At 72.9% G+C, this 56,055-nt stretch carries 47 protein-coding genes and 1 pseudogene (1 of these 48 only partly in view); 28 read left to right on the top strand and 20 right to left on the bottom strand.

Translation table 11 applies throughout. The features are described 5' to 3' along the window. From ABT095_RS08545 to ABT095_RS08535, 3 genes are all read right to left on the bottom strand, one after another. Positions 1–592: the 5' portion of a Maf family protein gene (locus tag ABT095_RS08545; RefSeq protein ID WP_350528560.1), read on the bottom strand. 17 nt of this gene lie to the left of the window's left edge; the window shows 592 of its 609 coding nt (coding positions 1–592); its start codon is at positions 590–592; its stop codon lies beyond the left edge, outside the window. A gap of 100 nt (positions 593–692) precedes the next feature. Next, positions 693–914 carry an acyl-CoA carboxylase subunit epsilon gene (locus tag ABT095_RS08540; RefSeq protein ID WP_350528559.1) on the bottom strand — a complete coding sequence of 74 codons (222 nt, stop codon included), beginning with the start codon at positions 912–914 and terminating at the stop codon, positions 693–695. A gap of 33 nt (positions 915–947) precedes the next feature. Beyond that, on the bottom strand, positions 948–2,561 hold the full coding sequence (locus ABT095_RS08535) for an acyl-CoA carboxylase subunit beta (RefSeq protein ID WP_350528558.1): 1,614 nt from the start codon (positions 2,559–2,561) through the stop codon (positions 948–950). A 227-nt stretch (positions 2,562–2,788) separates the two neighbouring features. Here ABT095_RS08535 and ABT095_RS08530 point away from each other — a divergent pair, with 227 nt between their 5' ends. The 4 genes and pseudogenes from ABT095_RS08530 to ABT095_RS08515 all read left to right on the top strand — a co-directional run bounded on the left by ABT095_RS08530 (position 2,789) and on the right by ABT095_RS08515 (position 7,221). After that, complete coding sequence (locus ABT095_RS08530; protein ID WP_350528557.1) at positions 2,789–3,679, top strand: biotin--[acetyl-CoA-carboxylase] ligase; 891 nt, start codon at positions 2,789–2,791, stop codon at positions 3,677–3,679. A gap of 121 nt (positions 3,680–3,800) precedes the next feature. Beyond that, positions 3,801–4,886 (top strand): adenylate/guanylate cyclase domain-containing protein, encoded by a 1,086-nt coding sequence (locus tag ABT095_RS08525; RefSeq protein ID WP_502884837.1) that lies wholly within the window; start codon positions 3,801–3,803, stop codon positions 4,884–4,886. Positions 4,887–4,993: 107 nt separating this feature from the next. Beyond that, positions 4,994–6,193, top strand: a pseudogene (locus ABT095_RS08520) (GGDEF domain-containing protein); the annotation flags it as partial. Between the two features lie 671 nt (positions 6,194–6,864). Further along, positions 6,865–7,221, top strand: a complete 357-nt coding sequence (locus tag ABT095_RS08515) for a hypothetical protein (protein ID WP_350528555.1) — start codon at positions 6,865–6,867, stop codon at positions 7,219–7,221. On the opposite strand, the gene fdhD is transcribed toward ABT095_RS08515, so the two are convergent. Next, complete coding sequence (gene fdhD, locus ABT095_RS08510) at positions 7,162–8,046, bottom strand: formate dehydrogenase accessory sulfurtransferase FdhD (RefSeq protein WP_350528554.1); 885 nt, start codon at positions 8,044–8,046, stop codon at positions 7,162–7,164. The two genes, ABT095_RS08515 and fdhD, sit on opposite strands and share 60 nt — an antisense overlap. Before the next feature lie 164 nt (positions 8,047–8,210). Between fdhD and hutH the strand changes: the two genes are divergently transcribed. Further along, positions 8,211–9,791, top strand: a complete 1,581-nt coding sequence (gene hutH, locus ABT095_RS08505; protein ID WP_350528553.1) for a histidine ammonia-lyase — start codon at positions 8,211–8,213, stop codon at positions 9,789–9,791. Between the two features lie 57 nt (positions 9,792–9,848). On the opposite strand, the gene ABT095_RS08500 is transcribed toward hutH, so the two are convergent. Beyond that, a complete protein-coding gene (locus ABT095_RS08500) occupies positions 9,849–10,175 on the bottom strand; it encodes a hypothetical protein (RefSeq protein WP_350528552.1) in 327 nt (108 codons plus the stop codon). Between the two features lie 159 nt (positions 10,176–10,334). Between ABT095_RS08500 and ABT095_RS08495 the strand changes: the two genes are divergently transcribed. The 7 genes from ABT095_RS08495 to hutI all read left to right on the top strand — a co-directional run bounded on the left by ABT095_RS08495 (position 10,335) and on the right by hutI (position 18,625). Beyond that, positions 10,335–11,207 (top strand): MurR/RpiR family transcriptional regulator, encoded by an 873-nt coding sequence (locus ABT095_RS08495; RefSeq protein ID WP_350528551.1) that lies wholly within the window; start codon positions 10,335–10,337, stop codon positions 11,205–11,207. A 91-nt stretch (positions 11,208–11,298) separates the two neighbouring features. Then, the gene (locus tag ABT095_RS08490; protein WP_350528550.1) at positions 11,299–11,625 is read left to right on the top strand and encodes a hypothetical protein; all 327 of its coding nucleotides are present in this window, start codon (positions 11,299–11,301) and stop codon (positions 11,623–11,625) included. Between the two features lie 113 nt (positions 11,626–11,738). Then, complete coding sequence (locus ABT095_RS08485) at positions 11,739–13,007, top strand: LPXTG cell wall anchor domain-containing protein (RefSeq protein WP_350528549.1); 1,269 nt, start codon at positions 11,739–11,741, stop codon at positions 13,005–13,007. A gap of 166 nt (positions 13,008–13,173) precedes the next feature. After that, on the top strand, positions 13,174–14,844 hold the full coding sequence (hutU, locus tag ABT095_RS08480; protein ID WP_350528548.1) for a urocanate hydratase: 1,671 nt from the start codon (positions 13,174–13,176) through the stop codon (positions 14,842–14,844). Between the two features lie 11 nt (positions 14,845–14,855). After that, on the top strand, positions 14,856–16,040 hold the full coding sequence (locus ABT095_RS08475) for an allantoate amidohydrolase (RefSeq protein ID WP_350528706.1): 1,185 nt from the start codon (positions 14,856–14,858) through the stop codon (positions 16,038–16,040). Continuing rightward, on the top strand, positions 16,031–17,383 hold the full coding sequence (locus ABT095_RS08470; protein ID WP_350528547.1) for a formimidoylglutamate deiminase: 1,353 nt from the start codon (positions 16,031–16,033) through the stop codon (positions 17,381–17,383). Before ABT095_RS08475 ends, ABT095_RS08470 begins: the two co-directional genes overlap by 10 nt. A 75-nt stretch (positions 17,384–17,458) precedes the next feature. After that, positions 17,459–18,625, top strand: a complete 1,167-nt coding sequence (gene hutI / locus ABT095_RS08465) for an imidazolonepropionase (protein ID WP_350528546.1) — start codon at positions 17,459–17,461, stop codon at positions 18,623–18,625. A gap of 4 nt (positions 18,626–18,629) precedes the next feature. Here the strand turns inward: hutI and ABT095_RS08460 are convergent, their stop codons facing one another. Further along, entirely contained in the window at positions 18,630–19,193 is a 564-nt protein-coding gene (locus ABT095_RS08460; RefSeq protein ID WP_350528545.1) for a Uma2 family endonuclease, read from the bottom strand. 237 nt (positions 19,194–19,430) lie between these two features. On the opposite strand from ABT095_RS08460, the gene ABT095_RS08455 reads away from it, so the two are divergent. Next, a complete protein-coding gene (locus tag ABT095_RS08455; RefSeq protein ID WP_350528544.1) occupies positions 19,431–19,823 on the top strand; it encodes a hypothetical protein in 393 nt (130 codons plus the stop codon). 76 nt (positions 19,824–19,899) lie between these two features. Here ABT095_RS08455 and ABT095_RS08450 read toward each other — a convergent pair whose 3' ends face one another. Further along, complete coding sequence (locus ABT095_RS08450) at positions 19,900–21,405, bottom strand: peptide MFS transporter (protein ID WP_350528543.1); 1,506 nt, start codon at positions 21,403–21,405, stop codon at positions 19,900–19,902. Positions 21,406–21,760: 355 nt separating this feature from the next. Here ABT095_RS08450 and ABT095_RS08445 point away from each other — a divergent pair, with 355 nt between their 5' ends. Next, positions 21,761–22,435 (top strand): response regulator transcription factor, encoded by a 675-nt coding sequence (locus tag ABT095_RS08445; protein ID WP_350528542.1) that lies wholly within the window; start codon positions 21,761–21,763, stop codon positions 22,433–22,435. Between the two features lie 34 nt (positions 22,436–22,469). After that, positions 22,470–23,714: a sensor histidine kinase gene (locus ABT095_RS08440; RefSeq protein WP_350528541.1), complete on the top strand. Its 1,245-nt coding sequence runs from the start codon at positions 22,470–22,472 to the stop codon at positions 23,712–23,714. Positions 23,715–23,720: 6 nt separating this feature from the next. On the opposite strand, the gene ABT095_RS08435 is transcribed toward ABT095_RS08440, so the two are convergent. Further along, complete coding sequence (locus tag ABT095_RS08435) at positions 23,721–24,251, bottom strand: GtrA family protein (RefSeq protein WP_350528540.1); 531 nt, start codon at positions 24,249–24,251, stop codon at positions 23,721–23,723. Between the two features lie 216 nt (positions 24,252–24,467). Here ABT095_RS08435 and ABT095_RS08430 point away from each other — a divergent pair, with 216 nt between their 5' ends. From ABT095_RS08430 to ABT095_RS08420, 3 genes are read left to right on the top strand one after another with little or no spacing between them, the layout of a single operon-like run. Next, entirely contained in the window at positions 24,468–25,640 is a 1,173-nt protein-coding gene (locus tag ABT095_RS08430; RefSeq protein ID WP_350528539.1) for a 5-(carboxyamino)imidazole ribonucleotide synthase, read from the top strand. Next, complete coding sequence (gene purE / locus ABT095_RS08425; RefSeq protein ID WP_350528538.1) at positions 25,637–26,161, top strand: 5-(carboxyamino)imidazole ribonucleotide mutase; 525 nt, start codon at positions 25,637–25,639, stop codon at positions 26,159–26,161. Before ABT095_RS08430 ends, purE begins: the two co-directional genes overlap by 4 nt. A gap of 50 nt (positions 26,162–26,211) precedes the next feature. Beyond that, positions 26,212–27,354, top strand: coding sequence for a dipeptidase (locus ABT095_RS08420; protein WP_350528537.1), 1,143 nt, complete (start codon positions 26,212–26,214; stop codon positions 27,352–27,354). Here the strand turns inward: ABT095_RS08420 and ABT095_RS08415 are convergent. Then, positions 27,351–27,758: a CoA-binding protein gene (locus tag ABT095_RS08415; protein WP_350528536.1), complete on the bottom strand. Its 408-nt coding sequence runs from the start codon at positions 27,756–27,758 to the stop codon at positions 27,351–27,353. The two genes, ABT095_RS08420 and ABT095_RS08415, sit on opposite strands and share 4 nt — an antisense overlap. A 29-nt stretch (positions 27,759–27,787) precedes the next feature. Further along, positions 27,788–29,131 (bottom strand): UDP-glucose dehydrogenase family protein, encoded by a 1,344-nt coding sequence (locus tag ABT095_RS08410; RefSeq protein WP_350528535.1) that lies wholly within the window; start codon positions 29,129–29,131, stop codon positions 27,788–27,790. A gap of 189 nt (positions 29,132–29,320) precedes the next feature. Here ABT095_RS08410 and ABT095_RS08405 point away from each other — a divergent pair, with 189 nt between their 5' ends. Beyond that, positions 29,321–30,478, top strand: coding sequence for an acyl-CoA dehydrogenase family protein (locus tag ABT095_RS08405; RefSeq protein WP_104816410.1), 1,158 nt, complete (start codon positions 29,321–29,323; stop codon positions 30,476–30,478). A gap of 190 nt (positions 30,479–30,668) precedes the next feature. On the opposite strand, the gene ABT095_RS08400 is transcribed toward ABT095_RS08405, so the two are convergent. Beyond that, positions 30,669–32,012 (bottom strand): LCP family protein, encoded by a 1,344-nt coding sequence (locus ABT095_RS08400; protein WP_350528534.1) that lies wholly within the window; start codon positions 32,010–32,012, stop codon positions 30,669–30,671. A 387-nt stretch (positions 32,013–32,399) separates the two neighbouring features. Between ABT095_RS08400 and ABT095_RS08395 the strand changes: the two genes are divergently transcribed. Together ABT095_RS08395 and ABT095_RS08390 are read left to right on the top strand one after the other, a co-directional pair. Further along, the gene (locus ABT095_RS08395) at positions 32,400–33,185 is read left to right on the top strand and encodes an ABC transporter ATP-binding protein (protein ID WP_350528533.1); all 786 of its coding nucleotides are present in this window, start codon (positions 32,400–32,402) and stop codon (positions 33,183–33,185) included. Positions 33,186–33,198: 13 nt separating this feature from the next. After that, complete coding sequence (locus tag ABT095_RS08390) at positions 33,199–35,769, top strand: ABC transporter permease (RefSeq protein WP_350528532.1); 2,571 nt, start codon at positions 33,199–33,201, stop codon at positions 35,767–35,769. Between the two features lie 75 nt (positions 35,770–35,844). Here ABT095_RS08390 and ABT095_RS08385 read toward each other — a convergent pair whose 3' ends face one another. After that, positions 35,845–37,335, bottom strand: a complete 1,491-nt coding sequence (locus tag ABT095_RS08385; RefSeq protein WP_350528531.1) for an LCP family protein — start codon at positions 37,333–37,335, stop codon at positions 35,845–35,847. 195 nt (positions 37,336–37,530) lie between these two features. On the opposite strand from ABT095_RS08385, the gene ABT095_RS08380 reads away from it, so the two are divergent. Both ABT095_RS08380 and ABT095_RS08375 read left to right on the top strand, forming a co-directional pair. Then, positions 37,531–38,571, top strand: a complete 1,041-nt coding sequence (locus ABT095_RS08380; protein WP_350528705.1) for a glycosyltransferase family 2 protein — start codon at positions 37,531–37,533, stop codon at positions 38,569–38,571. Between the two features lie 62 nt (positions 38,572–38,633). Then, positions 38,634–39,251: an acyltransferase gene (locus tag ABT095_RS08375; protein ID WP_350528530.1), complete on the top strand. Its 618-nt coding sequence runs from the start codon at positions 38,634–38,636 to the stop codon at positions 39,249–39,251. Positions 39,252–39,308: 57 nt separating this feature from the next. Here ABT095_RS08375 and ABT095_RS08370 read toward each other — a convergent pair whose 3' ends face one another. The 3 genes from ABT095_RS08370 to ABT095_RS08360 form a co-directional block, all read right to left on the bottom strand. Next, entirely contained in the window at positions 39,309–40,955 is a 1,647-nt protein-coding gene (locus ABT095_RS08370; protein WP_350528529.1) for an LCP family protein, read from the bottom strand. Positions 40,956–41,118: 163 nt separating this feature from the next. Beyond that, positions 41,119–42,279, bottom strand: a complete 1,161-nt coding sequence (locus tag ABT095_RS08365) for an LCP family protein (protein WP_350528528.1) — start codon at positions 42,277–42,279, stop codon at positions 41,119–41,121. 171 nt (positions 42,280–42,450) lie between these two features. Next, positions 42,451–43,242 (bottom strand): TIGR03089 family protein, encoded by a 792-nt coding sequence (locus ABT095_RS08360; protein ID WP_350528527.1) that lies wholly within the window; start codon positions 43,240–43,242, stop codon positions 42,451–42,453. A gap of 102 nt (positions 43,243–43,344) precedes the next feature. Here ABT095_RS08360 and ABT095_RS08355 point away from each other — a divergent pair, with 102 nt between their 5' ends. After that, positions 43,345–44,364 (top strand): peptidoglycan recognition protein family protein, encoded by a 1,020-nt coding sequence (locus ABT095_RS08355; RefSeq protein ID WP_350528526.1) that lies wholly within the window; start codon positions 43,345–43,347, stop codon positions 44,362–44,364. A 13-nt stretch (positions 44,365–44,377) separates the two neighbouring features. Here the strand turns inward: ABT095_RS08355 and ABT095_RS08350 are convergent, their stop codons facing one another. From ABT095_RS08350 to ABT095_RS08335, 4 genes are read right to left on the bottom strand one after another with little or no spacing between them, the layout of a single operon-like run. Beyond that, entirely contained in the window at positions 44,378–45,298 is a 921-nt protein-coding gene (locus ABT095_RS08350; protein ID WP_350528525.1) for a DNA-3-methyladenine glycosylase family protein, read from the bottom strand. Next, positions 45,295–46,590 carry a coenzyme F420-0:L-glutamate ligase gene (locus tag ABT095_RS08345; RefSeq protein WP_350528524.1) on the bottom strand — a complete coding sequence of 432 codons (1,296 nt, stop codon included), beginning with the start codon at positions 46,588–46,590 and terminating at the stop codon, positions 45,295–45,297. Before ABT095_RS08345 ends, ABT095_RS08350 begins: the two co-directional genes overlap by 4 nt. Continuing rightward, positions 46,587–47,546, bottom strand: coding sequence for a 2-phospho-L-lactate transferase (cofD, locus tag ABT095_RS08340; protein WP_350528523.1), 960 nt, complete (start codon positions 47,544–47,546; stop codon positions 46,587–46,589). Before cofD ends, ABT095_RS08345 begins: the two co-directional genes overlap by 4 nt. Before the next feature lie 46 nt (positions 47,547–47,592). Then, positions 47,593–48,195 (bottom strand): cysteine dioxygenase, encoded by a 603-nt coding sequence (locus tag ABT095_RS08335; protein WP_350528522.1) that lies wholly within the window; start codon positions 48,193–48,195, stop codon positions 47,593–47,595. A 682-nt stretch (positions 48,196–48,877) separates the two neighbouring features. Here ABT095_RS08335 and ABT095_RS08330 point away from each other — a divergent pair. The 3 genes from ABT095_RS08330 to ABT095_RS08320 all read left to right on the top strand — a co-directional run bounded on the left by ABT095_RS08330 (position 48,878) and on the right by ABT095_RS08320 (position 54,918). Beyond that, positions 48,878–49,150 carry a WhiB family transcriptional regulator gene (locus ABT095_RS08330; RefSeq protein ID WP_104816397.1) on the top strand — a complete coding sequence of 91 codons (273 nt, stop codon included), beginning with the start codon at positions 48,878–48,880 and terminating at the stop codon, positions 49,148–49,150. 209 nt (positions 49,151–49,359) lie between these two features. Then, a complete protein-coding gene (locus tag ABT095_RS08325; protein ID WP_350528521.1) occupies positions 49,360–53,250 on the top strand; it encodes a glycosyltransferase in 3,891 nt (1,296 codons plus the stop codon). Positions 53,251–53,253: 3 nt separating this feature from the next. Next, a complete protein-coding gene (locus ABT095_RS08320; RefSeq protein WP_350528520.1) occupies positions 53,254–54,918 on the top strand; it encodes a DUF5719 family protein in 1,665 nt (554 codons plus the stop codon). Positions 54,919–54,956: 38 nt separating this feature from the next. On the opposite strand, the gene ABT095_RS08315 is transcribed toward ABT095_RS08320, so the two are convergent. Next, positions 54,957–55,406 (bottom strand): metallopeptidase family protein, encoded by a 450-nt coding sequence (locus tag ABT095_RS08315; protein ID WP_350528519.1) that lies wholly within the window; start codon positions 55,404–55,406, stop codon positions 54,957–54,959. 130 nt (positions 55,407–55,536) lie between these two features. Between ABT095_RS08315 and ABT095_RS08310 the strand changes: the two genes are divergently transcribed. Then, the gene (locus tag ABT095_RS08310; RefSeq protein ID WP_350528518.1) at positions 55,537–55,899 is read left to right on the top strand and encodes a DUF3499 domain-containing protein; all 363 of its coding nucleotides are present in this window, start codon (positions 55,537–55,539) and stop codon (positions 55,897–55,899) included. Positions 55,900–56,055: the final 156 nt, after the last annotated feature.

Here is a 56,055-nt window from a genome sequence, read left to right as displayed (position 1 = left end):
CCCAGAGGTCGGTGATCCGGATGTCCAGATCGGCCAGCAGACGGCGCAGCAGCGGGAGCGAGAGGCCGATGACGTTGCCCGGGTCGCCGTCGATGCCGTCGACGAAGGGGGCCGAGCGGCCGTCCAGGGTGAAGGCGCCCGCGACGTGGAGGGGCTCGCCGGAGGCGACGTAGGCGGCGATCTCCGCCTCGTCCGGGGTGCCGAAGCGGACGGTGGTCGAGGCGGTGGCGGAGGCCTGCTTGCCGGTGGCGGTGTCGATCACGCAGTGGCCGGTCCGCAGTACGCCGTCCCGGCCGCGCATGGCCAGCCACCGGGCGGTGGCCTCGGCGGCGTCGGCCGGCTTGCCGAGTGCCTGCCCGTCGAGCTCCAGCACGGAGTCGCACCCGATCACCAGCTCACCGCCGGTGAGCTGGTCCGCGACGACCTTCGCCTTGGCCTCGGCCAGCACCAGCGCCAGCTCCCCGGGCGTGTCGGCGCTCAGCGCGTCCTCGTCCACCCCGCTCACCCGGACCACGGGGTCCAGCCCCGCCTGCCGGAGCAGCCCGAGGCGGGCGGGGGACTGGGAGGCGAGGACGAGCACGCGGGAAGTCATACCGAGGAGGGTAGCGAGTCGGGGGTGCGGGGAACTGCGCGAGGCGGTAGGCCGCAGGTCCTGCATGGTTGGCAGCGCTGTTCCCCGCGCCCCCGGGAAATCACCGCCAGGCGGCCCAGCCGGCGGTGCGCCAGGCGTTGGGGCCCGCCATCGGGGTGAGGCGAAGGCGGCGGGCCTGGTCGTCCCAGGGGTTGGCCGGGCCGTCACCGCGACCGGCCGCGGCGGCGGCCTCTGCGGCGGCGGCCCGGGCTGAGACCACCGCCAGGACGGTGGCCAGCTCCTCGGGGGTCGGCTGCCCGTGCAGCACTTGGATGGGAGGCATGCGGAGTACTACCTTTCCGGGGGCGCGACGGGCTTACAGGGGAATGTTGCCGTGCTTCTTCGGCGGCAGCACCTCGCGCTTGCCGCGCAGGGCCCGCAGCCCCTTCACGATGTGCTGGCGCGTCTCGCTCGGCGCGATGACGGCGTCCACGTAGCCGCGCTCGGCCGCCAGGTAGGGGTTGAGCAGCGTGTCCTCGTACTCCGCGACCAGCTCGGCGCGACGCGCGTCCACGTCCTCGCCCGCCTTGGCGGCCTCGGTCAGCTCGCGGCGGTAGACGATGTTGGCCGCGCCCTGCGCGCCCATGACGGCGATCTGCGCGGTCGGCCAGGCCAGGTTGAGGTCGGCGCCCAGGTGCTTGGAGCCCATGACGTCGTACGCGCCGCCGAAGGCCTTGCGGGTGATGACGGTGATCAGCGGCACGGTGGCCTCGGCGTAGGCGTAGATCAGCTTGGCGCCGCGCCGGATGATGCCCTCGTGCTCCTGGCCGACGCCGGGCAGGAAGCCGGGGACGTCCACGAAGGTGATGACCGGGATGTTGAAGCTGTCGCAGGTGCGGACGAACCGCGCGGCCTTCTCGGAGGCGTTGATGTCCAGGCAGCCGGCCAGGTCCATCGGCTGGTTGCCGACGATGCCGACCGGGTGGCCCTCGACCCGGCCGAAGCCGGTGATGATGTTGCCGGCGAACAGCGGCTGGGTCTCCAGGAACTCGCCGTCGTCCAGGACGTGCTCGATGACCTTGTGCATGTCGTACGGCTGGTTGGCCGAGTCCGGCACGATGACGTCGAGCTCGAGGTCCTCGTCGGTGATCGCGAGGTCCGCCTGCTCGGGGTAGGACGGCGGGTCGGTGAGGTTGTTGGAGGGCAGGTACGACAGCAGGTTCTTGACGTACTCGATGGCCTCCTTCTCGTCCGAGGCCAGGTAGTGCGCGTTGCCCGACTTGGTGTTGTGCGCGCGGGCGCCGCCGAGCTCCTCCATGCCCACGTCCTCGCCGGTGACGGTCTTGATGACGTCCGGGCCGGTGATGAACATGTGCGAGGTCTGGTCGGCCATCACGACGAAGTCGGTGATCGCGGGGGAGTAGACCGCGCCGCCGGCGCAGGGGCCCATGATCAGCGAGATCTGCGGGATGACGCCCGAGGCGTGCACGTTGCGGCGGAAGATCTCGCCGTAGAGGCCGAGCGAGACCACGCCCTCCTGGATGCGGGCGCCACCGGAGTCGTTGATGCCGATGACCGGGCAGCCGGTCTTCAGGGCGAAGTCCATCACCTTGACGATCTTCTCGCCGAAGACCTCGCCGAGGGAGCCGCCGAAGACGGTGAAGTCCTGCGCGAAGACGGCGACCTGACGGCCGTCGACCGTGCCGTACCCGGTGACCACGCCATCGCCGTACGGGCGGTTGGCGGCCTGGCCGAAGTTGGTCGAGCGGTGCCGGGCGAACTCGTCGAACTCGACGAACGAGTCCTCGTCCAGCAGCTCGGTGACCCGCTCACGGGCGGTCAGCTTGCCCTTGGCGTGCTGCTTCTCGACCGCGGCGGCCGAGCCGGAGTGCACGGCCTCGTCGATCCTGCGCCGCAGGTCGGCCAGCTTTCCGGCAGTGGTGTGCGGGTCGTACGACGCCTCGGTCATCCGGTGGCTCTCCCTGATCATGTGCCGCGACCTGACACCCGCACGGAGCTCCGGGCAGGGCGGCGCTACGAACTACCGTTGAGTAGCGTAGCCAGCGCGGGGCGGTAGCGGTTATGGCCAGCGACACAGTGTGTTAACCAGCGTTCCTGCGGCACTATAGGGCGGCCTGGGACTCAGGGGCTGCCTGCCTCCGACCGTTCGGGTGCCGTCGGCGGGCCGGGCTGACACCCCGTCGGTACGCTGGCCCGGTGACCGAGCCGAACTCCCCCCGCCGCAGCGGACTGCGTGGCTTCGGCCACGACGGGCCCTCCCCCTGGACCGACCTCGACCGCCCCCCGCTGGACCCCGCCCGGCTGAGCCGGGACCTGGTGGTGCCCGGCGGGCTCTGGACCTCCGTCGAGGTGGTCACCGAGACCGGCTCCACCAACAGCGACCTGGCCGCCCGGGCCAAGGAGGGCGAGGCGGAGGGCGCGGTGCTGGTCGCCGAGGTACAGAACGCCGGGCGCGGCCGGCTGGAGCGGCAGTGGCAGGCACCGGCCCGCTCGGGCCTCTTCTTCTCGATGCTGCTGCGCCCCGAAGGAGTACCGGTCGAGCGGTACGGCTGGCTGCCGATCCTGGTCGGGGTCTCGGCCGCCTCTGCGCTCGGCCGGGTGACCGGACTTGAAGTCGGCTTGAAGTGGCCCAACGACCTGCAGGTCGGTCTCGGCGAGACGGAGCGCAAGCTCGGCGGCATCCTCACCGAGCTGAGCGGCGGCGCCGTGATCGCCGGCCTCGGCGTCAACGTCACCCTCCGGGAGAACGAGCTCCCCGTCCCCACCGCCACCTCGCTCGCGCTGGCCGGAGCCACCGTCACCGACCGCGACACCCTGCTGCGCGAACTGCTGCGCTCCTTCGCCGAGCTCTACCGCGAGTGGGTGGCCGCCGCCGGCGACCCGCACGCCAGCGGCCTCCTGCCCGCCTACGCCGCCCGCTGCACCACCCTCACCCGCCAGGTGAAGGTCCTCCTCCCGGGTGACCAGGAGCTCCACGGCGAGGCCGTCGCCATCGACCCCGACGGCCGCCTGGTGGTCCGCACCCCCGACGGCACCCGCCACCCCGTCGCCGCCGGCGACGTCCTCCACGTCCGCCCCGAGGCCTGACCGGCCGCTGTTCGGTCCGGATGCCCCGGATTACGCGATTCCGTGCGAACATTCCACCTGGCAGCGGTGTGAGGCGCGCCACTACCGTGCGGTGGTCGGGGCGCCCTGGGACAGGCAGGACATGAGGCAAGTGCGGCGACCGCACGGGGATGGGCCGGTGGCAGACGAAGGTGACAACGACGGGAAGCCGGACCAGACGGTCGCACTGGATCTGGAGCGGCTGATCCTCGACGCGCCGCGCAAGTACACCCCGTACCAGGCGGCGCGGGCCGCCGGGGTGCCGATGGAGCTGGCCACCCGGTTCTGGCGGGCGATGGGCTTCCCGGACATCGGGCAGTCCCGGGCCCTCACCGACGGGGACGTGATCGCGCTGCGCCGCCTGGCCGGCCTGGTGGAGTCCGGCCTGCTGAGCGAGTCGATGGCGATCCAGGTCGCCCGCTCGACCGGCCAGACCACGGCCCGGCTGGCCGGCTGGCAGATGGACACCTTCCTCGACAACCTCACCCAGTCCGTCGAGCCGGGCCTGACCAGGGCCGAGGTCGCCTACCCGCTGGTCGAGCTGCTGCTGCCGGAGCTGGAGCAGTTCCTGGTGTACGTCTGGCGCCGCCAGCTGGCGGCGGTGACCGGCCGGGTGGTGCAGGCCGCCGAGGACACCGAGATCACCAGCGGCCGCCTGGCCGTCGGCTTCGCCGACCTGGTCGGCTTCACCAGACTCTCCCGCCGCCTCGAGGAGGAGGAGCTCGGCGAGCTGGTGGAGAGCTTCGAGAACACCTGCTCCGACCTGATCGCCGGCTTCGGCGGCCGGGTGGTCAAGACGCTCGGCGACGAGATCCTCTTCGTCTCGGAGGACCCGGCGACGGCCGCCGAGATCGCGCTCAGCCTGGTCGAGCGGCTCGCCAAGGAGGACACCATCCCGGCCCTGCGGGTCGGCATGGCATTCGGCACCGTGACCTCCCGGATGGGCGACGTCTTCGGCACCACCGTCAACCTGGCCAGCCGGCTGACCTCGATCGCGCCGAAGGACGCCGTGCTGCTCGACGGCGAGTTCGCCCAGGCGCTGGAGCAGAACGGTGCCGCGGCCCCCGGCCCGGAGACCCCGGTCGGGCCCGAGCACCGCTTCCACCTCCAGCCGATGTGGCGCCGCCCGGTCCGCGGCCTCGGCCTGGTCGAGCCCTGGCTGCTCTCCCGGGCGGGACAGCTCGGCTGAGCCGTCAGGTGACAAACACGGCATTTCGCCCCGCGGCGGCCCTAACCTTGGCTCAGGACGGACGGTCCACGGAGGAGGAGGGCGACCTCTTGAGCGGTGAGGCGACCATGACGGACTGCGCGCAGAGCCCCACGGCCACGGACCTGCGCCTGCAGGCGGTGGTGGAGCTCGCCCAGGACATGGCCGCCGCCTCGACCCCGCTGGAGGCCGTCCGGGCCGCCGCCGTCCGCGCGACCTCGGCGCTGTCCGCCACCATGGCCGCCGTCTCGGTCTGGGACCGCGAGTCGGGCCGGCTGCGGGTGCTGGTCAACCACGGCGAGCTGGCCGCGGGGGAGGAGGAACTGCCCGCCGACGAGTCGTACCCGGTGGCCGACTTCCCCGAGATCGTCACGTACCTGGAGGAGCACTGGACCACCCGGCGGCTGCCCCGGGCCTGGGTGCAGACCGCCGAGGACAGCGCGGCCGAGCACAGCCACCCCGGCGCCGGGGGCTTCTGCCGCCAGCGCGCGGCGGGCCTGCGCCGCCGGGGCCGGGAGTGCTGCCTGGTGGCGCCGATCGTGCTGCACGGCCAGGCCTGGGGTGAGCTCTACCTGGCCCGGACGGCGGGCCTGCCGCTCTTCACCGAGGCGGACGCCGACTACGCGACCCTGCTCGCCGCCCAGATCTCGGCCGGTCTGGCCCAGACCGAGCGCCTGGCCGACCTGCGCCGCCTGGCCTTCACCGACCCGCTCACCGGCCTCGCCAACCGCCGCGCGGTGGACGCCCGGCTGGAGGAGGCGCTGGCCGCGCACAACCGGGACAACACCGTGGTCAGCCTGGTGGTCTGCGACGTCAACGGGCTCAAGCGGGTCAACGACCTGCTCGGCCACGAGGTCGGCGACCGGCTGCTGGAACGATTCGCCCACCAACTGTCGCTGGCCGCCGCCAAGCTGCCCGGCAGCCTGGCCGCCCGGCTCGGCGGCGACGAGTTCTGCCTGCTGGCGGAGGGCCAGAAGGCGGACGAAGTGGTCGCGGTGGCCGAGGAGCTGTGCGCCCGCGCGCTGGAGCTGGCCGACGGCGAGGGGGTGGCCTGCGGGGTCGCCTCCACCGGCGACGCGATCGGCCCGGTGACCACCCCGGACCGGCTCTTCCGGCTGGCCGACGCCGCCCAGTACCGGGCCAAGGCCGCCCGTGCCGCCCACCCCGTGGTGGCCGGGCGCGGCCACGGCCCGGGCTTCGCCCCCGACCCGACCGTCCTGCTGGCCGACTCGGCCGACCCGCACCACCGCACCGAGGCCGCCCGGCGGCCGGGCCGCGGCGGGGTGGGGGACAGGCGGCGCTTCCGCGGCGCCGCGCACAGCGCCGACCCCGGCCAGCTGCTCGCCGTGGTGCTCGCCGCCCTCGACCGGGGCCGCGCCGAGCGGGCCACCCACGCGGCCGACACCCTGGACCGGATGGTCACCGTCGCCGAGGCGGCGGCCCGGCTGCTCGACGCCGTGGGCTGGTGGATCAGCTACGTGCCGCCGGGCTCCCAGCTGATGCGGACCGCCCAGCACGCGGTGTACCGGATGACCAGCGGCCCCAGCAGCTCCGGCGCCGAGACCCAGCGCGCCCAGATCGAGGCCCCCGACGCCGTCTTCGACCTCGGCCACTACCCGCAGACCAGGCGTGCCGTCCGGGGCGGCGCCTTCGCGCTGCGCTCCGGCGCGGCCGGCAACGACCCGGCCGAGGAGGCCATGATGGTCGTCAGCGGCTACCGGGGCATGGTCGCGGCGGGCGGCACCAACGTGGCCGGCGGCTGGCTGCTCGAACTCTTCGCCGACGACGCCACCCTCCCCTTCGGCCAGATCGCCCCGGCCCTGCGCGCCCTGGTGGCCGTCGCCCTCTCCGGCCCGGCCTCGCCGCCACCCGCGTGAGACGTGCTTCCGCCTGTCCGGGTGGCGTGGCACAGTAGCGCCGTCGCCGTCCCGCCGGGGGCCGGTGGGAAGGGGAGTATCAGGTGCGAAGACGTCTGGCAGGGGTTGTCCTGGGCGTGGCGCTCGCGGTGGGCGGGGCGACCGGGGCGATGAGTACGGCGGCGGCCGCGCAGACCCGTACGGCGACGGTTGTCCAGCAGCAGCCGCAGGTGACTCAGCTGGCTTTCGTCGAGCGGTCGAAGAGCAAGTCGAAGAGCCACAGCAGCGGCAGCAGTCACAGCAGCACCAGCCACCACAGCACCACCAGCCGCAGCGGCCGCGCCCGCGGCGTGGTCAGCAGCATCTTCGGCTGGCTGATCGGCGGCTTCGTCCTCGTGGTGCTACTGGTCGTGGCCGTCGTGGCGGTCGTGGTGAGCCGCCTCCGGCGCCGTCGGCGCTGAGCCGGCGAGGGTCACCCGGTCCGCCCGGGTGTAGACGTTCGCGCTCTGCCCGCGCAGGAAGCCGACCAGGGTGAGCCCCAGTTCCTCCGCGAGGTCGGCCGCCAGGGAGGACGGGGCGGAGACGGCGGCGAGCAGCGGGAGGCCGGCCAGGGCGGCCTTCTGGGTCAGCTCGAAGGAGGCCCGGCCGCTGACCAGCAGCAGGTGGCCGGTGAGGGGGAGGCGGCCCTCGCGCAGGGCCCAGCCGATCACCTTGTCCACCGCGTTGTGGCGGCCGACGTCCTCCCGGACGCAGAGCAGGTTGCCGGAAGCGTCGAACAGCCCGGCGGCGTGCAGCCCGCCGGTCGAGTCGAAGGTCCGCTGCGCCGCCCGCAGCCGCTCCGGCAGCGCGTACAGCACCTCGGGCGCGACCCGCAGCGGGTCGGCGGCGACCGGCCAGCGGACGTGGGTGCGCACCGCGTCCACGGTGTCCCGCCCGCAGAGGCCGCAGGCGCTGGTGGTGAGCAGGTTGCGGTGGGCGGAGAGCGGGGTCGCGGCCGGGTCGCGCAGGGTCGCGTCCACCACGTTGTAGGTGTTGGCGCCGTCGGCGTCCGTCCCGGCGCAGTAGCGCAGGGCGGCCAGCGCCTCGGTGCCGTCCACCAGGCCCTCGCCGACCAGGAAGCCCGCGACCAGGTCGAAGTCGTGGCCGGGGGTGCGCATGGTGACGGTCAGCGGCTCGCCGCCGAGCCGGATCTCCAGCGGCTCCTCGGCGGCCAGCGAGTCCGGCCGGGCGGTGCCGCCCGGTCCGTTCAGCCTGACCACCCGTCGCCGCGCCGTCGCCCGCGCCATCGGTCTCCTCCTCCTGCTCGATGGGTCCAAGCCTGCGCCACGGCTCCCCGGCTCGCGTAATCCACCCTGCGCGCGGGGGCCGCAGCGGCCACGCTGGTCCCACCGGCCGCATTTCTGTCGGCAGCCGGTTGTCATATCTTCATTCACCTGGTGAGATGTTGTATATGGATATGCACAGTGCTGTGGCCCACGACGCGCCGCTCGTCCAGGTCGGCAAGGCCGATGTGACCGCCGAGGACGTGCTCGCCGTCGCGCGGGGCAACGCCCGGGTCGAGATCGGCCCCGACGCGATCGCCGAGATGGCATCGGCCCGAGCCCGGATCGAGGCGCTCGCCGCCGAGCCGCGCCCCGTCTACGGGGTCTCCACCGGCTTCGGCGCCCTCGCCGTCCGGCACATCAGCCCCGAGCTGCGCGCCCAGCTGCAGCGCTCGCTGGTCCGCTCGCACGCCGCCGGCATGGGCCCGGTCGTCGAGCGCGAGGTCGTCCGCGCGCTGATGTTCCTGCGCATGAAGACCCTCGCCTCCGGCCGCACCGGCGTGCGCCCGCTGGTCGCCCAGACGATGGCCGCCGTGCTCAACGCGGGCATCACCCCGGCCGTCCGCGAGTTCGGCTCGCTCGGCTGCTCCGGCGACCTCGCGCCGCTCTCGCACTGCGCGCTGGTCCTGATGGGCGAGGGCACCGCCTTCGGCCCGGACGGCGTCGAGAAGGACGCCGGCGAGCTGCTGGCCGCGGCCGGCATCGAGCCGGTCGAGCTCCTGGAGAAGGAGGGCCTGGCCCTCATCAACGGCACCGACGGCATGCTCGGCATGCTGGTGATGGCGATCTCCGACCTCTCCCGCCTCTTCACCACCGCCGACATCACCGCCGCGATGTCCCTGGAGGCCCTGCTCGGCACCGACAAGGTGCTCGCCCCCGAGCTGCACGGCCCCATCCGCCCGCACCCGGGCCAGGCGCTCTCCGCCGCCAACATGCTGGCCGTGCTGGCCGGCTCCGGCCTGACCGGCCACCACCAGGACGACGCGCCGCGCGTCCAGGACGCCTACTCGATCCGCTGCGCCCCGCAGGTGGCCGGCGCCGGCCGCGACACGCTGGCCCACGCCCAGCTGGTCGCCTCCCGCGAGCTGGCCGCCTCGGTCGACAACCCCGTCGTCCTCCCGGACGGCCGGGTCGAGTCCAACGGCAACTTCCACGGTGCCCCGGTCGCGTACGTGCTCGACTTCCTCGCGATCGCCGCCGCCGACCTCGGCTCGATCTCCGAGCGCCGCACCGACCGCCTGCTCGACAAGGCCCGCTCGCACGGTCTGCCGGCCTTCCTGGCCGACGACCCGGGCGTGGACTCCGGCCTGATGATCGCCCAGTACACCCAGGCCGCCCTGGTCAGCGAGAACAAGCGCCTGGCCGTCCCGGCCTCGGTCGACTCGATCCCGTCCTCCGCGATGCAGGAGGACCACGTGTCGATGGGCTGGTCCGCCGCGCGCAAGCTGCGCCAGGCCGTCGACAACCTGGGCCGTATCCTCGCGGTCGAGCTGACCGCCTCGGCCCGCGCCCTGGAGATCCGCACCCAGGACGGTGCCGCCACCCTCGCCCCGGCCACCGCCGCCGCCGTCGCCGCCGCCCGCAAGGCCGGCGTCGAGGGCCCGGGCCGCGACCGCTTCCTGTCCCCGGACCTGGAGGCCGCCGCAGCGCTGGTCGCTTCGGGCGAGCTGGTCAAGGCCGTCGAGTCGGTCACCGGCCCGCTGGCGTAAGCCCCGCCGGGGGCGCGGGGCTCTTGATGAGCAGAGCCCCGCGCCCCCGGGTGGTGCCTAGCGCTTGTTGGCCAGGGCGCCCGCGAGGTTGACGCCGACGATCCCCGCCCAGCAGACGATCAGGCCGGTGATCCCCCCGGTGCCGCCCGCGATGCCGCTGAGCGGGATGGCCATCATCAGCGACAACCCCTGGAGCTTCTGCTGCGGCGAGCCGCCGCCGCGGCGGCGGGGCTCCTCCGCGAGCCGGGCGTCCAGCTTCACGTCGAGCTGGTGGTCGAGCTTGGTGAGGAAGGAGTCGATGATCTCCGCCTCGTACTCCTTGCCGAGCTCCTTGCGGGTCTGCAGAGCGGCGTCGAGTTCAGCCCGAAGTTCGTGGGTCGTCATACGGATATGCTCCCGACCCCGGGGCGGCCGGTCCACCGGCAGGCGGCGTTCTCAGGGACAAATCAGGGGCTTCCCGGAGTTCTCAGCCTGCGGAATGTCATTGCCGAGCCGCCGGGCTTGCTGCACGCTGCTGGGATCCACCGCACCGAGGAGACACCGATGACCGCCACGGACGACACCGGCACCGTCGGCCCCTCCGCGCGGCTGCTGCAGCTCTTCGAGGGCCACCGGCTGACGCCGACCCAGCGCCGGATCGCCCACTCCCTCGTCCGCCACGCGAACGAGGCACCGTTCCTCTCCTCCGTCGAGGTCGCCGAACTCGCGGGCGTGAGCCAGCCGAGCGTGACCAGGTTCGCCGTGGCCCTCGGCTTCGACGGATACCCGGCGCTGCGCAAGCAGCTGCGCGAGCTGGGCGTCGGCGAGCCGGCCGCGACCACCGAGAGCCCGGCCGACGTGGTGCGCAACGAGCACCAGCAGGCCGTGCTCGCCGAGATCGCCCACCTGCGCCACCTCGCCGAGCTGCTGGCCGATCCGGAGCCGATCGTCCGGGCGGCCCGGCTGCTGGCCGCCTCCCGTCCGCTGCCGGTGCTCGGCCTGCGGGCCGCCTCCGCGCAGGCCCGGGGCTTCGCGTACTTCGCCGCCAAGGTGCACCCGGACATCCGGCTGCTCGACGAGGGCGGCAGCATGCTCGCCGACCGGCTGGAGCAGGCCGCCGCGGCCGGCGCCTCCGCGCTGCTCTGCTTCGCGCTGCCGCGCTACCCCCGCGAGCTGATGGAGGCGATGGCGGTGGCGCGCGACTGCGGCCTGACCGTGCTCACCGTCGCCGACAGCGCCTTCGCCCCGGTCGCCAAGCTCTCCGACCTGCTGCTGCCCGCCGCCGTCGGCACCGGCCTGGTCTTCGACACCGCCTGCGCCCCGATGATGCTCGGCCGCGTCCTGCTGCAGACCATGTGCGACGAGATCCCCGGCGCCGAGGCCCGCCTGGAGGCCAACGAGCAGTCAGCGGCCGCCCGGGGTCTCTTCATGGACTAGGACTGACCTGCCGTCAGCTGGTTCTGACGGTACGTATCGCGGGAATCCCCTGTTCGGGCCCCGGTGCCGGGGCCGGACGGGGGATTCCGCCATGCGTGTGATCCACGAGATGAAGCTCACCGGCCGCCTCGCCTCCGGGGCCGACGAATGGTCCTGCCCGACCTGCGGCCGACGGATCGCGCTGCGGCGGCCGCCGACGCCCGAGTTGACCGTGCTCGAGCCGGGTGACGAGACGGCGGTGCACGTCGGGCTGATCCCGAACGAGGCCGCGATGGAGGCCGTCGAGAAGTACGGCCTCGGCCCGGTCCAGGAGATCCCGCGCCCGCCGCGCCCTCCCGAGCCTGCCGTCCCGGATGACGACGACCGCCGGTGGCTGGCCGAGATCGGCATCGACTGGGACGGTGACGCGGCGGCCTGAGCGCGGCGGCCTGAACGGGCGGAGAACTTCTCCGCCCGGCCGTACAACCGATCGAGGTGTCCAGCTGTCCAATCCCTGTCCGTATTCGAACATTGCAGGGCAGGGGTACAACGGTGGGAAGCAGGAGATTCGCGCTGCTCGGTGCGAGCGTCGTGGCCGCCACGGCGCTGGGGGCGTCCGGCCTGGCGGCCGGGGCCGCGGCGGCGGCCGACGTGCAGCTGGCGGTCAGCCCGTTCACGCAGGCGGAGGTGGCAGGGCTGCACGAGGGTGACACCGTCCAGCTGCCGGTGGTCTGGGCCAACACGACCGGGCACGCCGTCAGCCAGGTGGTGGTGAACCTCGCCCTGGACAGTGCGCTGACCTTCGAGCGGGACTTCTCGAACTGCCAGTACACGGACTCGCCGTTGGAGCGGTCGCGGCACGTGGAGATCCGGGGGGCCACCTGTGTCATCAACCATCCGATGGCTCCGGGCGAGGTGCAGCGGCTCAGCGTGCCGGTGCGGCTCAAGTCGCTGGCCCTGGCGGAGCAGGCGACCCTGCGCGCCTCGGTGATCGGCGGGACCGGCTTCGGCCTCGGCGACTCGGGCGAGCGCGGCACCAGCCATGCCGTGACCGCGGTGACGGTGCCGGGCGTCACGGCCAAGACCACCGCCGGGTGGAAGGACAGTGCGACGCTGGACTTCAAGCTGCGTACGACCGCCGACCTGGCCGCGATCGGCGGGAACATCACGGGCAAGGAGGGCGAGACCGCGAGCGTCCAGGTCGGAGTCCTGCAGCGCGGCTCCCGGGACGTCGCCTCGAGCCCGGGCGTCACCGTCCTCTTCCCGGCCGGGGTGAGCGTCGTGGCGCCGGCGAACGAGATCTACTGCGAGCGCAGGGACAGTGTCGGCGAGCAGCAGAAGTACTTCTGCCACGCGGACGAACACGGCATGCCCGGCCACGGGGACCAGCTGTTCGGCTTCAGGGTGCGGGTGGACCGGGTCGTCCCCGGAGCCAAGGGATCGGTCAGGATCTCGCACTTCCCGATCGACCCGGACAGTGACCCCGCGGACGATGTCGCCGACCTCGTGGCCAACGGCGCCGCCGTCCCCGCGCCGAAGCCGATACCGGCCCCCGCGCCGGTCACCGTGACGGTCAAGGACCCGTTCCCGGCCGCCCCGGCCACCTCTGCCCCGGCCACTCCGAAGGCGTCGGCCACGGCGACGGCCGCGGCCGCCACGGCCGCTCCGTCGGCGTCCGAGGCCGCCAAGGGCCCGGAGCTGGCCAGCACCGGCGGGGGTTCGTCCTCGGGCCTGCTGGCGCTGGGCGGTGCGGCGACCGTACTGGCCGGTGCGGGCCTGGTGTTCGCCGGCCGCCGCCGGAGCGGCCGCCACACGCGCTGAAACCGTTGCCCGGGTGGCGGTCCGCCGTGCGCGGCACCCGGCCGCCACCCGCTCTGCATGGAACTATTCAGTCCTGGCCGCTTCGGCCCTCTAGGCGCCGCCCAGTTGTTTGGATATATTCAGACTGGTCGGGACTGAATGAATCTATGTGCAAGGAGCCGGCATCATGGTGCAGCAGCAGGCGAGCGGTCCGCGTGAGGTCCGCGCGGCGCGCGGGACGAACCTGACGGCGCAGGGGTGGCAGCAGGAGGCCGCCCTGCGGATGCTCATGAACAACCTCGACCCCGAGGTCGCCGAGCACCCGTCCAAGCTGGTCGTCTACGGCGGCACCGGCAAGGCCGCGCGTGACTGGCGCTCCTTCGACGCGATGGTCCGCACCCTGGAGACCCTCAAGCGGGACGAGACCATGCTGGTCCAGTCCGGCCGCCCGGTCGGCGTGATGCAGACCCACGAGTGGGCCCCGCGCGTCCTGATCGCCAACTCCAACCTGGTCGGCGACTGGGCCAACTGGGAGGAGTTCCGCCGCCTGGAGAGCCTCGGGCTCACCATGTACGGCCAGATGACCGCCGGCTCCTGGATCTACATCGGCACCCAGGGCATCCTCCAGGGCACCTACGAGACCTTCGGCGCCGTGGCCGCCAAGAAGTTCAACGACACCCTCGAGGGCACCATCACCCTCACCGCCGGCCTCGGCGGCATGGGTGGCGCCCAGCCGCTGGCCGTCACCATGAACGGCGGCGTCGCGATCTGCATCGACTGCGACCCCTCGCGCATCTCCCGCCGCATCGAGCACCGCTACCTGGACGTCGAGGCCAAGAACCTGGACCACGCCCTCCAGCTGGCCGTCGAGGCCCGGGACAAGAAGCAGCCGCTCTCCATCGGCCTGCTCGGCAACGCCGCCGAGCTGTTCCCGCAGCTGCTCGCGATGGACGCCCCGATCGACATCGTCACCGACCAGACCAGCGCGCACGACCCGCTGAGCTACCTGCCGATCGGCGTCTCCTTCGACGACATGGCGACCTACGCCGCCGAGAAGCCGGCCGAGTTCACCCAGCGCTCGCGCGAGTCGATGGCCAAGCACGTCGAGGCCATGGTCGGCTTCATGGACCGCGGCGCCGAGGTCTTCGACTACGGCAACTCGATCCGCGGCGAGGCCCAGCTGGCCGGCTACGACCGCGCCTTCGCCTTCCCCGGCTTCGTCCCGGCGTACATCCGCCCGCTGTTCTGCGAGGGCAAGGGCCCGTTCCGCTGGGCGGCGCTCTCCGGCGACGCGCAGGACATCTACAAGACCGACAAGGCCGTGCTCGACCTCTTCCCGGAGAACGAGTCGCTGCACCGCTGGATCAAGATGGCCCAGGAGAAGGTGCACTTCCAGGGCCTCCCGGCCCGCATCTGCTGGCTCGGCTACGGCGAGCGCGACAAGGCCGGTGAGCGCTTCAACGACATGGTCGCCTCCGGCGAGCTCTCCGCCCCGATCGTGATCGGCCGCGACCACCTCGACTGCGGCTCGGTCGCCTCCCCGTACCGCGAGACCGAGGCCATGCTGGACGGCTCGGACGCGATCGCCGACTGGCCGCTGATCAACGCCATGGTCAACGTCGCCTCCGGCGCCTCCTGGGTCTCCATCCACCACGGCGGCGGCGTCGGCATCGGCCGCTCGATCCACGCCGGCCAGGTCACGGTCGCCGACGGCACCGCGCTCGCGGGCGAGAAGATCCGCCGCGTGCTCACCAACGACCCCGGCATGGGCGTCATCCGCCACGTGGACGCCGGTTACGACCGCGCGGTCGAGGTCGCGGACGAGCGTGGCGTGCGCATCCCCATGGGTGAGCTGTGACCTTCGAGGCCATGTGGGCGGAGCTGCTCCCCGTGGGCCGCTCCGCCTCCTCCGGCGGGTACCGCCGCTTCGCCTGGAACTCGGCCGACGCCGAGGCCCGTGCGTGGTTCCGCGAGCAGGCACTCAAGAGGGGCCTGACGTACGAGCTGGACCGCAACGGCAACCAGTGGGCCTGGCTGGGTGATCCGGCCGCCGGTGACGCCGTCGTCACCGGCTCCCATCTGGACTCGGTGCCGGACGGCGGTGCCTTCGACGGCCCGCTCGGCGTGGTGTCCTCCTTCGCCGCGCTGGACGAACTGCGCGCTCGCGGCGCGGAGTTCACCAAGCCGCTGGCGATCGTCAACTTCGGCGACGAGGAGGGCGCGCGGTTCGGCGTGGCCTGCATCGGCTCCCGGCTGACCGCCGGGGTGCTGTCGCCGAAGGCGGCGTTCGAGCTGCGCGACGCCGACGGCGTCCGGCTGCCCGACGCGATGGAGAAGGCCGGGTACGACCCGGCCGCCATCGGCGCGGACACCGAGCGGCTCGGCCGGATCGGCGCCTTCGTCGAGCTGCACGTCGAGCAGGGCCGGTACCTGACGGCGGAGCAGCCGGTCGGTGTGGCCAGCGCGATCTGGCCGCACGGCCGCTGGCGGTTCGACTTCCACGGTGAGGCCAACCACGCGGGCACCACCTGGATCGAGGACCGCCGCGATCCGATGCTCACCTTCGCCGACACCGTGCTCACGGCGCGGCAGCGGGCTCAGCTGGCCGGCTCGCTGGCCACCTTCGGCAAGGTCGCCGTGGAGCCGAACGGCACCAACGCGATCGCCTCGCTGATCCGCGGCTGGCTGGACTCCCGGGCGGCCGACGAGGAGACCCTGCACCGGGTGGTGGAGGAGATCCACGCGGCCGCCGTGGCCCGCGGCGAGCAGGACGGCGTCAAGGTCGAGCTGACCCGCGAGTCGTACACCCCGGTGGTCGACTTCGACGGCCCGCTGCGCGACCGCCTCGCGGCCCGCCTGGGCGGCGCCCCGGTGCTGCCCACCGGGGCCGGGCACGACGCGGGCATCCTGGCCTCGGCGGTGCCGACCGCGATGCTGTTCGTCCGCAACCCCAGCGGTGTCTCGCACTCCCCGGCCGAGCACGCCGAGCTCGCCGACTGCCTGCGCGGCGTCGAGGCGCTCGCCGACGTACTGGAGGACCTGGCATGCCGGTGACCACGTACTGGGCGGAACACGCCTGGCTGCCGGGCGCGAACGGCCCGGCGGTCCGGCCGGACGTGCTGATCGCGGTGGACGCGGCCGGGGCGATCACGCAGGTCACCCCCGACAGCGGCCCCTGCCCCGCCGGGGCCGTCCGGCTGGCCGGGCTGCTGCTGCCGGGCCAGGCGAACGCCCACTCGCACGCCTTCCACCGCGCCCTGCGCGGCCATGTGCAGATCGGCTCGGGCACCTTCTGGACGTGGCGGGACACCATGTACCGCTTCGCCGGGGCGCTCGACCCGGACAGCTACCTGGCGCTGGCCACCGCCGTGTACGCGGAGATGGCGCTCGCGGGCGTCACCAGCGTGGGCGAGTTCCACTACCTGCACCACGCGCCCGGGGGCGTCGCGTACGACGACCCCAACGCGATGGGCCACGCGCTGATCGAGGCGGCGGCCCGGGCGGGCATCCGGATCACGCTGCTCGACACCTGCTACCTCTCCTCGGGCTTCGGGGCCGCCCCGACCGAGACGCAGCTGCGGTTCAGCGACGGCGACGCCGAGCGCTGGGCGGCGCGTGCCGCGGAGCTCAAGCCGGCCGAGCACGCCCGGATCGGTGCGGCCGTGCACTCGGTGCGGGCCGTCCCGGCCGAGCAGCTGGGCACGGTGGCGCGGTTCTCCGAACTGCGCGAGGCTCCGCTGCACGTCCACCTCTCCGAGCAGACCGCCGAGAACGAGGCCTGCCTGGCCGTGCACGGCGTCACCCCCACCCGGCTCCTTGCCGACCACGGGGTGCTCGGGCCGCGGACCTCGGCGGTGCACGCCACCCACCTCACCGAGGAGGACATCCGGCTGCTCTCCACCAGCCGGACGACCATCTGCATGTGCCCGACCACCGAGCGGGACTTGGCGGACGGCATCGGCCCGGCCCGGCAGCTGGCGAGCGCGGGCTCCCCGCTCTCGCTCGGCAGCGACAGCCACGCCGTGATCGACCCCTTCGAGGAGGCACGGGCGCTCGAACTCGACGAGCGGCTGCGCACCCGCACCCGGGGGCACTGGACGGCTTCGGCCCTGCTGCGCGCGGGCACCGAGGACGGCCACGCCTCCCTCGGCTGGCCCGAGGCCGGCCGCGTCGAGGCCGGCTCCCTCGCCGACTTCACCGTGATCGCGCTGGACTCCGTCCGTACGGCCGGGCCCGCGCCCTCGTACGGTGCCGAGACGGCCGTCTTCGCGGCCTCGGCGGCGGACGTGCGGCACGTGATCGTCGGCGGTCGGCACATCGTCAAGGACGGTGTCCACCAGCTGGTGGCGGACGTCCCGGCGGCGCTGCGGGACTCGATCGCCGCGCTGCAGTCGTAAGATCATAAGTGTGGTGTCCGAGAGGGGCTGATCCTCTCGGGCACCACGCTTTTCTCCCCTGGAAAGGTCTCCGGCGTGAGCCTCCTCATCACCAACATCGGCAGCCTCGTCACCAACGACCCCGCGCTCGGCAGCGGCCCGCTCGGCCTGCTGACGGACGCCGCCGTGGTGGTCGAGGGCTCCTCCGTCTCCTGGGCCGGCCCCGCCTCGGCCGCCCCCGCCGCCGACACCTCGTACGACGCGGCCGGGCGCGCGCTGCTCCCCGGCTTCGTCGACTCGCACGCGCACCTGGTCTTCGCGGGCGACCGCACCGCCGAGTTCAACGCCCGGATGTCCGGCCAGGCCTACACCGCCGGGGGCATCCGTACGACCGTGGCCGCCACCAGGGCCGCTTCGGACGCCGAGCTGGCGGCCAACCTCACCCGCTTCGTGCGCGAGGCGCTGCGGCAGGGCACCACGACCATCGAGTGCAAGTCCGGCTACGGGCTCACCGTCGCCGACGAGGCGCGGGCGCTGCGGATCGCCGCCGAGCACACCCCGGAGACCACCTACCTGGGCGCGCACGTGGTCGCGCCCGAGTACGCGGAGGACCCGGCGGGGTACGTCGACCTGGTGACCGGCGAGATGCTCGACGCCTGCGCGCCGCACGCCCGCTGGGTGGACGTCTTCTGCGAGAAGGGCGCCTTCGACGGCGACCAGGCCCGGGCCATCCTCACGGCCGGCATCGCGCGCGGCCTCACCCCCCGGGTGCACGCCAACCAGCTCTCGTACGGCCCCGGCGTACAGCTCGCCGTCGAGCTCGGCGCCGCCTCGGCCGACCACTGCACCCACCTGACCGACGAGGACGTCGCCGCGCTCGCTTCGTCCTCCACCGTCGCGACCCTCCTCCCCGGCGCGGAGTTCTCCACCCGCGCTCCCTACCCGGACGCGCGCCGCCTGCTCGACGCGGGCGCCACCGTCGCCCTCTCCACCGACTGCAACCCGGGCTCCAGCTTCACCAGCTCGATGGCCTTCTGCATCGCCGTCGCCGTCCGGGAGATGGGCATGACCCCCGACGAAGCCGTCCTCGCCGCCACCCTCGGCGGCGCCCAGGCCCTCCGCCGCACCGACGTCGGCCGCATCACCCCCGGCGCCCGCGCCGACCTGCTCCTGCTCGACGCCCCCTCCCACGTCCACCTCGCCTACCGCCCGGGCGTCCCGCTGACGGCCGCCGTCTGGCGCGCGGGCGTCCTGGAGGTCTGACGGGTCAGCGGGGCGTGTACCGCTTGAACTCCGCCGAGTCGACGGTCCACGGGCCGACCGCCACCAGGTCGCCGAAGGCGTAGTCGTGGGTGGCGCGGTACCGGGGGCCGTCGGGCCCGTCGGCCGGGTCGGAGCAGACGGTGAGAGTGCCCTTGCGGGGGTCGACGAGGAGGTAGAGCGGGATGCCCATGGCTGGGTAGTCCTGCATCTGCTCCTGGTAGTCGTTGTTGTGGTTCGACGGCGAGACGATCTCGGCGACCAGGTGGAGGGCGCGCGGGTCGATGGAGTCCTCTGTCTGTTCGAGGTCGACCTCGGACATGACAATCAGATCGGGCCGACGCAGTATGCCGAGCGCCGGATTCTCCACGTCGCCCCCGGTGTGGGCTACCAGGTCGCCCGTGAGCTGCCGGTCGAGCTGGCGGCGCAGGCGCAACGCGTTGAGTTCGTGCGGGCCGGACGGCGACATCATCATGGTGATCTCGCCGTCCCGGATCTCGACCCTGCTCGCCAGGTCGCCGTACTGGTCCATGAGTTCGTCCGCGACGGCGCGGAGCCGCTGGTAGTCCATGCCTCTGATGCTAAGGGCTCAGCTCCTCCTCGACGCCCCTTCCGGCGGGTCACCGCCCCCGCCGACGGGTGGGGGCGGTCCGGCTGGGCGGCGGGTGGTTCGCATGCCCGCTTGTTGCGAGGCTGAGCTGCGGCTTCGGCCCCGAGCGGTTCGAGGGCCGACGGCCGCGCAAGCCATTCCACCCACACAGCGCGGGGCACCCATCTTCGGCGGTGCCGCCGGGCGGAAGAGAACCACATGAACCTCCTTGCGAAGCGCGCCGGCACGACGAGCCGTCGGCGCCTGGCCACCGTCGCGGCGGTGCCGCTGGTCGCCGGCACCCTGATGATGATGCTTCCCGGCCAGGCGTCCGCGGCGACGCAGTCGAAGTGCAACGTCTCGGCCAAGCTCAACTGGGGGACGGCGGAGGCGACCTCGACCTGCACCCCGATCGCCGGCCCGATGGTCCAGGGCACCAAGCAGGTGAACAACCACCGTGCCGTGATCAAGTGCGCCAACATCCGCGGCCAGGGCAACCAGCACGACATCTACGTCACGCTCCACGGCCCGTGGAAGCGCCCCGGCGAGGCGTCCACGGTCAGCTGCCCGATGCGCTCCTCGCTCGCGGGTTACTCGCAGGACACCAACTGAGCCCAGGCGAAACGCCGGTGGCCCGGCTCCCCGTGAAGCAGGGGAGCCGGGCCACCGGCGTTTCGTGGCTACGGCGTCAGTGCACGTCGCCCATCAGTGCGACGACCTTCTTGCGGGCGGCCCACAGGCCCACCGCCGCCAGGATCGCCGCCACGCCCTCGGCGGCGAAGTACCAGGTGCTGCCGGACGCGTCGCCCATGAGCAACTGGACCTGGGCGCCGACGCAGTCGCCCGCCGTGACGGCGAGGAACCAGACACCCATCATCTGGCTGGCGTACTTGGGCGGCGCCAGCTTGGTGGTGACCGAGAGGCCGACCGGGGAGAGGGTCAGCTCGCCGACGGTCTGGACCAGGTAGACCATGGCCAGCCAGAGCGGCGTCACCTTCACGCCGCCGGAGGACGCGGCCATCGCCATCATCATCACCATGAACGAGGCGCCGATCATCAGCAGACCGATCGCGAACTTCACCGTGGTGCTGGGGTTCTTCCCGCGGCGGGCCAGCCAGACCCACAGCCAGGCGAAGACCGGGGCCAGCGCCATGATGTAGAGCGGGTTCAGGGACTGGAACCAGCTGGACGGGAAGTTGAAGCCGAACAGGGTGGAGGCCGTGTTCTGGTCGGCGAAGATGTTCAGCGTCGACGCGGACTGGTCGTAGATCATCCAGAACACCGCGGCGGCGACGAAGAACCAGATGAAGCCGCTCATCTTCGACTGCTCGTCGGCGGAGAGGCTGGTGTCCTTCTTGACCCGGAGGAAGTAGATCACCGGGATCGCGATGCCGATGAAGGACAGCGGGTTGAGCACCCAGCCGATCGAGAAGCTGCCGGAGACCACGACCGCACCGTAGAAGACCACGGCGACTCCCAGCCAGAACAGCGACTTGCGCAGGACGGTCTTCTTCTCCTCGGCCGAGATCGGCGAGGTGGCCAGGCTGCTCTTCTCGCTCAGGTGCTTGGTGCCGAGGAAGAACTGGGCCAGGCCCAGCGCCATGCCGACACCGGCCATAGCGAAGCCCAGGTGCCAGCTGACCTTCTGGCCGACCGTGCCGATGACCAGCGGCGCGAGGAAGGCACCCAGGTTGATGCCCATGTAGAAGACGGTGAAGCCACCGTCGCGGCGCGGGTCGTTCGGGCCGTCGTAGAGGTGGCCCACCATCGTGGAGATGTTCGCCTTGAGCAGGCCGGAACCGACGGCGATGAACACCAGGCCGACGAAGAACGAAGCGGAGGCGGGCACGGCCAGCAGGAAGTGGCCGATCATGATGATGGTGCCGCCGACGGCAACGGTCTTGCGCGGGCCCCAGGAGCGGTCCGCGATCCAGCCGCCCGGCAGCGCGAAGAGGTAGACCGCCGCGTTGTAGACGCCGACGATCGCGCCGCCCACCGCAGCCTTGTAGCCGAGCCCGCCCTCGGCGGCAGGGGCCACCAGGTAGAGCACCAGCAGGGCCTTCATCCCGTAGAAGCTGAAGCGCTCCCACATCTCGGTCATGAAGAGAGTGGCGAGGCCTCGGGGGTGCCCGAGGAAGGTCTTGCCGCTGGTGGGGGCCGGCTTGAGGCCGGGCTCCAGGGTCGTAGACGCCATGTGTAAGGGGTTCCTTGCCTGACTTCGCCCGCCAAGGGGGGTGGCGGCGGACGGGGACCCAGCCACTGTACGTGGCGCTATCAGATGACAAGGAAGGACAAAGCGGCAGATGTACGTCTTGTCCAGGTAAAGATTCGACCGTACAAGGAGTCTATATCCATGGCCGCGCAGGAATTATTCCTTCGAACCGAAGGCGAAAGCCGCCAATCTTCCCGCTGGTCGGCCAGGTTGACCCTGCGGGTGACCAAAAGTAACGATCACGCTCTGTGAACTACTTCACAGTCCCGGCGGGTGCCGCCGAACCGCCCCGCCGGGGGGCCTGATCGGCGGGCGCCCGGCGGACTACCATCTGCCCATGACCTGTGTGCTGCTGGCCGAGGACGACCCGGCAATCTCCGAACCGCTGGCTCGCGCGCTGCGCCGCGAGGGCTACGAGGTGCTCGTCCGCGAGGACGGTCCGGCCGCCCTCGGGGCCGGGCTGACCGAGGAGGTCGACCTCGTGGTGCTCGACCTCGGGCTGCCCGAGATGGACGGCCTGGAGGTGTGCCGCCGGCTGCGCGCCGACGGCAAGAGCTGCCCGGTGCTGGTGCTCACCGCCCGCGCCGACGAGGTGGACACCGTGGTCGGCCTGGACGCCGGCGCGGACGACTACGTCACCAAGCCGTTCCGGCTCGCCGAGCTGCTGGCCCGCGTCCGGGCGCTGCTGCGCCGCGGCAACGTGGACCAGCTGACCACCGGCGCGCACGGCGTGAAGATCGACATCGAGTCGCACCGCGCCTGGCTCGGCGAGGAGGAGCTGACCCTCTCCGCCAAGGAGTTCGAGCTGCTCCGGGTGCTGGTGCGCGACGCCGGCCGGGTGGTGACCCGCGAGGAGATCATGCGCCAGGTCTGGGACACCACCTGGTGGACCTCCACCAAGACCCTGGACATGCACATCTCCTGGCTGCGCAAGAAGCTCGGCGACGACGCGGCCAACCCGCGCTACATCGCCACCGTGCGCGGCGTCGGCTTCCGCTTCGAGAAGAACTGACCGCAGGGCCCGTAACAACTGAAAGGCGGCGCCGGTGAAGCGCCGGATGATCAACTCCCTGCTGGGCGTCGTCCTGGTGGTGGTGGCGGTGTTCTGCGTCCCGCTCGCACTGATCGAGAAGCAGAACATCGTCAACGGCGCGAAGGACCGGGTCGACGCCGCCGCCGTGCGGGTGCTCGGCCTGGTGGAGAGCCGGCTGGCCTCGGGCGAGGCGGTGACCGGCGAGAAGTTCGCCGCGCAGGTCACCGACGGTTCCTTCGTCACCGTCGACATCCCCGGCCAGGCGCTGATCGCGGCCGGCCGGCCCGTCACCGGGCCGGCCCTGACCGCCGCCGAGACGGGCGCCAGCGGCGAGACCGTCACCGTGGTGCAGTCCCGCAGCGACGTGGACCACGAGATCGGCAACATGCTGCTGCTGCTCGGTGTGGTCGCCCTGCTCGCGGTGCAGGCCGCCGTGGCGCTGGCCGTGTGGCAGGCCAAACGGCTGGCCCGCCCGCTGATCGACCTGGCCGAGACCGCCGAGCGGCTCGGCTCCGGCGACCCGCGCCCGCGTGACCGCCGCTACGGCGTGCCCGAGCTGGACCGGGTCGCCGAGGTGCTCGACACCAGCGCCGAGCGGATCGCCCGGATGCTCACCGCCGAGCGCCGCCTGGCCGCCGACGCCTCGCACCAGCTGCGCACCCCGCTCACCGCGCTGTCGATGCGGCTGGAGGAGATCACCGCGCTGGCCGAGGAGCCGGAGACGGTCAAGGAGGAGGCGACCATCGCCCTCCAGCAGGTCGAGCGGCTGACCGATGTGGTGCAGCGGCTGCTCACCAACCAGCGGGACCAGCACAGCCCGACCGTGGTCTCCTTCGACCTGGACGACGTGATCAAGCAGCAGGTGGAGGAGTGGAGCCCCTCGCTGCGCGACACCCGGCGCCTGCTGCGGATCGAGGGCCTGCGCGGCGCCCGGGTGCTCGGCACCCCCGGCACCGTGGCCCAGGTGCTCGCCACCCTGCTCGAGAACTCGCTGATGCACGGCGCGGGCACCATCACGCTGCGGGTACGTCCGCTGGGCAACTCGGTGGTCACCGAGGTGCAGGACGAAGGCGCGGGCGTCCCGCCGGAGCTGGGCAACCGGGTGTTCGAACGGGCGGTCAGCGGGCGCAACTCCACCGGTATCGGCCTGGCCGTGGCGCGCGACCTGGTGGAAGCGGACGGCGGCCGTCTCGAGCTGCTCTCGCTCCGGCCGCCGGTGTTCGCGCTCTTCCTCGGCCGCGCGGAGCCCGAGGAGTAGCAGCCGCTACTTCGCCAGGGTCTGGCTGCCCTCGGTGGCCAGCACCAGCTCGGCCTCGGTCACCACGGCCGGCTCGGTCTCGGCCAGTTCGGGCAGGGCCTTGAACACCCAGGTGCGGTAGGAGAAGAAGCGGAAGACCGTGCCCACCGCGAGGCCGACCACGTTCTTGGCGATCAGCTGGGCGGTGTGGGAGGTGTAGTCGAGCACGTGCACCGAGAAGGCCAGGATGCCGTTCTCGATCAGCAGCCCTATTCCGCTGAAGATCAGGAAGAGCGTGATCTCCCGCTTGCGGGAGGCCGCGTCGCGGTCGCGGTACAGCCAGTACCGGTAGCCCAGGTAGTTGGTGCCGATCGCCACGGCCGTGGCGATGACGCCGGCGAGCGAGTTGATCCAGCCGGTGCCCTGGAGACAGGCCCAGAACACTCCGGCGTTGACGACCACGCCGCCGAGCCCGACGATGCCGAACTTGATCACTTCACCCGACAGGCCCCGGAGCCGCTGGAACAGCGAAGGGGCGGGGCTGGCGGTCGTGGTCATAAGCGGGCGTACTCCTGCACATGATCGGATAGTGCGTATCAGGCTCCGGCCATCCAGGCTACTCGCTCCCCAACGGCCCACTGCCGCCCAGGGGTCTGTGAACGGCCCGCGCAGCCCCGGCACACTGCCCCCGCACCACCTGCGCACCGCGATGACCGGCCCGGATATCCTTGGGGCGTGACTCTTGCGGGCAAGGCAAATTTTCCAGTGGTCGGCATGATCGGCGGTGGGCAGCTGGCCCGCATGGCACACCAGGCGGCCATCCCGCTGGGTGTCAGGTTCCGCCTCCTCGCGGACACCCCGCAGGACTCCGCCTCCCAGGTCGTCTCCGACGTGGTCCTCGGTGACTACCGCGACCTGGAGACGCTGCGCCGCTTCGCGGCCGGCTGCGACGTGATCACCTTCGACCACGAGCACGTGCCCACCGAGCACCTGCGCGCCCTGCAGGCCGAGGGCATCGCCGTCCGTCCCGGCCCGGACGCCCTGGTGAACGCCCAGGACAAGGGCGTCATGCGCGCCAAGCTGGACTCCATCGGCGCCCCCTGCCCGCGCCACCGCCTGGTCGCCGACCCGGCGGACGTGACCGCGTTCGCGGCCGAGCTCATGGGGGGCCAGGGCGAAGCCCTGTCGAGCGAGGGTGGCGGTGGGCGACGGGCGGGCGGCTACCCCGTCGTACTCAAGACCGTCCGGGGCGGCTACGACGGCAAGGGCGTCTGGGTCGTCGACAACGAGGAGGAGGCCCACGCGCCGTTCCTCGCCGGCGTGCCCGTCCTCGCCGAGGAGAAGGTCGACTTCCTGCGCGAGCTCGCGGCCAACGTGGTCCGCTCGCCCAGCGGCCAGGCCGTGGCCTACCCCGTGGTGGAGAGCATCCAGGAGAACGGCGTCTGCGCCGAGGTCACCGCCCCCGCCCCCGAGCTCGACCCGTCGCTGGCCGCCGAGGCGCAGGCCCTCGCCCTGCGGATCGCCGGCGAGCTGGACATCACCGGCCACCTGGCCGTCGAGCTGTTCCAGACCAAGGACGGCCGCATCCTGGTCAACGAGCTCGCGATGCGCCCGCACAACTCCGGCCACTGGTCGCAGGACGGCGCCGTCACCTCGCAGTTCGAGAACCACATCCGGGCCGTGCTCGACCTCCCGCTGGGCGACCCGCGCCCGCGCGCCAAGTGGACCGTCATGGTCAACGTGCTGGGCGGCGACTACCCGGACATGTACCACGCCTTCCTGCACTGCATGGCCCGTGACCCCGGGCTCAAGATCCACATGTACGGGAAGGACGTGAAGCCCGGCCGCAAGGTCGGCCACGTCAACGTCTTCGGGGACGACCTCGACGACGTCCGCGAGCGCGCCCGCCACGCGGCCGCCTACCTGCGAGGAACGATCACCGAATGACTGCACCTCTCGTCGGCATCGTCATGGGCTCCGACTCCGACTGGCCCGTGATGGAGGCCGCCGCCCAGGCGCTGGACGAGTTCGAGATCCCGTACGAGGTGGACGTCGTCTCCGCGCACCGGATGCCGCGCGAGATGATCGCGTACGGCGAGCGGGCGCACGAGCGCGGCCTGAAGGCGATCATCGCCGGTGCGGGCGGGGCGGCCCACCTGCCCGGCATGCTCGCCTCGGTGACGCCGCTGCCGGTGATCGGCGTGCCGGTGCCGCTGCGCTACCTGGACGGCATGGACAGCCTGATGTCGATCGTGCAGATGCCCGCCGGCGTGCCGGTGGCCACCGTCTCGATCGCCGGTGCCCGCAACGCCGGCCTGCTGGCCGTCCGGGTGCTGGCCGCCTTCGACGCCGAACTGGCCGAGAAGATGGTCGAGTTCCAGGCCGAGCTGAACACCCAGGCCACCGAGAAGGGCAAGAAGCTGCGCGCCAAGGTGGCCGGCTCGGCCGCCTTCGGCTTCGGCAAGTGAGCTGACACGTCAGCCCCGTTCTGCCGCTGCGAAGCGGTAGAACGGGGGCCATGACTACTGAACTGCTGGACCAGGCCAGGGCCCTCCTCCGCGACACCCCGGTGGTGGACGGCCACAACGACCTCCCCTGGGCGATGCGCTGCCAGGCCGGCTACGACCTCGACGCCGTGGACCTCGCGGGCGACCAGAGCGAGCGCCTGCACACCGACCTGGCCCGGCTGCGCGCGGGCGGGGTGGGCGGGCAGTTCTGGTCGGTCTACGTCCGCACCGACTACACCGGTGACCAGGCCGTCAGCGGCACCCTGGAGCAGATCGACTTCGTCCGGACGCTGACCGAGCGCTACCCGGACCAGCTGCGGCTCGCGCTCACCGCCGACGACATGGAGACCGCCCGCGCCGAGGGCCGGATCGCCTCGCTGATGGGCGCCGAGGGCGGACACAGCATCAACTCCTCGCTGGCCACCCTGCGCTCCCTGCAGCGCCTGGGCGTGCGGTACATGACGCTCACCCACAACGACAACCTGCCGTGGGCCGACTCGGCCACCGACGAGCCGGTGCTCGGCGGGCTGAGCGAGTTCGGCGAGGAGGTCGTCCGGGAGATGAACCGGATCGGCATGCTGGTCGACCTCAGCCACGTCTCCGCCGACACCATGCGGCACGCGATGCGGGTCACCTCGGCGCCGGTGATCTTCTCGCACTCCTCCGCGCGCGGCGTCTGCGACCACCCGCGCAACATCCCCGACGACGTGCTGGCCGCCCTGCCGGGCAACGGCGGCGTCGCGATGGTGACCTTCGTGCCGAAGTTCATCCTGCCCGCAGCCGTGGCGTGGACGGCGGCGGCGGACGAGAACATGCGGGCGCACGGCTTCCACGCCCTGGACACCACGCCCGAGGCGATGGCCCGCCACCGCGTCTTCGAGGCCGCCAACCCGCGCCCGCGCGCCTCCGCCTCGACGGTGGCCGACCACCTCGACCACATGCGCGAGCTGGCCGGCATCGACCACCTCGGCATCGGCGGCGACTTCGACGGCACCGCGTTCGTCCCGGACGGCCTGGACGACGTGGCCGGCTACCCGAACCTGATCGCCGAACTGCTGCGCCGGAACTGGTCGCAGGCCGACCTGGCCAAGCTCACCTGGCACAACGCGGTGCGAGTGCTGCGCGACGCCGAGGCCGTGGCCGCCAAAGGCTAGAGCAGCGGCAGCTCGATGGCCGGGCACTTGTCCATGACCATGTCCAGACCGGCGGCGCGGGTGCGCTCGTAGGCGGCCTGGTCGATCACGTCGAGCTGGAACCAGACGGCCTTGGCGCCCTTCGCCACCGCCTCGTCGGCGATGCCACCGGCCAGCGAGGAGTTCACGAAGACGTCCACCACGTCGACGTCGAAGGGGATGTCGGCCAGGCTCGGGTACCCCTGCTCGCCGAGCACCGTCTCGGCGGCGGGGTGCACGGGCACCACCCGCTTGCCCGCCTTCTGCAGGACGCGGGCGACGCCGTAGGCGGCCCGGCGGGTGTTGGTGGACAGGCCGACCACGGCCCAGGTGTCTCCGGTGTCCTTGAGGATGCGCCGGACGGTCGCGTCGTCTCCGTAGCTCATACCAGCCCCAACACCCGCTCCCGGCAGGGCTATTCCACCGTCGGCCGGCCCATGGCGCGGTAGCTCCAGCCGGCCGCGCGCCAGCGGTCGGCGTCCAGCACGTTCCGCCCGTCGAGCACTCGGCGCTCGGCCACCACGGCGCCGAGCACGGCCGGGTCCAGCTCGCGGAACTCCTGCCACTCGGTCAGGTGCAGCACCACGTGCGCGCCCTCGGCGGCCTCCAGCGGGGAGTCGGCGTAGGTGAGGGAGGGGAACATCTTGCGGGCGTTGTCCATCGCCTTGGGGTCGTAGACCGTGACCTGGGCGCCCTGGAGCTGGATCTGCGCGGCGACGTTCAGCGCGGGGGAGTCGCGGATGTCGTCCGAGTTGGGCTTGAAGGCGGCGCCGAGCACGGCGACCCGGCGGCCCAGGAAGCCGCCGCCGCACTGCTCGCGGGCCAGCTCCACCATCTTGGAGCGGCGCCGCATGTTGATCGAGTCCACCTCGCGCAGGAAGGTGAGCGCCTGGTCGGCGCCCAGCTCGCCCGCGCGGGCCATGAAGGCGCGGATGTCCTTGGGCAGGCAGCCGCCGCCGAAGCCGAGTCCGGCCTGCAGGAACTTGCCGCCGATCCGGGGATCGTGGGCGAGCGCCTGGCTCAGCTGGACCACGTCGGCGCCCGCGTTCTCGCAGACCTCGGCCATCGCGTTGATGAAGGAGATCTTGGTGGCGAGGAAGGAGTTGGCGGCGGCCTTGACCAGCTCGGAGGTCGGGTAGTCGGTGACCACGAACGGCACGCCCGCAGCGATCGGCGTCGCGTACACCTCGCGCAGCAGCTCCTCGGCCCGGCCCTCGCGCACGCCGACCACGATCCGGTCCGGGTGCAGGGTGTCGCCGACGGCGTAGCCCTCGCGCAGGAACTCCGGGTTCCAGGCCAGCTCGGCCGCCGCGCCCACGGGGGCCAGCGCGGCGAGCCGCTCGGCCAGCCGGCTCGCGCTGCCGACCGGCACGGTGGACTTGCCGACCACCAGGGTCGGGCGGGTCAGGTACGGGGCGAGCGAGTCGAGCGCGGAGTCCACGTACGACATGTCGGCCGCGAACTCGCCCTTCTTCTGCGGGGTGTTGGTGCAGATGAAGTGGACGTCGCCGAACTCGGCGGCCTCCTGGTACGAGGTGGTGAAGCGCAGCCGCCCGGTCGACCCCTGGTGCCCCGCGGTGTGCCGCACCAGCAGCTCCTCCAGGCCCGGCTCGTACATCGGCACCCGGCCGGACGCCAGCATGGCGACCTTCTCCGGGACGATGTCCAGGCCGAGCACCTCGAAGCCGAGCTCCGCCATGCAGGCGGCGTGCGTCGCGCCGAGGTAGCCGGTGCCGATCACGGTGATGCGCAGAGTCACGTGCTACCCCTAAGTCCGTCCTACTTGCAGCCCTCGATGGTAGTCGTCGGTTTCGGAAGCCCAGAACGGTGTCGCGCATGTCACGTACGGGGTAGGCAGAGGAGAACCCTAGAATTAGGATCTACTTAACGGTAATTAACTAGCCGGTAGTTATCTGAGTCCGGCGGGACAGACATAAGGGGCGAGCAGATGGCGGGCACCTCGGACTTCGATCTCTTCCGGCTCTCGGAGGAGCACGACATGCTGCGGGAGGCGGTGCGCTCCCTGGCTGAGGCGAAGATCGCCCCGTACGCCGCCGAGGTCGACGAGCAGGGCCGCTTCCCGCAGGAGGCGCTGGACGCGCTGCAGGCCAACGACCTGCACGCGGTGCACGTGCCGGAGGAGTACGGCGGCGCCGGTGCCGACGCGCTGGCCACCGTCATCGTGATCGAGGAGGTCGCCCGCGTGTGCGCCTCCTCCTCCCTCATCCCGGCCGTCAACAAGCTCGGCTCGCTGCCGGTGCAGCTCTCCGGCTCGGAGGAGCTGAAGCAGAAGTACCTGGGCGCGCTGGCCCGCGGCGAGGGCATGTTCTCGTACTGCCTCTCCGAGCCGGACGCCGGTTCGGACGCGGCCGGCATGAAGACCCGCGCGGTGCGCGACGGTGACTTCTGGGTGCTCAACGGCGTGAAGCGCTGGATCACCAACGCGGGCGTCTCCGAGTTCTACACCGTGATGGCCGTGACCGACCCCGAGAAGCGCTCCAAGGGCATCTCGGCGTTCGTGGTCGAGAAGGGCGACGAGGGCGTCTCCTTCGGCGCGCCGGAGAAGAAGCTCGGCATCAAGGGCTCGCCGACCCGCGAGGTCTACCTGGACAACGTCCGCATCCCGGCGGACCGCATGATCGGCGAGGAGGGCACCGGCTTCGCCACCGCGATGAAGACGCTGGACCACACCCGCGTCACCATCGCCGCCCAGGCCATCGGCATCGCCCAGGGCGCCCTCGACTACGCCGCCGGGTACGTCAAGGAGCGCAAGCAGTTCGGCAAGCCGATCGGCGAGTTCCAGGGCATCCAGTTCATGCTCGCGGACATGGCGATGAAGCTCGAGGCCGCCCGCCAGCTGACCTACGCGGCCGCCGCCAAGTCGCAGCGCACCGACTCCGACCTGACCTTCTTCGGCGCCGCGGCCAAGTGCTTCGCCTCCGACGCGGCGATGGAGATCACCACGGACGCCGTCCAGCTGCTCGGCGGCTACGGCTACACCCGGGACTACCCGCTGGAGCGCATGATGCGCGATGCCAAGATCACCCAGATCTACGAGGGCACGAACCAGGTGCAGCGGATCGTCATGGCGCGCAACCTTCCGTAGGTCTCGCCAGTCTCAGTAGTGCCGCTCAGCAGCCGAAGGGCGCCCCTCCCGGGGCGCCCTTCGGTGTTTCCGCACCAACCACTGCCACTCGAGAACAGAGTGCGCCCCCGGAGTGCCGGAAGAGCGAGCGGCGCGCGGCGCGGCGCGCAAGCTCCTCCGGACGGGTGCGCCGGAGTGACCTCGGGCCTGCCTACTTGGCGTCGGGGACGGGGGTGTCGTTCTTGATCGCGTCGAAGACCTGCTTGGACTTCGCCTGGTCCCACTTGACGGCGGACTCCCCGGTGGGGGTGCGGTAGTCCGCGTTGGCGATCGGCACGGTGATGGACTTGCCGTTGCCACCGGTGACGGACTTCATCGCCATGAAGAGCGAGCCCAGGTCGGTCAGCCCGGCGTCGTCGTCCACGATCAGGGTGCCCAGGCCCGAGCTGATCAGCGGGTAGAGGGTGAAGGGGTTGAGCACCGTGGCGGGGGAGGCGGCCTGCTTGGCCAGGGCGCTGAGGAACTTCTGCTGGTTGCGCATCCGGCCCAGGTCCTGGTCGGCCTGCTGGTGCCGCTCGCGGACGAAGGCGAGCGACTGCGCGCCGTTCAGGGTCTGGCAGCCGGCCTTGAGGTTGAGCCCGGAGTCCTTGTCGGAGATGTCCTTGTCGATGCACATGTCCACCCCGCCGACCGCGTCCACGATGCCGACGAAGCCCGCGAAGCCGATCTCCGCGTAGTGGTCGATGTGGATGCCGGTGTTGGTCTCCACGGTCTGCACCAGCAGCTTGCCGCCGCCGTTGTTGAAGGCCGCGTTGATCTTCGAGGTGGTCTGCGGGACGGTCTTCCCGTTGCCGTTGGTGTTCTGGTGCGCGGGGATCGGCACCCAGGAGTCACGCGGGATCGACATCAGGGTGTTCCCGTTGTCCCCGATGTGCAGGACCATCATCGAGTCGGAGCGCTTGCCCGAGTCCGAGCCGGTGTGCAGCGCGTCCTTCTCGCCGTCGCTGAGGCCGTCCCGGCTGTCCGAGCCGACGATCAGCCAGTTGGTGCCCTTCCCGGCGGCCGGCTTGCCCGGGTAGGAGGCGAGCACGTTCTCGTGGTTCAGCTTGCCGCTGGCCCAGAAGTACGTGCCGACGGTGGTCACCAGCAGCGCGCCGACCAGGGCCAGCGCGGAGACCTTGACGATCCGCTTGCGCGGCCACCGCGAACGGGCCGGCCGGCCGGGGGGTATCGGCGCGCCGGGCCCGCCGGGCCGCACCGGCGCACCCGGGCCGCCGGGCTGCGGCTGCCCGTACTGCTGCGGCTGGCCGTACTCGGGCTGCCGGCCGTACTGCTGGGGCTGCCCGTACTCGGGCTGCCGGCCGTACTGCGGCTGCCCGTACTGCTGCGGGGGCTCCTGCTGGGGCCGGGGCCGGGCGCCCGGGCCGCGCGGGTTCAGGCCCGGGGGCAGCGGTGGCTCGGCCGGGGTGCCGCCGTACTGCTGCCCGTACCCGCCGTCGCCCTGACCGTACGAGCTGCCGCCGCCGCTCGGGCGGCCCTCCTGCCACGTGTTCATGTGGGGAAGGATGCCCGAAACCGCCCGGCGGTACTTACCCCGGGGCCCCCATCGGCCTGCTTGTAGCAGTTTTGATGCACGGGGCGGACGCCCCGGCGAAGCTGTCCCGGCGACCCTGACGCACGGGAAGGAAACCCCTAGGGGGACGGCCCCCGATCCCGTACATCCACCGCAGCCCGGCTTCCTCCCGGCGGATGACGAAGCGGCCCGGGCCAGCTCCTAACGTGGTTCTTATCCCACCGCACCGGCCTGGCGGCGACACCGCAAGGGGGGCAGCACGGTGGGGCCAGCTCCAGTGGAAGACGGCAGCCAGCACCATGTCGGGGGACGGGTGCGCTCGGTCAGTCTGGAGCCCGACGGGTGGACCACAGTACTTAGGAGACTCCAGTGACGACGGCAACTACGGCCGTGCCCAGTTCGCACCCCGGTGGCCGGAGCGCCCCGGCCGCCTCCGCGCGGAGCGTGACCAAGGCCTACGGCGCGGGGGAGACGCGGGTGACCGCACTGGACTCCGTGGACGTGGACATCGAGCGTGGCCGCTTCACCGCGATCATGGGCCCCTCCGGGTCCGGCAAGTCGACGTTGATGCACTGCCTCGCCGGGCTCGACACGGTCTCGGCGGGCCAGATCTGGGTCGGCGGCACCGAGATCACCGGCCTCAAGGACAAGCAGCTCACCCGGCTCCGCCGGGACAAGATCGGCTTCATCTTCCAGGCGTTCAACCTGCTGCCCACGCTCAACGCGCTGGAGAACATCACGCTCCCGATGGACATCGCCGGCCGCAAGCCGGACCAGGCCTGGCTCGACCAGGTGGTGGCCACCGTCGGCCTGGCCGACCGCCTGAGGCACCGCCCGACCCAGCTCTCCGGCGGCCAGCAGCAGCGCGTCGCGGTGGCCCGTGCCCTGGCCGCCCGCCCCGAGATCATCTTCGGCGACGAGCCCACCGGTAACCTCGACTCCCGCTCCGGCGCCGAGGTGCTGACCTTCCTACGCCGCTCGGTCGACGAGCTCGGCCAGACCATCGTCATGGTCACCCACGACCCGGTCGCCGCCTCCTACGCGGACCGCGTGCTCTTCCTCGCGGACGGCCGGATCGTCGACGAGATGCACGCCCCGACGGCCGACTCCGTCCTCGAGCGCATGCGCCGTTTCGACGGCAAGCGCACGAGCTGAGCGGGGGCCGGTCATGCTGCTCAAGACATCCCTACGGAGCTTCTTCGCCCACAAGGGGCGGATGGTGCTCTCCCTGCTGGCCATCGTGCTGTCCGTCGCCTTCGTCTCGGGCACCCTGGTCTTCTCCAACACCGCCACCGGCACCTTCGACAAGCTCTTCGCCACCACCGCCTCCGACATCTCCGTCCAGCCCGCCGAGGACAAGGTCCTCAAGGACGGCCCGCGGGGCGGCAAGCCCGTCGTGCTCCCGGTGGCCACCGCGCAGAAGGTGGCGGCCCTCCCGGGGGTGAAGACGGCGGTCGGCGAGGTGTTCACCCACAGCGCCACCCTGGTCGACCCGACCACCAACAAGGCCGTCGGCCCGACCACCGGCGCCCCCACCATCACCGGGAACTGGGTCGAGACCCCGCGCAAGTCCCTGGACATCACCTCCGGCGCCGCCCCCAAGGGCAGCGACCAGATCGTGCTGGACGCGGACACCGCCAAGAAGGCCAAGCTCCAGCTCGGCAGCAAGCTGCGGGTCATCACCGACAGCGGCAACTACGACTTCACGATTTCCGGCATCGCCACCTTCCGGACCACCAACCCCGGTGCCGCCCTCGCCTTCGTGGACACCGAGACGGCCCAGAAGGACTTGATCGGTGCCACCGCCTTCACCTCGGTCGAGGTCTTCGGCGACGGCAGCCGCAGCGACGAGCAGCTCAAGGCCGATGCCCTGAGCAGCCTCGGCAGCGCCTACCAGGTCAAGACCGCGCAGGAGCAGAAGGACGAGAACAACAAGGGCGTCGGCGGCTTCCTGGGCTTCATGAAGTGGGCCATGCTGGGCTTCGCCGCGGTCAGCGCGCTGGTCGGCGGGTTCCTGATCGTCAACACCTTCTCGATGCTGGTCGCCCAGCGCACCCGGGAGATCGGCCTGCTCCGGGCGATCGGCGGCAGCCGCAGCCAGGTCAACCAGTCGGTGATGATCGAGTCCCTGCTGCTCGGCGTGGTCGGCTCCACCCTCGGCATCGGGGCCGGGCTCGGGCTCGCCAAGCTGCTCATCCTGCTGATGAAGGCCGCCGGGATGGACCTGACGGCCGCCACGCTCGAGATCGACTGGACCGTCCCGGCCGCCGGGTACGCGGTCGGCATCATCGTGACCCTGATCGCCGCCTGGTTCCCGGCCCGCCGGGCCGGGAAGATCTCCCCGATCGCGGCCCTGCGGGACCACGGCACCCCGGCCGAGGCCAAGGCCAACCGGATCCGGGCCGCCGTCGGCCTGGTGCTCACGGCGGGCGGCGCCGCCATGCTGGCCGGTGCCGCCACCGTGACCGACGCGGCCCAGGGCGGGATGCTGCTGGCCGGCGGCGTGCTGCTCACCCTGATCGGCTTCGTGGTGCTCGGCCCGCTGCTGGCCACCGCGGTGATCCGGGTGCTCGGCGCCCTCCTGCCCGCGCTGTTCGGTCCGTCCGGCCGGCTGGCCCAGCGCAACGCCATGCGCAACCCGCGCCGGACGGGCGCCACCGCGGCGGCCCTGATGATCGGCCTGGCCCTGGTCACCGGAGCCTCCATCTTCACCTCCTCGACGGTCAGCTCGACCAACGCCCAGATCGACAAGTCCGTCGGCGCCGACTACATCGTCTCCACGGGCAACGGCAGTCCGCTCACCCCGGCCATGGTCAAGGCGGCCCAGGCCACCTCGGGCCTGGCCCACCTCACCGAGCAGAAGGCCGTCCCGGCCGCCGTCACCAGCCCGGACGGCACCACCACCGAGCGGGGCCTGACCGTGGTCTCGCCGAGCTTCACCAGCGACTTCAAGCTCCCGGTGAAGTCCGGCAGCGCCGACACGATCAGCACCGGCGGCATCTCGGTGGACGAGGACTTCGCCGCCCAGCACCACATCGCCCTCGGCGACAGGCTCGCGGTCGACTACGGCCACGGGCACACCCAGAGCCTCCCGGTCGGCCTGATCGTGCAGAAGGGCAACTCGCTCTTCGACGGCAACTTCTTCACCGGCATCTCCACCGTCGCCAAGGCCCTCCCGGCCGACCGGATGCCGGGCGACGCCGCCCTGTTCGGCACCGCCGCCGCCGGCAGCGACAAGGCCCAGGTGCTCGACGCCCTGCAGAAGTCGCTCGCGGAGTACCCGCAGCTCATGGTCAAGGACCAGGCGGGGTACAAGGAGATCGTCCAGAGCCAGCTCAACACCCTGCTCTACATGATCTACGGCCTGCTGGGCCTGGCGATCGTCGTCGCGGTGCTCGGCGTGGTCAACACGCTGGCCCTCTCGGTGGTCGAGCGCACCCGGGAGATCGGCCTGCTGCGGGCGATCGGGCTGTCCCGCCGCCAGCTGCGCCGGATGATCCGCCTGGAGTCCGTGGTGATCGCGGTCTTCGGCGCGGTGCTAGGCACCGGCCTGGGCCTGGCCTGGGGCATCACCGCCCAGCGGGTCCTCTCCACCAAGGGCCTCGACACCCTGAGCGTGCCGACCACCACGATCGTCTCGATCCTGGTCGCCTCCGCCCTGGTCGGTCTGTTCGCCGCTCTCCTCCCGGCCTTCCGGGCAGGCAGGATGAACGTCCTGGCGGCCATCGCCACGGACTGACCCACCGCCGCACGGCCGGCCACCGCCCACCCCGGGCGGTGGCCGGCCGCGTTCCCGGCCAGGGCCGGTCCGACGCTACGGGCAGCTGATCGCGTCCCCGCTGTCGGCCGAGACCACCGGAGCCGGAGCCTGCGTCGGGGCCTGCGTCGGGCTCGGCTTGGGCGAGCGAGCCGGGGGAGGTGTCGGAGCCGTCGAGGGCTTGACCGCCGTCACGCCGAGGTAGTCGCTTCCCGCGACCACCTGCATGGTCGGCCCGAGGCCCGGGACGGGGGTCAGCTGGGCCGCGGGCAGCGCCGCGGCCAGCGTCTTGACCGACTCGTCCCAGCGCGGGTCGTAGCGGATCACCGTCCGCGCCACGTTCCCGGTGTTGGCCGGCACCCCGGAGGTCGCGAAGCCGACCCGCCGCAAGTCCCCGTCCACCCGCGCCCCGAGCCCGACCACCCCGGCGCCGTTCAGCACCTGCACCCGGATCTGCCCCGGCGGCACCGCGCCAGCCGTCGGCGCGGGAGTCACCACCGGCGAAGGCGCGGCCGATGCGCGCTCGGTCAGCGGACGCCCGGAGCGCAGCGCGCCGAACAGCGCCTTGGCCCCCGGCTCGTCCCACAGCACCGTCGAGCCCCACCCCGGCACCTGGTGGTCCACGTCGGAGAGCGGCACGGTGGTGAAGTCCGCGTTCGCCGCGGAGAAGTCCTTGAGCCGGGTGGCCAGGGCCAGCAGGTCCGCCGAGGTCAGCTCCTGGTCCGCCTTGACCGAGCTCAGCACGCTGCTCACCACCCGCCCGAGCTTCGCCGGGTCGAGCAGGGTGCCACCGGCGGTCGCCTGGTGCAGCAGCTGGGCCAGGAACCTCTGCTGCCGGTGCATCCGCCCCAGGTCGGAGCTGCCGTCCACGTGCCGGGCGCGGACGTACTTGAGCGCACCGGCCCCGTCCAGCCGGGTCGTCCCGGCCGGCAGGTCGAGCCCCGAGTAGTCGTCCTTGAGCGGTTTGGCGGTGCAGACCGCGACCCCGCCCAGCGCGTCCACGGTGGAGACGAAGCTGAGGAAGTTGACCTGCAGGTAGTGGTCGATCCGCAGGCCGGTGTTCTGCTCGACCGTCCGGACGGTGAGCGGGGCGCCGCCCATCCCGTAGGCCGCGTTGATCTTGCCCTGCCCGCTCGGCACCTGCCGCCCGGTGGCCTGGTCCCGGTGCGCGGGGATGGTCACGTACGAGTCGCGCGGGATGCTCACCACGCTGGCCCGGCCGCCGTCCTTCGAGAGCTGCACCAGCATCATCGTGTCGGTGCAGTGGCAGGGCTCGCCGCCCGCGTGCAGCACGTTCTTCAGGACGTCCTCGGGGATTCCCTCGCGCTCGTCGGTGCCCACCACCAGGAAGGTGGTCGCGCCGTCGTCGGCCGGCCGGTCGCCGCCCCCGCCGAAGGCGTCCACCCGGCCGATCGAGGTGTCCACCCCGTTCAGCACCACCCAGCCACCGCAGGAGGTGGCCAGCACCGCTACCGAGACCGCGCCGGCCAGCCATCGGCCCCACCGGCGGCGGGGACGGGCGGGCGGGCGCACGCGTGAGGGAGGCATCTTTCGGATGGTAGGCGCGGCGCCCGGCCGGGCCGCCGGGACGCGCCGGGACACGCGAACCGACCAGCCGAAACGTTCCGCCGCCCGGCCGTGCTTGACGCCCTGCACCGAACGTCCCCGGAACCGGCGCCGAGCCTCCACCCCGGACCTGACAAGGCGCGCCGACCGCCGGTACCGTTGGCCCCGATGAACACCATGAACACCCAGGCTGCTGAGGAGCTGCCGGCGGTCTCCGTGATCATGCCGGTGCTCGACGAAGAACGCCACCTGCGCGCCGCCGTCCGGCACATCCTCGAACAGGACTACGCCGGCGAGATGGAGGTGGTGATCGCGCTCGGCCCGTCCAAGGACCGCACCGACGAGATCGCCGCCGAGCTGGCCGCCGAGGACCCCCGGGTCCGGACGGTGCCCAACCCGACCGGCCGTACCCCCGCCGGGCTGAACGCCGCCATCCGCGGCTCCCGCCACCCGATAATCGTCCGGGTGGACGGCCACGGCCTGCTCACCCCCGGCTACATCACCACGGCCGTCCGCCTCCTCGGCGAGATGGAGGCGGCCAACGTCGGCGGCATCATGCACGCCGAGGGCGAGACCGAGTGGGAGAAGGCCGTCGCGGCCGCCATGACCTCCAAGATCGGGGTCGGCAACGCCGCCTTCCACACCGGCGGCCTGGCCGGCCCGGCCGACACCGTCTACCTGGGCGTCTTCCGCCGCGAGGTGCTGGAGAAGCAGGGCGGGTACAACGAGGAGTTCATCCGGGCCCAGGACTGGGAGCTGAACTACCGGATCCGCCAGGACGGCGGCCTGATCTGGTTCACCCCGCAGCTGCGCGTCACCTACCGGCCCCGGCCGAGCGTGCGGGCCCTGGCCAAGCAGTACAAGGACTACGGCCGCTGGCGCCGGGTCGTCACCCGCTACCACCGCGGCTCGGTCAACCTGCGCTACCTCGCGCCCCCGGCGGCGCTGCTGGGCGTGGTCGGCGGCCTGGTGCTGGGCGCGGCCGTGCACCCCGCGTTCTTCGTGCTGCCCGCCGGCTACCTGCTCGGCATCGTCGGCGGCTCGGTGGTGGAGGGCCGCGGCCTGTCCGCCAAGGCCTGGCCGCAGCTCCCGGTGGCCCTCGCCACCATGCACCTGAGCTGGGGCTTCGGCTTCCTCACCTCCCCGCGCTCGCTGGCCCGCAAGGTCATCGCCGCCACCCCGGGCCACCAGGCCCCGGCCGCCGCCGAGGCCAAGTAGGCCCACCCCGGAAAGGCCGATTCCCCCACGGGGAGTCGGCCTTCGCCGTTATCTTCGGCGCCATGCAGAACATGGGTGGGGCGGCCCGTACGCGGGTGCGGATCGAAGCGACGGCGGACGTCGACGAGCGGGCGGTGATCGGGCCGGACAGTACGGTCTGGCACCTGGCCCAGGTACGGGAGGGGGCCGAGATCGGGGCCGAGTGCATCATCGGCCGGGGCGCGTACGTCGGGCCCGGGGTGCGGATCGGCGACCGGGTGAAGCTGCAGAACCACGCGCTGGTGTACGAGCCGGCGGTGCTCGAGGACGGAGTGTTCGTCGGCCCGGCCGCCGTGCTGACCAACGACCTCTACCCGCGCTCGGTGGACGTGGACGGCAAGCTCAAGCGCGGGGACGACTGGCACGCCAAGGGCGTGACCCTGCGCGAGGGCTGCTCGATCGGCGGCCGGGCCGTCCTGGTCGCGGGGGTGACCGTCGGCCGCTGGGCCCTGGTCGCGGCCGGTGCGGTGGTGCACCGCGACGTCCCCGACTTCGCCCTGGTCGCCGGAGTCCCGGCCCGCCGCCTCAAGTGGGTCGGCCGGGCCGGTGAGCCCCTGGAGCCGCTGGGCGAGGGCCGCTGGCGCTGCCCGCGCACCGGCGAGGAGTACCTCGAGACGGACGGCCTGCTCAGCCAGGCCTGACGACCTGGCCCCGGGACGGTGTGTCCGGCCCCGGCTGTGCGGCCGGGGCCGTCCGCGTCACCAGGTGTAGATGCCGCCCTGGGAGACGACGTGCATGCAGCTCCTCTCGTTGCCCGCCGTGTCGAGGTCGCCCGCCGACTTGGGGGCGCCGGTCGGGGCCGCGGTGGGGGCGGCGGAGCTGCCGCTGCCGCCGGCGGCTCCGGCGGGGAAGGTGCTGCCGCTCGGCCAGTCGGCGCCGATCACCAGGGTGATCCCCTTGGCACTGCCCTGCTTGAGCGCGCTGCCCGGCAGCCCGAGCGCGGCGGCCACGGCCTGGGCGTCGGTGAGCTGGCCGCTGCCGTAGGTGAGCACGGTGCTGGTGTGGCTGCCGGCGTTCGGGCCGGTGGCGGCCTTGGCGAACCCCGCGGAGACCAGGGCCGCCTTGACGTCCCCGGCCCGGCCGGCGGTCGTGGTGCCGTTCTGCACGGTGACGGCGATGGCGTCCTTGGCCAGCTCGCGGATCGGTGCGGCGGCGGCCGTGGTGCCGGCGGTCGGTGAGGGGGAGGCCCCGGCGGAGGACTTGGCCACGCCGTCCAGCGGCTGGTCGGCGATCACCCGCTTCCAGATGTCGGCGGTGGGCGCCTGGTCGAGGACCAGCCGTTCCTTGTCCTTCGGGTCCGTCAGCACCGGCACGGTCAGCGTGGTGGTCCGCTCGGCGGGCACGGCCTTGATGTCGTTGCCCAGGTCGTACAGCTTCTTGATGTCCTTGAGGGGCTTGTCCACCGAGATCGACTTGGTGGCGGCCTCGGCCAGGCCCATCAGCTTGCCCGGGTCGCTGAGCGAGCCGCTCTTCTTGAGCTCGCGCATCAGGGCGCTCAGGTACATGTGGTTGGCCTGGGTGCGGCCGAGGTCCGAGCCCCAGGCGTCGCGGACGCGCAGCCACTGCAGGGCCTGCTCGCCCTTGACGTAGGTGATGCCCTGGGGCAGCTTGAGACCGGTGCCGCCGATGTGCGGGACCTGCCGGTCGTACATGTTGCGGTCGACGCAGACGGGCACCCCGCCGACGGCGTCCGCCATGGTCACCACGCCGGAGAAGTCGACCATCATGTAGTGGTCGATCTCCAGGCCGGTGAGCGAGATCCAGGTGCCGACCACGCAGCCGGGGCCGCCCCGGGCCAGCGCCTCGTTGATCTGGATCCGCTTCTGGGCGGGGAACTGCTGGGTGTTGTCCTCGTTGTGACAGGCCGGCATCGACACCATGGTGTCGCGCGGGATGCTGATCATCGACGCGTTGCTGCGGTCGGCGGATATGTGCAGCAGCATCTGCACGTCGGCCAGGCCGGGCCGGTTCGCGTCACCGGCTGCGCCGCCGAGCTCGACGTCGGCCGGGTTGGAGCGGCTGTCGGTGCCGATTAGCAGGATGTTCAGGGGGGTCTGCCCGGCGGCGTTCGGCTTGGTCTTCACACCGTGCGCGTCGCTCAGGTTGTTCGTCCCGGCCTGGATGTTGTCGTTGAGGTGCTGGTAGTAGAAGTACGCGGCGCCGCAGCCGGCGACCATGGTGAGCGCCACCCCGATGCCGACGGGTTTCAGCCAGCGCTTCCACCCCGTCTTCTTCTTCCGCCGACCGCCGCGCTTCGCGCTGCGTGCCGCCGCCCGACCGCCCGGAAGCGGCTGGGAGCCGGTCGCGGACTGGTCGTCGGATATCGAATCGACGCTGTTGGACATCGCGGTTCCGCCGCCTCTCGTGATCGGGCCCCCGTCGGCCGCTTACCGGAACCTACCGGACGTCACGGCGAGCTCCAGAATTTGTTACATAATCAGAACTATTTGGGGGCAAGGGTTTGACGGTGACATGGCTGGGACATGGCGACCGGTCGGCCGACCGGGCTCACCTGGCGCAGACGTCGCCGTCGTCTGCTTGGACGCGTTGCAAGTCCGTCGGTGTTGCAACCGGTGCGTCGGGCGGTGCTCCCCTCCTGGCCGGGGCCCCGGACCCACTGCCGGTCGGGGTCGCGGTCTCGGTCGCCGTCGGGGTCGCGGTCGCGGTCGGGGCCGCGGTGGCCGGGGGAGCGGTCAGCGAGCGGTCGGTGGCGAGCAGTGCGAAGAGCCGGGCGGCGTCCGGCTGACGGAGCACCAGGTGCTCCTGGTTCCGCGGGTCGTCGAGCACCGGCACGGTGGTGAAGGTGATGCTCCCGGGGCTGACCCGGCCGAGGTCCAGCGCCAGGTCCCTGAGCTTGCCGACGCTGCCGATCGCGCTGTCCACGGTGAGCGCCTTGGTGGCGGCGTCGGCGAGGCTCCAGAGCCGGCCCGGGTCGGTCAGGGTGCCGGTGCTCCTGGCCTTGCGGATCATCGAGCTGACGAACTGCTGCTGCAGCGGGATGCGGGTGAGGTCGCCGCCGTACCCGACCGAGTGCCGGGTGCGTACGAAGGCGAGCGCCTGCTCGCCCTGCACCACGTGCCTGCCCTTGCGCATCACCAGGTGCGAGCCCGGGTCGTCGATGTCCTTGCCGGCGCAGACCTCCACCCCGCCGAGCGCGGTGGAGAGCGTCTTCACGGCCTGGAAGTTGACCATCAGGAAGTGGTCGACCCGCACCCCGGTGAGCTTCTCGACCGTCTTCCAGGTGCAGCCGGGGTCGCGGCCGGCCTGGCCGAGGCTGGTGTTGAACATCGCCCGGCTCTCGGCCGGGGCGGTCCGCCCGCCGCTGCGGCACTCGGGGATGGGCACCATCAGGTCGCGCGGGATGCTCACCACGGTCGCGTTGCTGCGGTCCTTGGCGACGTGGAACAGCAGCGTGGTGTCGGCGTGCCCGGTGCTGCCCTCGTCACCGTACGCGCGGCCGAGGCCCTCGCGGCTGTCGGTGCCGATCATCAGCAGGTTCAGTGCCTCGGTGGTGGCCGGCGGGCGCTCGACGGGATCACCGAGCTCCACCTCGACGGCGGAGATGTTCCGGTCGAAGCGCTGGTACGCGTAGTACGCGCCGCCGCACCCGACGGCGAGTAGCAGGGCGGCGACGCCGGAGGTCCACTTGAGGACCTGTCGGCTGTTCATCCGGACACCCTAGACGAGCGATCGGGACCGGTCGTACACGGTGTGATCGGGCCCACGGGGCAGAAGGGTGCCAAAACGGGCAAAGCGGAAGGGGTGCCCGCCGCCCCGCCGGAGCCGGACCCGTTTCGGGGAGTCGGGCGGCGGAGAGCTGACGGGCACCCCCGGTCGTGGTCAGCCCAGGCGCAGGGTGACCCGCTCCGACTCGATCCGCTTCTCCCACTGGTCCTCGGTCAGCCCCTCGGAGTTTCGGCAGAGCACCACCGAGGCCCCGGCCGCCAGCGGCGCGAGCAGCCCGGCCTCCAGGCCCGGCCAGGTCTCGTACCCGAGCGTGCTGAGCACCCGGCTGCCGGTGGTGAGCCCGAGCCGCTGGGCGCCCTCGCGGGCGAGGTCCACCGTCTGCTGGCCCGTCAACTTCAGTGGCAGGCCGTCCACCTGGGTCTCCAGGGCGGGCGCCGCCGGGTCGACGGGGGAGTACGGCGCGAAGCGGTCGCCCTGGCCGGGCACCTCGGCGGCGTAGTCGAGGAAGCCCTCGGGCCGCTGCGGGAAGCGGCCGCCGAGCGGGCGCAGCGCGAGCGCGACCCGCTCGCCGGGGCAGCTCTGGGCGGTCTCGAGGCCGTCCGGCCCGCTGACCACCAGATCGGTGGTGGCCGGGTCGCCGGCGGGCACCGCCGTGACGCCCACCGACCAGCAGGCCAGCAGCCAGACGGCGCTCTGCCAGTGGGCGGGCAGCAGCAGTGCGGCGCGGTCCTCCGGCCCGGCGTTGAGTTCGTCCTGGAGCAGGTTGGCGGTCTTGGCGACCCAGTTGTCGAAAGTCTTGGCGGAGAGCTCGACTCTCTCGCCGGTCGCGTCGTCGTAGAAGGTCACGAGGGGACGGGAGGGGTCCGCGTCGGAGGCCCCCGCGCGCAGGTATGCGTGCAGCAGCTCGGCGGGGGTGCGGGCGTCGGCAGCGAAAGGCGCAGTCATGGTGCACCCCAGCCTACGACCTCCGACGGTCGCGCCGGGAGGGGAGGCAGGTGGCGGTAACCGGCGTGGCGTCAGGTCCGGTTTGCCCGCATCATCACGATTATGCGCTTCTCCCAGCTTGCCGTCCCCGGTGCCGCCCTCGCCGTCTGCGCGGTGCTCGCCGCCCTCGCCGCCCCGCCCGCCACCGCCGGAGCGCCGCCCGCCGCGCCGGGTGTACGGACCGTGCCGCTGGCCGGTGTTGACGGACTGACGGCCCGTAGCACCGAGCCCTTCTCCCTGCTCGGCGTCAGCTGGGACGACCCCTCCCGGGCCCCGGGCACGGTCGAGGTCCGCACCCGCTCGCTCACCACCGGCCGGTGGAGCGACTGGCGGGCACTGACCGCCGACTCCGAGGACCGGCCGGACGCGGCGGGCAGCCGGGGGAGCACCGCCCCGCTCTGGGTCGGGGCGAGCGACGGGGTGGCGGTCCGGGTGACGGGCGGGGCCCGGACCGCCGGCCTGCGGGCCGAACTGGTCGACCCGGGGCGGGGACCGGCCCGGCGGGCGGCGGGCGGGGACGGGATCGTCTCGCGGGCCCAGTGGGGCGCGGACGAATCGCTGCGCGAGCCGGAGCCCGGGTACACCGGGCCGGTCCGGGTGGTCTTCGTGCACCACACCGACACCGGCAACGACTACTCCTGCTCGGACGCACCGTCACTGATCCGGGCGATCTACCAGTACCACGTCAAGACCAACGGCTGGCGGGACATCGGCTACAACTTCCTGGTCGACCGCTGCGGCACCGTCTACGAGGGCCGCGCCGGAGGCATCGACAAGCCCGTCCTCGGCGCCCACACCCTCGGCTTCAACACCGACTCCGCCGGCATCGCCGCCCTCGGCACCTACGTCTCCACCCCCGCCCCCCAGGCCCAGACCGACGCCATCGCCCGCACCGCCGCCTGGAAGCTCTCCCTCGCCGGCCACACCCCCGCCGAGACGGCCACCCTCACCTCCGCCTCCGACGGCAGCCGCTACAAGAAGGGCACCCAGGCGACCTTCGACGCCATCTCCGGCCACCGCGACGCCTTCAACACCGAGTGCCCGGGCGACGCTCTCTACGCGGCCCTGCCCTCGATGCGGTAGCCCCGTCCGGGGTCTACCGTCCGCGGTGATCGTTCGGCGCGAGCCGGGGCCCGAAGCGAGGAGCGCGGGCCCCCGCCAGCCGCAGCAGCAGGCAGAGCCGGTACCGCTGCCCCCGGTACGGCTCCAGGAGCTCGAGCATCTGGGCGTCGTCGCTGCGCACCCGCCCGGCCAGCGCCCAGCCGACCAGGTTCGGCAGGTGGAAGTCCCCGACCGACACCGCGTCGGCGTCCCCGTTGCTCCGCTGCAGCGTCTCCGCCGCCGTCCATACCCCGACCCCCGGCACGGCCGTCAGCCGCGCGAACGCCGCCTCGTGCCCGAACCCCGAAGCCTCCTCCAGCCGCGCGGCGAGCCGCACGGCGCGGACCACCGTCGCCGCCCGCTTCGGATCCACCCCGGCCCGGTGCCACTCCCAGCTCGGCAGCAGCGCCCACTCCCGCGCCGAGGGCGCGACCCGAAGGCCCGCCGCCGCGGCCGGCCCCGGCGCCGGGGTGCCGAACCGCAGCAGCAGCTCCCGGTACGAGCGGTAGGCCTCGGCCGTGGTGACCTTCTGTTCGAGGATCGCGGGCACCAGCGATTCGAGCACCAGGCCGGTGCGCCCCAACCGCACGCCCGCGTAGGTGCGTTGGGCCTCCCGCAGGGGGCCGGGCGGCACCACGAGTGCGCCCGGATCGTCCTCGGCGCCGAGCATCGCGGGCACTCTTCCGAGCAGCCACTCGGCCCCGGGCCCCCAGGCGGTGGCCGTCACCTCGCCGCCGTGGGCCCGGACCTGCAAGGTCCCGATCCCGCCCGGCGTCCGGCAGGCCCGCCAGAGGGAGCCGTCCCCGGCGCTGCGGTACGACGGATCGGCGGGCCCCCGCCGCAGCGGCAGCAGGGTCCGCGTCACGTCCAGCGGGAAGTCCGGCCGCCAGACCCGTACCGCGCCTTCCTCGGTCATCTGACTTCGACGAACCCCTCGATGCCGCGCGGGGCCCGCGCGGGTGCGGGGGCGGCGGGCCGGCCGACGGCGACCGCGCCCATCGGGTCCCAGCCGGGCGGCAGGTCGAGCACCTCGCGCACGGTGTCACGGCAGAACATGGTCGAGGAGACCCAGGCCGAGCCGTAGCCCTCCCCGGCCAGCGCGACCAGCAGGTTCTGCACCCCCGCCCCGGCCGCCACCACGAACATCTCCCGCTCGGCGGCGGCCCGCCGCGCGTCGGGGTAGCTGTGCGAGCCGTCCATGACGAGGCAGGGCACCACCAGGTACGGCGCCCCGCGCAGCACCTCGCCGCGGGCGGTGCGGCGGGCGATCTTCTCCTCGCTCCAGCCGTCCAGACCGGCCAGATCGCGCCGCCAGGCGGCGAGCATCGCGTCGAGCAGCTCGGTCCGTACCGCGGCCGACTCGACCAGCACGAACCGCCAGGGTGTGGTGTGGTGCGGCGCGGGCGCGGTGACGGCGGCCGCGACGGCGCGGCGGACGGCGCCCGGGTCGACCGGCTCGTCGGTGAACGAGCGCACCGTCCGCCGCAGGGTCACGGCCTCCCGGACGGCCTCAGAGGTGCCGAGCCGGAAGAGGTCCTCGGCGGCCGGCCGGACCAGGGCGGCCGCGCCCGGCCCGTCCTCCTCGGTGACGGCGTCCGCCAGGCCGCGGACCACGGCGACCGGGGTGCCCGTCGCCTTGCCCTTCACCAGGTCGGCGGCGGCGGCCAGTTCGTCGGCGGTCGCGGTGACGGTCATGGCCAGCTCGTTGCCGTGGCTGTCCCGCCGCCCCCGGTGGTCCTCCAGGACTCGCAGCCCGGCCGCGCCGATCGCGACATCGGTGAGGCCGTTGCGCCAGGGGCGGCCGAAGGTGTCGGTGACCAGCACGGCCAGCCGGCGGCCGGTCAGCCGCTGCAGTGCGGCGCGCAGCGTGCGGGCCGAGCGGTCCGGGTCCTCGGGCAGCAGCAGCACGGTGCCGGCCGGGGTGTTGGAGGCGTCGACCCCGGCGGCGGCCATCACCAGGCCGTTGCGGTTCTCCACGATCCGGACGCCGCCGCGGCGGGCCACCACCCGGACGGTCTCCGCGTCGATCGCCGCCTCGCGGTCGTCGGCCCGCACCAGCCGCCCCTCGGCCTTGCTGACGATCTTCGAGGTGACCACCACGACGTCGCCGTCCTCGAAGCCGCCGCACTTCGCGATCAGCTCGGCCAGGTCGTCCCCGGCCGCGACCTCCGGCAGCCCGGCCACGGGGAGCACGGCGAGCTGGTTCACCCGCGCACCTGCCCGGCCAGCTCCAGCGCGGCCCGCGCCATCGCGGCGGTGGCCTCGGGGTCGCTCATCAGCAGTGGTACGGCCCGGCAGGTGATTCCGGCGGCGGTGACCGGCTCGACGGCCGCCGCGTCGGCGGTGTCCACCAGCCAGCCGTCGAGGAGGTCGGGGCCGTAGTGCAGGGCGACGGCCTCGGCGGTGGCCTCGACGCCGACGACGGCCAGCACCTTGTCGGCCATGCCGCGCACCGGCGCGCCGCCGATGATCGGGGAGAGGCCGACCACCGGGGCAGCGGCGGCGGCCACGGCGGCCCGCACGCCGGGCACCGCGAGCACGGTGCCGATGCTGACCACGGGGTTGGACGGCGGCAGCAGGATCACGTCGGCCGCCGCGATCGCCTCGAGCACGCCGGGGGCGGGCTCGGCGGTGTCGGCGCCGACGGCGATGACCGCCTCGGCGGCCACGGCGGCGTGCAGCCTGACCCAGTACTCCTGGAAGTGCACGACCCGCGGGCCGCCCTCGTCGGTGATCCGGACATGCGTCTCGACCCGGTCGTCGGTCATCGGCAGCAGCCGCACCCCGGGCTGCCAGCGGTCGCAGAGCGCCTCGGTGACGGCGCTCAGCGGGTAGCCCGCGGCGAGCATCTGGGTGCGGACGATGTGGGTGGCGAAGTCCTTGTCGCCGAGGCCGAACCACTCGGGGCCGACCCCGTACGCCTTCATCTCGGCCTTGATCGACCAGGTCTCCTCGGCCCGGCCCCAGCCCTGTTCCTCGTGGATGCCACCGCCGAGGGTGTACATCAGGGTGTCGAGGTCGGGGCAGACCTTGAGCCCGTAGAGGTGGATGTCGTCCCCGGTGTTGCCGATGACGGTGATCTCGTCGTCCGGCGTGACCACGTCCTTGAGGCCGCGCAGGAACCGCGCCCCACCGATCCCGCCTGCCAGTGCCACGATGCGCATGGCGCCCATCCTGCCAGGCGGGCCGGTGGCGGACGGCCAGGGACGGTCAGTGCTGGTGCTCGCCCGAGGTCTCGACGGCGCGCTCGGCCACGGCCGGGGTGCCGTACTGGTTCATCTCCACCAGGCCGGGGGAGTAGAGGTGGATCGAGACGGCCGGCTCGAGAGTGCCGTTGACCACCTCGTGCAGGTAGCCGGAGGAGAAGACCCGGCGGGCGCCGGGCCGCAGGGTGCGCACGCCCTCGCCGGCCTCGGTGAGCGAGCGCTCGACCAGCTCGCCCTGAACCACCGTCATGACGCCGTTGGCCGTGCCGTGGTCGTGGAAGCCACTGCTCTGGCCGGGCAGCCAGCTGAGCAGCCAGACCTCGTAGCCGGGGCCGGTCTCCAGCCGGGCGTACCAGCGGGTGAGGGCGTCGTAGCGCACCAGCGGGGCCCAGCGCTCGGTGTCGGCCGCGATCTCGCGCACCAGCCGGGCGTACCCGGCGACGGTGGTCGGGTGCTCCGGCAGGTCGGTGCGGGCCAGGTGCGGGAAGGCCAGCGGGTCACCGGCGATGCTGATGTCGCTCAGGCCGTCGGTCCACGGCTGGACGGGGGCGGTACGGGCGTTCCTGCTGCGGTCCCGGTTGCGCTTGCGGAGGCGGGGCAGTCGCATGTGAGGTGTCCTCGGTCGGCTGGAAGGAGGGCTCAGCCAAGACCGCGGAGTTTCGAAGGGGGACTGTCGCGCGGTGTCGGCCTCGGGTTCGAACCTGGGCGGCGCGCGGTGGGACGCGGGCGCCTAGATACAGGAACAGAGGCGACAACAGAGCGAGCTCGCGGCACGACGAAGCACGACCTGGCGGCTTCGAAGGGTGGCGAACTCTGACATGAGCCATAGCAGACCGCAACAGGGGGCGCGATGTCAACTGCCGAAGGGGACATTCGGTACAGATCACTCCCGAAGTACCGGATGGGGTGATAAATCACCCTCTAGGTTTCGATGCGAAGATCGCCGGGAAGGCAGCCGAAGGACCCGGCAACCGGGCCACCGCCCATCCGCGTCCCCCCGATCGGGGGGTGGTCAGGTCGGCGGCGGCCCGTGTTGACTGCTAGTCAGCCGGTGGGTGGTTGAGGGCGATTGCGTCCGATTCGGACCAAAGGCGCGGAACGCGCCGAATGTCCGGATATGTACACTTATCGTAGCGCCTTGGTGCCGGGGAGTGAATCCTTGGCCCAATACCAGAGCTCGGCTTGACTGGGCCAGAGTGACGCACATGTAATTTCACTCGTGTCGTTCCGCCGCTCCAGGCAACGGCAACACCACGGGGACGCCACAAGGGGCAGAGGAGGCGCGCCAAATGAGCGAGCTCTTTGAGCTGTTGATCGGTGAGGGCATCGAGGAGGAAGAGGAAGAGCTCGGCTGGCAGGAGCGGGCGCTCTGCGCCCAGACCGACCCGGAGTCCTTCTTCCCCGAGAAGGGCGGCTCCACCCGCGAGGCCAAGAAGGTCTGCCTCGCCTGCGAGGTCCGCTCCGAGTGCCTCGAGTACGCCCTCGCCAACGACGAGCGCTTCGGCATCTGGGGCGGCCTCTCCGAGCGCGAGCGCCGCCGGCTCAAGAAGAGCGCCGTCTGAGGCCACCGAGGCCCCGGCAGCACCCAGGGCTCGTGCCCGTGCATTTCAGCGCCTCACCGACGGAACGGTGGGGCGCTTTCGCATGCCCGCACCGGCCCGGGGGCACCACGGACGCCCGGAGCCGTTAGTGTGGTGCGCCAGCCGGATGCCCTCGGGGTATCGAGGCCGCCGGAAGCTGCATCCACCGAACACTGGGGCCTGCGCACTCGATGACTGTCCACAGCCACCAGAGCGGCTTCGCCGCCGTCAGGCCTCCCGCCTACCCGCGCCATCTCGTCACGGCCGTGATCGTCTCGCACGACGGCGCCCGCTGGCTCCCGCAGGCCCTGGCCGGCCTGCTCGGCCAGGACCGCCAGGTGCAGCGCATCCTCGCCGTCGACACCGGCTCCACCGACAACTCGCCCCAGCTGCTCCAGGACACCCTCGGCGACTGGCTGCCCGAGAGCGGCCCGCTGGTGCTCGGCCGCCGCTCCGGCTTCGGCAACGCCGTCGGCCAGGCCGTGCACAGCGCGCCCCCGCTGCGCCCCGAGGACCTGCCCTACAGCCTCGACCCCTCCGGCTACGACCCCGTCACCGGCGGCTGGGACGACTTCGGCGACCCGCTCGGCGCCGAGGACGACCTCGGCCGCAGCGGCCCGCGCGAGACCAGGCCGGTCGAGTGGCTCTGGCTGCTGCACGACGACTGCGAGCCGCAGACCGACGCGCTGCGCCGCCTGCTGCAGGTCGCCGACAGCACCCCGACCGCCGCCGTGATCGGCCCCAAGCTGCGCAGCTGGTACGACCGGCGCCAGCTCCTCGAGGTCGGCGTCACCATCGCCCGCTCCGGCCGCCGATGGACCGGCCTGGACCGCCGCGAGCAGGACCAGGGCCAGCACGACCAGGTCCGCCCGGTGCTCGCCGTCTCCACTGCGGGCATGCTGGTGCGCCGGGACGTCTTCGAGGAGCTCGGCGGTTTCGACCAGGCCCTCCCGCTGATGCGCGACGACACCGACTTCTGCTGGCGGGTCAACGCCGCCGGCCACCGCGTGGTGGTCGCCCCCGACGCCGTGCTCCGGCACGCCGAGGCCGCCAGCCGCGAGCGCCGCGCCATCGACTGCGGCACCGCGCACCCGCACCGGGTCGACAAGGCCGGTGCCGTCTACACCCTGCTCGCCAACTCCAAGGGCGCGCTCTTCCCCTACGTCCTGCTCCGCCTGGTGCTCGGCACCCTGGTCCGGGTCATCGCCGACCTGGTCGGCAAGGACCCGCGCCGGGCCTTCGACGAGCTGGCCGGCCTCGGCCACGAACTCGTCCGGCTGCCCCGCCTGCTGCTCGCCCGCAAACGCCGGGCCCGCACCCGCAGCGGCGACGCGCTCGACGACCGCACGCTCTTCCCCGCCCCCGGCGCCACCGCCCGGCTCGCCGTCGAACAGGCCATCAGCTCCCTGGGCATCGGCGGCGGAGGCGACGACTCCGGCCGGCACGGCTCCACCGAGTCCGGGCCCGGCGACGAGGACGCCGACGACCTGGTCGTCGAGCAGTTCGCCCTGCTCAAGAAGCTCGCCCGGCGCCCCGCACCGCTCCTGTTCACCGCCCTGCTGATCTTCGCGCTGCTCGCCTGCCGCGACCTGCTCGGCAGCGGCAGCCTGCTCGGCGGCGCGCTGCTGCCCGCCTCCGACGGCGCCTCCGGCCTGTGGACGGCGTACGCGGGCAGCTGGCACCCCGTCGGCACCAGCACCACCGCGAGCAGCCCGCCCTACCTGGCCGTGCTCGCCGTGCTCTCCAGCGTGCTGTTCGGCAACGCCGACCTCGCCGTCACCCTGATCGTGGTGCTCGCCGTGCCGCTCGCGGCCGTCAGCGCCTACCTGGTCTCCCGGCCGCTGATCGAGTCCAAGCTGGTCCGCGCCTGGGCCAGCGCCGCGTACGCCCTGCTGCCCGCCACCGCCGGTGCGCTGGCCCAGGGCCGGATCGGCACCCTGGTGCTGGCCGTGCTGCTCCCGCCGCTGGCCCGCGCCGCCGCGATCACCGCCGGCCTCGGCATCCGTGCCGAGACCGCCGCCCGCGGCGGCCGCCCCGGCTGGCGCTCCGCCTGGATGACGGTGCTGATGCTCACCGTATCCACCGCCTTCGTGCCGCTGACCTGGGCCATCGCCGTCCCGCTCTCGCTCGCCGCACTGGCGCACGCCGTGCTGCGCGGCGGTGCCTTCGGCTCCGGCCCCGAGGCGCTGCGCCTGCTCGGCCTGCGCGTCCTGGTGATCCTCGGCGTGCCCGTCCTGGTGCTCGCCCCCTGGTCGCTCGGCGTGCTGTCGCACCCGTCCCGGCTGCTCCTGGAGGCCGGGCTGCCCGGCCTGACCGGTGACCCGGCCAGCCCGCTCGGGCTGGTGCTGGTCAACCCCGGCGGCTCCGGCGTGCCGCCGGTCTGGCTCTCCGCCGGCGTGGTGCTCTCGGCCCTGGCCGCCCTGCTGCGCGCCGACCGCCGCCGCGCCGTGCTGGCCGCCTGGGGCGCCGCCGGGGCCGGCCTGGTCTTCGCCGTCGCCGTCGCGGGCACCAGCGTCACCCCGGCCTCAGGCGGGCCGGCCGTGGCCGCGTGGTCCGGCCCCGCGACCCTGCTCGCGGGTGTCGCCCTGCTGGCCGCCGCCGCGATCGGCGCCGACGGCGCCAACGCCCGTGTCGCCGGGATCGCCTTCGGCTGGCGCCAGCCGGTGGCCGCCCTGGTGGTGGCCGGCGCCGTGCTGGCCCCCTTCGGCACCGCCGTCTGGTGGGCCGTCACCGGCGCCGCCGGGCCGCTGGCCCGCGCGAGCGCCGTGCAGGTCCCCGCGTTCGTCGCGGAGGAGGCCGCCACCTTCAGCCGCCCGCGCACCCTGGTGCTCGCCGGCGACGCCTCCGCCACCGACGTCCGCTTCGCGCTGGTGCGCGGCGCCGGCCTGACCCTCGGCCAGGCCGAGGGCACCGTCGACACCTCCGACGCGGCCCAGGACGGGCTGACCAAGCTGGTCGGCAGCCTGCTCGCGGGCTCCGGCGGCGAGCAGGCCAAGGCCCTGGCCGGCTACGGCGTCGGGTACGTCGAGGTGAAGGACCCGATGACCGCCAAGGTCCGCGACGTGCTCGACACCACCCCGGGCCTGACCAGGCTCAACCAGGAGAACGGCGCCGCCCTCTGGCAGGTCACCGGCGCCCCCGGCACCCGGGCCGTCATCACCGGCGGCAAGACCGCGCCCGTCCCGGTGCCCGCCGGTGTGCACGACATCGACGTGACGATCCCGGCCGGCCCCGCGGGCCGGGTGCTCCGCCTCGCCGAGAGCGCCGACAGCTCCTGGCAGGCCACCCTGGACGGCACCGCGCTGGAGGCCACCGACCCGGTGGACGGCTGGGCCCAGGGCTTCAAGCTGCCCGCCGGCGGCGGCCACCTGGAGGTCACCCGCGGCGGCAGCATGCTGCACAGCGGCTGGATCGCCGCGCAGCTGCTGCTCGGCCTCACCGTCCTGGTGCTCGCGCTGCCCGGCCGTCGCAACCACAACGACGACGACCTCCCGGAGGACGTGGCCGCGGCCGCGGCGCTCGCCGCCCAGGCGCAGGCCCAGGCCCCGCTGCCCGGCAGCCGCCGGGCCCGCCGGATGGCCGAGCGCGGCGAGGGCGAGGCCGAGAACGCCGAGCCCGAGACCGGGGTGTACGCCGCCGTGCCGCCCCAGGCCGCCGAACCCGCCCCCGAGGCGTACCCGGAGCAGCAGTACGGCGACTACCCGGCCGCGCAGCCCGCGGCCGTCCCGTACGAGCAGCAGCAGTACGGCGACCCCTACGGCGATCCGTACGCCCAGCAGGGCTACGCCGGGCAGACCTACCAGGAGCAGCCCTACGGGGACCCGTACTCCCAGCAGCAGTACGCCGGGCAGGGCTACCCGGAACAGCAGCCGTACGCCGACCCGTACGCGCAGGCGCCGCAGCCCGGCCAGTACTACGACCCGTACGCGGGGCAGGGCTACCCGGCCCAGGAGCAGCAGCCCTGGGTGCCCGGCCAGCAGCAGCCCTACGACCCCGCGCAGCAGCCCTACGACCCCACGCAGGACGGCGAGGACCCGTACGGCACCGGCGGTCACCCGCACCACCACGGAACGGGGCACTGACCCATGAAGAAGCCCAGCATCAAGGCGCCCAAGCTCAAGGCCCCGCAGCTCAAGCTGCCGCGCGTCGGCGGCTCCGCCGAGCCCGGCACCGAGGCGTCGGGGGCCGGCTCGGTCGCCCGCACCACCCAGTCGCTGCTCGCGGCGGCCGTGGTGCTCGCGGCGGTGTTCGGCATCGCCGAGCTGCGCCCGCCGGTCACCCCGGCCAAGGCCGCGCCGGCCGGCGCGGCCACCACCGCGCAGGTCGAGCGGACCACGGCGGTCTGCCCGCAGCCGCTCCAGGACCTCACCGGCACCACCGCCCTGACGCTGTTCAGCCCGGCCGGCGCCAAGGCCGCCGGCGGTACGGCGTACCTGAGCGACGTGGCGCCCCCGGCCGCTGCCCCCGCCACCCCGGCACCGGCCGCCTCGGCTCCGGCCACCCCGGCCCCGTCGGGCAGTGCCGCACCCGCCGCACCCGCCGCACCCAGCGACGCCCGGCTGAGCCTCGCCAAGCCCGGCGTGCCGGTCACCGGCCCGGCCGCCAACAACGACACCGCGCCCGGCACGGTGGCCGTCGCCACCGGCGGGTACGCCCCGGGCTTCACGGTGGGCCAGACCACCGTCGTCACCGACCCGGCCAACGCCGGGATGTCCGGCCTCACCTGCGCGCCCTCCGGCACCAGCTTCTGGTTCGCCGGAGCCAGCACCGACGGGAGCCGGACCGACTACGTCAGCCTGGTCAACGCCGACGCCGCGCCCGCCGTGGTCGACCTCAAGTTCTTCGGCGACAAGGGCCCGGTCGACGTCGACGCCGCCAACGGCATGACCATCGCCCCCGGTGCCTCCCAGGCGGTCCGCCTGAACACCCTGGTCAAGGGGGTCAAGGACCTCGCCGTGCACGTGGTGGCCCGCAGCGGCCGGGTCGGTGCCGCGCTGCACACCTCGGACGGCGGCAAGGGCGCCGACTGGCTGCCCGCCTCCACCGACCCGGCACCCACGGCGGTGCTGCCCGGGATCCCCGGCGACACGACCAACGCCCACCTGGTGGTGGCCGCGCCCGCCGACGACGACGCGGACCTCAAGATCCAGATCTCGGGCAAGAACGGCTGGTTCACCCCGGCCGGGCACGAGAGCATCCACGTCAAGGCCGGCATGGTCAACGCGGTGGACCTGGACAAGATCACCCGGGGCGAGGTCGGCGCGCTCCGGCTCACCCCGAGCGACCCGGCCCACCAGACGCCGGTGGTCGCCGGCCTGCGGATCGACCGGGGGCAGAACGGCAAGACCGACGAGGCCTGGATCTCCGGCGCCGCGCCGGTCGGCAAGCGCGCCAGCGTCTCCGACAACCGGGGCAACAACACCGGCACGCTCTACCTGACCGCGGCCGACACCGCCGCCAAGGTCCGGATCACCGCCTCGGCGGGCAACAACGGCGGCACCCCAGCCACCAAGGACCTCGACATCCCGGCCGGAGCCACCGTCAGTCTCCCCACCCTGGAGCCCGCCGGCCTCAACGGCACCTACGGCCTCACGGTCGAGACCCTCTCCGGCGGCCCGGTGCTGGCGGCCCGGATGCTCGCGGTGACCACCAAGGACATCCCGATGTTCACCATCCAGTCCCTGCGCGACGACCACAGCACCGTCCAGGTGCCGCAGTCGGCAGCCGACCCGGCGGTACTGGTGCGATAGCCGGCCCACGGGGCAGCACCGCCCTCGGTGGTGCTGCCTCAGTCCTCGTCGAAGCGGGGGTCGATCGCGTCCGGCGAGAGCCCCAGAAGATCGGCCACCTGCTCGATCAGGATCTCGTGCACCAGGGCGGCCCGGTCGTCCCGGGACTTGAAGCGGATCTCCACCGGGCGCCGGTACACCACGATCCGGCTCTTCGCCCCGCCGGAGGCCGGGATGAGCCGGCCGAGCGGCACGCTCTCCGGATCGCCCTCGACGTCCTCGGGCGAGGGCACCTCCTGGACGGCGAACTCCACGTCGGCCAGCTGCGGCCAACGCCGCTCCAGCCGTTCCACCGACTCGCGGACGTAGTCGTCGAACAGCTCCGACCGGGTCAGCGAGATCGGCACCTGAGGCGGCGCCAGCGGCCCGCGCAGGCCACGGCCGTGCCGGTCGCGGTGGCGACGGCGCAGCGGCGGCTCGGCCGGTGATCGGTGTGCGGAACTCTCCATGTCACCACCGAGCCTAGCCCTTGGGAGCCCGGAAGTGGACCACCTCGACCACCCTCGCGCCGCCGACACACCCCGTTCCGGGGGACCAGGTCTTCGCGGCCCGGTCGTCCGTGCTGTACCGTCCACCCTCGTGAGCTCTGTACGTCGTTGTTCGCGGACCGCGTGCGGCCGACCGGCCGTCGCGACGCTGACGTACGTCTACGCGGACTCCACCGCCGTCCTGGGCCCGCTCGCGACCTACGCCGAACCGCACTGCTACGACCTGTGCGCCGAGCACGCCGAGCGCCTCACCGCCCCGCGCGGCTGGGAGGTCGTCCGCCTGGCGGGGGAGAGCGGCCAGCTGCGCCGCAGCAGCGACGACCTGGAGGCCCTCGCCAACGCCGTCCGCGAGGCCGCCCGCCCGCAGCCCCCCACGCCCCGTCAGGACCAGGCCGGCCCCACCGAGGCCGGCCGCCGGGGGCACCTGAGAGTCCTCCGCTCGCCGGACAACTGAGGTTCACCCTCCACCCCGTCAAGCCGGGTACGCTGCCTACGTCTGAGTGGCCTACACCTGATGGAGCGGCAGTGCGGGACCTGAAGCAGTTGGTGAAGGCGTACGACGTGCGTGGTGTGGTGCCGGACCAGTGGGACGAGGGGTTGTCGCGGGCGT

The sequence above is a fragment of the Kitasatospora sp. NPDC002227 genome (genome assembly GCF_040296285.1).
In the GTDB taxonomy this organism is placed as follows: domain Bacteria; phylum Actinomycetota; class Actinomycetes; order Streptomycetales; family Streptomycetaceae; genus Kitasatospora.
Note: the sequence above shows the minus strand (reverse complement) of the source record. Positions and strands in the feature narration are given on the sequence as shown.

What these genes read in the sequence shown, in the direction of transcription:
- ABT095_RS08535 (WP_350528558.1), bottom strand. Translation starts at nt 2,561, where the DNA reads ATGATCAGGGAGAGCCACCGGATGACCGAGGCGTCGTACGACCCGCAC.
- ABT095_RS08390 (WP_350528532.1), top strand. Translation starts at nt 33,199, where the DNA reads ATGCTGCTCAAGACATCCCTACGGAGCTTCTTCGCCCACAAGGGGCGG.
- ABT095_RS08420 (WP_350528537.1), top strand. Translation starts at nt 26,212, where the DNA reads ATGACTACTGAACTGCTGGACCAGGCCAGGGCCCTCCTCCGCGACACC.
- ABT095_RS08355 (WP_350528526.1), top strand. Translation starts at nt 43,345, where the DNA reads ATGCGCTTCTCCCAGCTTGCCGTCCCCGGTGCCGCCCTCGCCGTCTGC.
- ABT095_RS08490 (WP_350528550.1), top strand. Translation starts at nt 11,299, where the DNA reads ATGCGTGTGATCCACGAGATGAAGCTCACCGGCCGCCTCGCCTCCGGG.
- ABT095_RS08415 (WP_350528536.1), bottom strand. Translation starts at nt 27,758, where the DNA reads ATGAGCTACGGAGACGACGCGACCGTCCGGCGCATCCTCAAGGACACC.
- ABT095_RS08540 (WP_350528559.1), bottom strand. Translation starts at nt 914, where the DNA reads ATGCCTCCCATCCAAGTGCTGCACGGGCAGCCGACCCCCGAGGAGCTG.
- ABT095_RS08455 (WP_350528544.1), top strand. Translation starts at nt 19,431, where the DNA reads ATGAACCTCCTTGCGAAGCGCGCCGGCACGACGAGCCGTCGGCGCCTG.
- purE (WP_350528538.1), top strand. Translation starts at nt 25,637, where the DNA reads ATGACTGCACCTCTCGTCGGCATCGTCATGGGCTCCGACTCCGACTGG.
- ABT095_RS08450 (WP_350528543.1), bottom strand. Translation starts at nt 21,405, where the DNA reads ATGGCGTCTACGACCCTGGAGCCCGGCCTCAAGCCGGCCCCCACCAGC.
- ABT095_RS08385 (WP_350528531.1), bottom strand. Translation starts at nt 37,335, where the DNA reads ATGCCTCCCTCACGCGTGCGCCCGCCCGCCCGTCCCCGCCGCCGGTGG.
- cofD (WP_350528523.1), bottom strand. Translation starts at nt 47,546, where the DNA reads ATGCGCATCGTGGCACTGGCAGGCGGGATCGGTGGGGCGCGGTTCCTG.
- hutU (WP_350528548.1), top strand. Translation starts at nt 13,174, where the DNA reads ATGGTGCAGCAGCAGGCGAGCGGTCCGCGTGAGGTCCGCGCGGCGCGC.
- ABT095_RS08525 (WP_502884837.1), top strand. Translation starts at nt 3,801, where the DNA reads ATGAGGCAAGTGCGGCGACCGCACGGGGATGGGCCGGTGGCAGACGAA.
- ABT095_RS08315 (WP_350528519.1), bottom strand. Translation starts at nt 55,406, where the DNA reads ATGGAGAGTTCCGCACACCGATCACCGGCCGAGCCGCCGCTGCGCCGT.
- ABT095_RS08380 (WP_350528705.1), top strand. Translation starts at nt 37,531, where the DNA reads ATGAACACCCAGGCTGCTGAGGAGCTGCCGGCGGTCTCCGTGATCATG.
- ABT095_RS08320 (WP_350528520.1), top strand. Translation starts at nt 53,254, where the DNA reads ATGAAGAAGCCCAGCATCAAGGCGCCCAAGCTCAAGGCCCCGCAGCTC.
- ABT095_RS08445 (WP_350528542.1), top strand. Translation starts at nt 21,761, where the DNA reads ATGACCTGTGTGCTGCTGGCCGAGGACGACCCGGCAATCTCCGAACCG.
- ABT095_RS08350 (WP_350528525.1), bottom strand. Translation starts at nt 45,298, where the DNA reads ATGACCGAGGAAGGCGCGGTACGGGTCTGGCGGCCGGACTTCCCGCTG.
- ABT095_RS08370 (WP_350528529.1), bottom strand. Translation starts at nt 40,955, where the DNA reads ATGTCCAACAGCGTCGATTCGATATCCGACGACCAGTCCGCGACCGGC.
- ABT095_RS08335 (WP_350528522.1), bottom strand. Translation starts at nt 48,195, where the DNA reads ATGCGACTGCCCCGCCTCCGCAAGCGCAACCGGGACCGCAGCAGGAAC.
- ABT095_RS08360 (WP_350528527.1), bottom strand. Translation starts at nt 43,242, where the DNA reads ATGACTGCGCCTTTCGCTGCCGACGCCCGCACCCCCGCCGAGCTGCTG.
- ABT095_RS08325 (WP_350528521.1), top strand. Translation starts at nt 49,360, where the DNA reads ATGACTGTCCACAGCCACCAGAGCGGCTTCGCCGCCGTCAGGCCTCCC.
- ABT095_RS08475 (WP_350528706.1), top strand. Translation starts at nt 14,856, where the DNA reads ATGTGGGCGGAGCTGCTCCCCGTGGGCCGCTCCGCCTCCTCCGGCGGG.
- ABT095_RS08365 (WP_350528528.1), bottom strand. Translation starts at nt 42,279, where the DNA reads ATGAACAGCCGACAGGTCCTCAAGTGGACCTCCGGCGTCGCCGCCCTG.
- ABT095_RS08435 (WP_350528540.1), bottom strand. Translation starts at nt 24,251, where the DNA reads ATGACCACGACCGCCAGCCCCGCCCCTTCGCTGTTCCAGCGGCTCCGG.
- ABT095_RS08400 (WP_350528534.1), bottom strand. Translation starts at nt 32,012, where the DNA reads ATGAACACGTGGCAGGAGGGCCGCCCGAGCGGCGGCGGCAGCTCGTAC.
- ABT095_RS08460 (WP_350528545.1), bottom strand. Translation starts at nt 19,193, where the DNA reads ATGGACTACCAGCGGCTCCGCGCCGTCGCGGACGAACTCATGGACCAG.
- ABT095_RS08470 (WP_350528547.1), top strand. Translation starts at nt 16,031, where the DNA reads ATGCCGGTGACCACGTACTGGGCGGAACACGCCTGGCTGCCGGGCGCG.
- ABT095_RS08330 (WP_104816397.1), top strand. Translation starts at nt 48,878, where the DNA reads ATGAGCGAGCTCTTTGAGCTGTTGATCGGTGAGGGCATCGAGGAGGAA.
- ABT095_RS08405 (WP_104816410.1), top strand. Translation starts at nt 29,321, where the DNA reads ATGGCGGGCACCTCGGACTTCGATCTCTTCCGGCTCTCGGAGGAGCAC.
- ABT095_RS08430 (WP_350528539.1), top strand. Translation starts at nt 24,468, where the DNA reads ATGATCGGCGGTGGGCAGCTGGCCCGCATGGCACACCAGGCGGCCATC.
- ABT095_RS08500 (WP_350528552.1), bottom strand. Translation starts at nt 10,175, where the DNA reads ATGACGACCCACGAACTTCGGGCTGAACTCGACGCCGCTCTGCAGACC.
- ABT095_RS08375 (WP_350528530.1), top strand. Translation starts at nt 38,634, where the DNA reads ATGCAGAACATGGGTGGGGCGGCCCGTACGCGGGTGCGGATCGAAGCG.
- fdhD (WP_350528554.1), bottom strand. Translation starts at nt 8,046, where the DNA reads ATGGCGCGGGCGACGGCGCGGCGACGGGTGGTCAGGCTGAACGGACCG.
- ABT095_RS08495 (WP_350528551.1), top strand. Translation starts at nt 10,335, where the DNA reads ATGACCGCCACGGACGACACCGGCACCGTCGGCCCCTCCGCGCGGCTG.
- hutH (WP_350528553.1), top strand. Translation starts at nt 8,211, where the DNA reads ATGGATATGCACAGTGCTGTGGCCCACGACGCGCCGCTCGTCCAGGTC.